Source organism: Bradyrhizobium sp. 482_C4_N1_8 (assembly GCF_052075965.1).
GTDB lineage: Bacteria > Pseudomonadota > Alphaproteobacteria > Rhizobiales > Xanthobacteraceae > Bradyrhizobium > Bradyrhizobium barranii.
Map to the genome: position 1 here is coordinate 3,439,708 of NZ_CP197231.1, position 54,451 is coordinate 3,494,158.

General features: G+C 64.7%; 55 protein-coding genes, 1 tRNA gene and 2 riboswitches (2 of these 58 running past the window's edge). Of the genes, 22 read left to right on the forward strand and 34 right to left on the reverse strand.

Translation table 11 applies throughout. The features are described from left to right. Positions 1-178, reverse strand: partial view of a chaperonin GroEL gene (groL, locus tag AB7Z56_RS16045; protein WP_071912538.1) — the 5' end (the start) only. Its footprint begins 1,463 nt before the window's first position; 178 of the gene's 1,641 nt are visible here — the first part of the coding sequence; the start codon lies at positions 176-178; its stop codon lies beyond the left edge, outside the window. A gap of 44 nt (positions 179-222) precedes the next feature. After that, positions 223-537, reverse strand: a complete 315-nt coding sequence (locus tag AB7Z56_RS16050; RefSeq protein WP_008139213.1) for a co-chaperone GroES — start codon at positions 535-537, stop codon at positions 223-225. Between the two features lie 378 nt (positions 538-915). Between AB7Z56_RS16050 and AB7Z56_RS16055 the strand changes: the two genes are divergently transcribed. Both AB7Z56_RS16055 and AB7Z56_RS16060 read left to right on the forward strand, forming a co-directional pair. Beyond that, a complete protein-coding gene (locus tag AB7Z56_RS16055; RefSeq protein ID WP_014494242.1) occupies positions 916-1,203 on the forward strand; it encodes an usg protein in 288 nt (95 codons plus the stop codon). Between the two features lie 160 nt (positions 1,204-1,363). Then, entirely contained in the window at positions 1,364-1,903 is a 540-nt protein-coding gene (locus tag AB7Z56_RS16060) for a cupin domain-containing protein (protein ID WP_354124476.1), read from the forward strand. A gap of 133 nt (positions 1,904-2,036) precedes the next feature. On the opposite strand, the gene AB7Z56_RS16065 is transcribed toward AB7Z56_RS16060, so the two are convergent. After that, positions 2,037-3,287 carry a NupC/NupG family nucleoside CNT transporter gene (locus AB7Z56_RS16065; RefSeq protein ID WP_354124475.1) on the reverse strand — a complete coding sequence of 417 codons (1,251 nt, stop codon included), beginning with the start codon at positions 3,285-3,287 and terminating at the stop codon, positions 2,037-2,039. Between the two features lie 160 nt (positions 3,288-3,447). Between AB7Z56_RS16065 and AB7Z56_RS16070 the strand changes: the two genes are divergently transcribed. Further along, positions 3,448-4,686: an MFS transporter gene (locus tag AB7Z56_RS16070; protein ID WP_354124474.1), complete on the forward strand. Its 1,239-nt coding sequence runs from the start codon at positions 3,448-3,450 to the stop codon at positions 4,684-4,686. A gap of 104 nt (positions 4,687-4,790) precedes the next feature. Then, positions 4,791-6,056 carry a hypothetical protein gene (locus AB7Z56_RS16075; RefSeq protein WP_441256357.1) on the forward strand — a complete coding sequence of 422 codons (1,266 nt, stop codon included), beginning with the start codon at positions 4,791-4,793 and terminating at the stop codon, positions 6,054-6,056. Here the strand turns inward: AB7Z56_RS16075 and AB7Z56_RS16080 are convergent. The 7 genes from AB7Z56_RS16080 to AB7Z56_RS16110 all read right to left on the reverse strand — a co-directional run bounded on the left by AB7Z56_RS16080 (position 6,053) and on the right by AB7Z56_RS16110 (position 12,915). Next, positions 6,053-6,811 (reverse strand): SDR family oxidoreductase, encoded by a 759-nt coding sequence (locus AB7Z56_RS16080; RefSeq protein ID WP_028150002.1) that lies wholly within the window; start codon positions 6,809-6,811, stop codon positions 6,053-6,055. The genes AB7Z56_RS16075 and AB7Z56_RS16080 overlap by 4 nt on opposite strands. A gap of 33 nt (positions 6,812-6,844) precedes the next feature. Continuing rightward, positions 6,845-7,603 (reverse strand): proteasome-type protease, encoded by a 759-nt coding sequence (locus tag AB7Z56_RS16085; RefSeq protein WP_247309476.1) that lies wholly within the window; start codon positions 7,601-7,603, stop codon positions 6,845-6,847. 114 nt (positions 7,604-7,717) lie between these two features. Further along, on the reverse strand, positions 7,718-8,125 hold the full coding sequence (locus tag AB7Z56_RS16090) for a carboxymuconolactone decarboxylase family protein (RefSeq protein ID WP_283016952.1): 408 nt from the start codon (positions 8,123-8,125) through the stop codon (positions 7,718-7,720). Positions 8,126-8,179: 54 nt separating this feature from the next. Beyond that, on the reverse strand, positions 8,180-9,346 hold the full coding sequence (locus AB7Z56_RS16095; RefSeq protein ID WP_441256358.1) for a flavin-dependent monooxygenase: 1,167 nt from the start codon (positions 9,344-9,346) through the stop codon (positions 8,180-8,182). Positions 9,347-9,529: 183 nt separating this feature from the next. Beyond that, positions 9,530-10,378 carry a transglutaminase family protein gene (locus AB7Z56_RS16100; RefSeq protein WP_354124471.1) on the reverse strand — a complete coding sequence of 283 codons (849 nt, stop codon included), beginning with the start codon at positions 10,376-10,378 and terminating at the stop codon, positions 9,530-9,532. Positions 10,379-10,547: 169 nt separating this feature from the next. After that, a complete protein-coding gene (locus AB7Z56_RS16105) occupies positions 10,548-11,492 on the reverse strand; it encodes an alpha-E domain-containing protein (protein ID WP_441256359.1) in 945 nt (314 codons plus the stop codon). A 4-nt stretch (positions 11,493-11,496) separates the two neighbouring features. Next, entirely contained in the window at positions 11,497-12,915 is a 1,419-nt protein-coding gene (locus tag AB7Z56_RS16110) for a circularly permuted type 2 ATP-grasp protein (RefSeq protein ID WP_283016949.1), read from the reverse strand. A gap of 277 nt (positions 12,916-13,192) precedes the next feature. On the opposite strand from AB7Z56_RS16110, the gene AB7Z56_RS16115 reads away from it, so the two are divergent. The 3 genes from AB7Z56_RS16115 to AB7Z56_RS16125 all read left to right on the forward strand — a co-directional run bounded on the left by AB7Z56_RS16115 (position 13,193) and on the right by AB7Z56_RS16125 (position 15,203). Next, a complete protein-coding gene (locus AB7Z56_RS16115) occupies positions 13,193-13,930 on the forward strand; it encodes a competence/damage-inducible protein A (RefSeq protein WP_166091725.1) in 738 nt (245 codons plus the stop codon). A 38-nt stretch (positions 13,931-13,968) separates the two neighbouring features. After that, positions 13,969-14,496 (forward strand): xanthine phosphoribosyltransferase, encoded by a 528-nt coding sequence (gene gpt / locus AB7Z56_RS16120; protein WP_028150009.1) that lies wholly within the window; start codon positions 13,969-13,971, stop codon positions 14,494-14,496. A gap of 86 nt (positions 14,497-14,582) precedes the next feature. Continuing rightward, a complete protein-coding gene (locus AB7Z56_RS16125; RefSeq protein WP_208087546.1) occupies positions 14,583-15,203 on the forward strand; it encodes a hypothetical protein in 621 nt (206 codons plus the stop codon). Between the two features lie 39 nt (positions 15,204-15,242). Here the strand turns inward: AB7Z56_RS16125 and AB7Z56_RS16130 are convergent, their stop codons facing one another. Together AB7Z56_RS16130 and AB7Z56_RS16135 are read right to left on the reverse strand one after the other, a co-directional pair. After that, positions 15,243-15,473: a hypothetical protein gene (locus AB7Z56_RS16130; protein ID WP_283016948.1), complete on the reverse strand. Its 231-nt coding sequence runs from the start codon at positions 15,471-15,473 to the stop codon at positions 15,243-15,245. Further along, the gene (locus AB7Z56_RS16135; protein WP_283016947.1) at positions 15,473-16,495 is read right to left on the reverse strand and encodes a methionine synthase; all 1,023 of its coding nucleotides are present in this window, start codon (positions 16,493-16,495) and stop codon (positions 15,473-15,475) included. The genes AB7Z56_RS16130 and AB7Z56_RS16135 overlap by 1 nt, the downstream gene beginning before the upstream one ends. Before the next feature lie 110 nt (positions 16,496-16,605). Between AB7Z56_RS16135 and AB7Z56_RS16140 the strand changes: the two genes are divergently transcribed. The 3 genes from AB7Z56_RS16140 to AB7Z56_RS16150 all read left to right on the forward strand — a co-directional run bounded on the left by AB7Z56_RS16140 (position 16,606) and on the right by AB7Z56_RS16150 (position 19,064). After that, positions 16,606-17,307, forward strand: a complete 702-nt coding sequence (locus AB7Z56_RS16140; protein WP_441256360.1) for a glutathione S-transferase N-terminal domain-containing protein — start codon at positions 16,606-16,608, stop codon at positions 17,305-17,307. A gap of 171 nt (positions 17,308-17,478) precedes the next feature. Continuing rightward, a complete protein-coding gene (locus AB7Z56_RS16145) occupies positions 17,479-18,087 on the forward strand; it encodes a 2-hydroxychromene-2-carboxylate isomerase (RefSeq protein ID WP_283016945.1) in 609 nt (202 codons plus the stop codon). Continuing rightward, positions 18,087-19,064, forward strand: a complete 978-nt coding sequence (locus AB7Z56_RS16150) for an NADPH:quinone oxidoreductase family protein (RefSeq protein ID WP_354124469.1) — start codon at positions 18,087-18,089, stop codon at positions 19,062-19,064. The genes AB7Z56_RS16145 and AB7Z56_RS16150 overlap by 1 nt, the downstream gene beginning before the upstream one ends. Before the next feature lie 107 nt (positions 19,065-19,171). On the opposite strand, the gene AB7Z56_RS16155 is transcribed toward AB7Z56_RS16150, so the two are convergent. The 9 genes from AB7Z56_RS16155 to AB7Z56_RS16195 form a co-directional block, all read right to left on the reverse strand. Next, a complete protein-coding gene (locus AB7Z56_RS16155) occupies positions 19,172-20,062 on the reverse strand; it encodes a crotonase/enoyl-CoA hydratase family protein (protein ID WP_354124468.1) in 891 nt (296 codons plus the stop codon). A 138-nt stretch (positions 20,063-20,200) separates the two neighbouring features. After that, complete coding sequence (locus AB7Z56_RS16160) at positions 20,201-21,622, reverse strand: amidase (RefSeq protein ID WP_441256361.1); 1,422 nt, start codon at positions 21,620-21,622, stop codon at positions 20,201-20,203. Positions 21,623-21,624: 2 nt separating this feature from the next. After that, positions 21,625-22,788, reverse strand: a complete 1,164-nt coding sequence (locus tag AB7Z56_RS16165; RefSeq protein ID WP_247309496.1) for a M20 aminoacylase family protein — start codon at positions 22,786-22,788, stop codon at positions 21,625-21,627. 13 nt (positions 22,789-22,801) lie between these two features. After that, a complete protein-coding gene (locus AB7Z56_RS16170; RefSeq protein WP_354124467.1) occupies positions 22,802-24,307 on the reverse strand; it encodes a M81 family metallopeptidase in 1,506 nt (501 codons plus the stop codon). A gap of 213 nt (positions 24,308-24,520) precedes the next feature. Next, positions 24,521-26,170 (reverse strand): ABC transporter ATP-binding protein, encoded by a 1,650-nt coding sequence (locus AB7Z56_RS16175; protein WP_063986265.1) that lies wholly within the window; start codon positions 26,168-26,170, stop codon positions 24,521-24,523. Between the two features lie 14 nt (positions 26,171-26,184). Continuing rightward, positions 26,185-27,072 (reverse strand): ABC transporter permease, encoded by an 888-nt coding sequence (locus tag AB7Z56_RS16180; RefSeq protein ID WP_028150021.1) that lies wholly within the window; start codon positions 27,070-27,072, stop codon positions 26,185-26,187. 18 nt (positions 27,073-27,090) lie between these two features. Beyond that, complete coding sequence (locus tag AB7Z56_RS16185) at positions 27,091-28,032, reverse strand: ABC transporter permease (RefSeq protein WP_014494267.1); 942 nt, start codon at positions 28,030-28,032, stop codon at positions 27,091-27,093. Positions 28,033-28,213: 181 nt separating this feature from the next. Then, positions 28,214-29,515, reverse strand: coding sequence for a D-amino acid dehydrogenase (locus AB7Z56_RS16190; RefSeq protein WP_354100268.1), 1,302 nt, complete (start codon positions 29,513-29,515; stop codon positions 28,214-28,216). Positions 29,516-29,582: 67 nt separating this feature from the next. After that, positions 29,583-29,697, reverse strand: a riboswitch (glycine riboswitch). A gap of 3 nt (positions 29,698-29,700) precedes the next feature. Next, a riboswitch (glycine riboswitch) is annotated at positions 29,701-29,804 on the reverse strand. 95 nt (positions 29,805-29,899) lie between these two features. Continuing rightward, positions 29,900-31,030, reverse strand: coding sequence for a M20/M25/M40 family metallo-hydrolase (locus tag AB7Z56_RS16195; RefSeq protein ID WP_283016939.1), 1,131 nt, complete (start codon positions 31,028-31,030; stop codon positions 29,900-29,902). 267 nt (positions 31,031-31,297) lie between these two features. Between AB7Z56_RS16195 and AB7Z56_RS16200 the strand changes: the two genes are divergently transcribed. Both AB7Z56_RS16200 and AB7Z56_RS16205 read left to right on the forward strand, forming a co-directional pair. Next, the gene (locus AB7Z56_RS16200) at positions 31,298-32,908 is read left to right on the forward strand and encodes an ABC transporter substrate-binding protein (RefSeq protein WP_063982465.1); all 1,611 of its coding nucleotides are present in this window, start codon (positions 31,298-31,300) and stop codon (positions 32,906-32,908) included. A gap of 213 nt (positions 32,909-33,121) precedes the next feature. After that, a complete protein-coding gene (locus tag AB7Z56_RS16205; RefSeq protein WP_283016938.1) occupies positions 33,122-34,717 on the forward strand; it encodes a glycosyltransferase family 39 protein in 1,596 nt (531 codons plus the stop codon). A 203-nt stretch (positions 34,718-34,920) separates the two neighbouring features. Here the strand turns inward: AB7Z56_RS16205 and AB7Z56_RS16210 are convergent, their stop codons facing one another. Beyond that, positions 34,921-36,123 (reverse strand): multidrug effflux MFS transporter, encoded by a 1,203-nt coding sequence (locus tag AB7Z56_RS16210; protein WP_404979444.1) that lies wholly within the window; start codon positions 36,121-36,123, stop codon positions 34,921-34,923. A gap of 180 nt (positions 36,124-36,303) precedes the next feature. Further along, a complete protein-coding gene (locus AB7Z56_RS16215; RefSeq protein ID WP_283016937.1) occupies positions 36,304-36,885 on the reverse strand; it encodes a TetR/AcrR family transcriptional regulator in 582 nt (193 codons plus the stop codon). Positions 36,886-36,983: 98 nt separating this feature from the next. Between AB7Z56_RS16215 and AB7Z56_RS16220 the strand changes: the two genes are divergently transcribed. Then, positions 36,984-37,763 (forward strand): crotonase/enoyl-CoA hydratase family protein, encoded by a 780-nt coding sequence (locus AB7Z56_RS16220; protein WP_354124465.1) that lies wholly within the window; start codon positions 36,984-36,986, stop codon positions 37,761-37,763. Between the two features lie 250 nt (positions 37,764-38,013). After that, positions 38,014-39,297 (forward strand): hypothetical protein, encoded by a 1,284-nt coding sequence (locus AB7Z56_RS16225; RefSeq protein WP_283016935.1) that lies wholly within the window; start codon positions 38,014-38,016, stop codon positions 39,295-39,297. A 122-nt stretch (positions 39,298-39,419) separates the two neighbouring features. Here the strand turns inward: AB7Z56_RS16225 and AB7Z56_RS16230 are convergent. Then, a tRNA-Leu gene (locus AB7Z56_RS16230) sits at positions 39,420-39,508 on the reverse strand. A gap of 175 nt (positions 39,509-39,683) precedes the next feature. Between AB7Z56_RS16230 and AB7Z56_RS16235 the strand changes: the two genes are divergently transcribed. Further along, the gene (locus AB7Z56_RS16235) at positions 39,684-40,109 is read left to right on the forward strand and encodes a twin-arginine translocation pathway signal (protein WP_166342429.1); all 426 of its coding nucleotides are present in this window, start codon (positions 39,684-39,686) and stop codon (positions 40,107-40,109) included. Between the two features lie 21 nt (positions 40,110-40,130). Here AB7Z56_RS16235 and AB7Z56_RS16240 read toward each other — a convergent pair whose 3' ends face one another. Then, positions 40,131-41,333 carry an FAD-dependent monooxygenase gene (locus tag AB7Z56_RS16240; RefSeq protein ID WP_283016934.1) on the reverse strand — a complete coding sequence of 401 codons (1,203 nt, stop codon included), beginning with the start codon at positions 41,331-41,333 and terminating at the stop codon, positions 40,131-40,133. 19 nt (positions 41,334-41,352) lie between these two features. After that, positions 41,353-41,598 carry a zinc-finger domain-containing protein gene (locus AB7Z56_RS16245; protein ID WP_008562814.1) on the reverse strand — a complete coding sequence of 82 codons (246 nt, stop codon included), beginning with the start codon at positions 41,596-41,598 and terminating at the stop codon, positions 41,353-41,355. Positions 41,599-41,928: 330 nt separating this feature from the next. Between AB7Z56_RS16245 and AB7Z56_RS16250 the strand changes: the two genes are divergently transcribed. Beyond that, positions 41,929-43,059, forward strand: a complete 1,131-nt coding sequence (locus AB7Z56_RS16250) for a hypothetical protein (RefSeq protein ID WP_354124464.1) — start codon at positions 41,929-41,931, stop codon at positions 43,057-43,059. Between the two features lie 38 nt (positions 43,060-43,097). Continuing rightward, positions 43,098-43,853, forward strand: a complete 756-nt coding sequence (locus AB7Z56_RS16255) for an alpha/beta fold hydrolase (protein ID WP_354124463.1) — start codon at positions 43,098-43,100, stop codon at positions 43,851-43,853. Here the strand turns inward: AB7Z56_RS16255 and AB7Z56_RS16260 are convergent. Then, positions 43,839-45,215: a hypothetical protein gene (locus tag AB7Z56_RS16260; RefSeq protein WP_354124462.1), complete on the reverse strand. Its 1,377-nt coding sequence runs from the start codon at positions 45,213-45,215 to the stop codon at positions 43,839-43,841. The two genes, AB7Z56_RS16255 and AB7Z56_RS16260, sit on opposite strands and share 15 nt — an antisense overlap. Before the next feature lie 277 nt (positions 45,216-45,492). Between AB7Z56_RS16260 and cysE the strand changes: the two genes are divergently transcribed. Together cysE and AB7Z56_RS16270 are read left to right on the forward strand one after the other, a co-directional pair. Further along, positions 45,493-46,317: a serine O-acetyltransferase gene (gene cysE / locus AB7Z56_RS16265; RefSeq protein WP_014494283.1), complete on the forward strand. Its 825-nt coding sequence runs from the start codon at positions 45,493-45,495 to the stop codon at positions 46,315-46,317. Positions 46,318-46,441: 124 nt separating this feature from the next. After that, a complete protein-coding gene (locus AB7Z56_RS16270) occupies positions 46,442-46,660 on the forward strand; it encodes a DUF3126 family protein (RefSeq protein WP_007602550.1) in 219 nt (72 codons plus the stop codon). Positions 46,661-46,776: 116 nt separating this feature from the next. Here the strand turns inward: AB7Z56_RS16270 and AB7Z56_RS16275 are convergent, their stop codons facing one another. Both AB7Z56_RS16275 and AB7Z56_RS16280 read right to left on the reverse strand, forming a co-directional pair. Beyond that, a complete protein-coding gene (locus tag AB7Z56_RS16275; protein WP_354124461.1) occupies positions 46,777-47,172 on the reverse strand; it encodes a PaaI family thioesterase in 396 nt (131 codons plus the stop codon). A gap of 72 nt (positions 47,173-47,244) precedes the next feature. Beyond that, a complete protein-coding gene (locus AB7Z56_RS16280) occupies positions 47,245-47,952 on the reverse strand; it encodes a hypothetical protein (RefSeq protein ID WP_354124460.1) in 708 nt (235 codons plus the stop codon). Positions 47,953-48,175: 223 nt separating this feature from the next. Here AB7Z56_RS16280 and AB7Z56_RS16285 point away from each other — a divergent pair, with 223 nt between their 5' ends. From AB7Z56_RS16285 to AB7Z56_RS16295, 3 genes are all read left to right on the forward strand, one after another. After that, positions 48,176-48,505 carry a DUF6949 family protein gene (locus AB7Z56_RS16285; RefSeq protein WP_014494286.1) on the forward strand — a complete coding sequence of 110 codons (330 nt, stop codon included), beginning with the start codon at positions 48,176-48,178 and terminating at the stop codon, positions 48,503-48,505. 106 nt (positions 48,506-48,611) lie between these two features. Then, positions 48,612-49,142, forward strand: a complete 531-nt coding sequence (locus AB7Z56_RS16290; protein ID WP_071912593.1) for a gamma carbonic anhydrase family protein — start codon at positions 48,612-48,614, stop codon at positions 49,140-49,142. Between the two features lie 206 nt (positions 49,143-49,348). Beyond that, positions 49,349-49,744, forward strand: coding sequence for a hypothetical protein (locus tag AB7Z56_RS16295; RefSeq protein WP_354124459.1), 396 nt, complete (start codon positions 49,349-49,351; stop codon positions 49,742-49,744). A gap of 221 nt (positions 49,745-49,965) precedes the next feature. Here the strand turns inward: AB7Z56_RS16295 and AB7Z56_RS16300 are convergent, their stop codons facing one another. The 5 genes from AB7Z56_RS16300 to AB7Z56_RS16320 all read right to left on the reverse strand — a co-directional run. Next, the gene (locus AB7Z56_RS16300; protein WP_354124458.1) at positions 49,966-50,457 is read right to left on the reverse strand and encodes a hypothetical protein; all 492 of its coding nucleotides are present in this window, start codon (positions 50,455-50,457) and stop codon (positions 49,966-49,968) included. Positions 50,458-50,634: 177 nt separating this feature from the next. Further along, positions 50,635-51,366, reverse strand: a complete 732-nt coding sequence (locus tag AB7Z56_RS16305) for an aspartate/glutamate racemase family protein (RefSeq protein WP_071912600.1) — start codon at positions 51,364-51,366, stop codon at positions 50,635-50,637. 20 nt (positions 51,367-51,386) lie between these two features. After that, on the reverse strand, positions 51,387-52,265 hold the full coding sequence (locus AB7Z56_RS16310) for an ABC transporter permease (RefSeq protein WP_063982477.1): 879 nt from the start codon (positions 52,263-52,265) through the stop codon (positions 51,387-51,389). 3 nt (positions 52,266-52,268) lie between these two features. Next, positions 52,269-53,228 carry an ABC transporter permease gene (locus AB7Z56_RS16315; RefSeq protein WP_038945489.1) on the reverse strand — a complete coding sequence of 320 codons (960 nt, stop codon included), beginning with the start codon at positions 53,226-53,228 and terminating at the stop codon, positions 52,269-52,271. A 4-nt stretch (positions 53,229-53,232) separates the two neighbouring features. Next, a protein-coding gene (locus AB7Z56_RS16320; RefSeq protein WP_028150047.1) for an ABC transporter substrate-binding protein crosses the window boundary here: on the reverse strand, positions 53,233-54,451 show its 3' portion. The gene runs 71 nt beyond the window's last position; only the last 1,219 of its 1,290 coding nucleotides appear in the window; the start codon falls outside the window, past its right edge; the stop codon is at positions 53,233-53,235.

Genomic DNA, 54,451 nt, shown 5'->3' on the forward strand with positions numbered 1-54,451 from the left:
TCTCCTTGGCGACGGTGACGCCGTCCTTGGTGATGCGGGGAGCGCCGAACGACTTGTCGAGGACGACGTTGCGGCCCTTGGGGCCGAGCGTCACCTTGACGGCGTTGGCGAGGATGTCGACGCCACGCAGCATCTTGTCGCGTGCATCGACGCCGAATTTGACTTCTTTAGCTGACATCTGGATTTTTCCTTAGGTGTTTAGCTGGTGGGGAGAGGGGGCTCTTAGGCCGCCTTCTTCTTGGAAGCGGGGACGTCGAGGACGCCCATGATGTCGCTTTCCTTCATGATCAGCAGGTCGACGTTGTCGATCTTGACCTCGGTGCCGGACCACTTGCCGAACAGCACGCGGTCGCCGACCTTCAGGTCGATCGGGATCAGCTTGCCAGCTTCGTCGCGGCCACCGGGGCCGACGGCGACGACTTCGCCCTGCGAGGGCTTTTCCTTGGCAGTGTCGGGAATGATGATGCCGCCGGCGGTCTTCTCTTCTGCGTCGATACGCTTGACCACGACGCGGTCGTGAAGCGGACGGAATTTCATGCAGTCCTCCTAAGTAGTTGCACGGTATGGGAATTTTTTGGCGTTAGCAGTCTGTGCCAGCGAGTGCTAGCACAGGCGAGGCTGAAATAGGACAGGAATTTTGCGGGGGCAAGGGCTTCTAGCAGAAAAATCGGCACTCTGAAGGCCCGGGTGCCAGAATCTCTTTACCATCGTTAACCCGCCCGGTGACCGTATTAGCACGGAGCCGCCTCTGCTGCTAAAGCATTGAATTTCAACAGCTTGTTAAACTTTTAGGCTTGAGATGGATTGTCAGTTTGCGTCACATTTCTCTCATGTGAGCGCATCAGTACCGGGTGGCTCGTAAGGCGCACACCGACCAAGCCGCCCCTTGAATGCGCTCCTGCAAAGGAGGTTGGCATGGGCTTGCGGAGTGGGGGCGTTTCCGAAGATTTCCGGAAACAGCTTTTGGGTTACGGGCTGACGACGGCGCAAATTCTCTATCGGATGCCCGATCATCCCTCGCTTCTCCAGACCTACGTCTGGCAGAACTACGACATGTTTCCGAAATTTCCGGCGCTGAAGGATTTCCTGGCGTTCTGGCAGGAGAAGCTCGACGGTCCGCTCCATTCGGTGACCGTCGCGCATTCCAAGCTGATCAAGCCGGCCGAGCTGCGCGCCGTGGATGGCGTGTTCCGGCTGCATTGAACAGCGCGCCGGCATCGTAGGGTGGGCAAAGGCGCGCTCGCGCCGTGCCCACCATCTCTCCACGATTGCATCTGGCAATGGTGGGCACGCTTTCGCTTTGCCCACCCTACGATATCTCGTTCTGTGCTAGCCTCCGCCTATAACAACAGGGAGGCGGCCCATGGCCAAGAAAACAAAATCGCGCAGTGCAGCCCAGGCCGCGGTGAAGAAGCAGAGCGGAGCCAAGGCCGTGGCACGATCCTCGGCGCGCAAGGCGGTGAAGGCAAAGGCGCGCACGACACCGGCGAAGGCCGCTCCGAAAAAGCCCGCCCGTCCCAAGCAGCGCATCGCCATCAGCCATCACCGCGAGGAAGACTTCAAGGCCGACGGCCTGCGCGTCTACGCTAAGTATCGCGACCTCGGCATCGCCGAAGCCAGCCACGGCCTCGCGCAAGCCCACGTGATCCGCCTGCAAGGACCCTGCGATCCGAACGAGGTGTCGAAGCTGCACTTCCACGACGTCGAATTCCAGATGGTCTACGTGCTCAAGGGCTGGGTGAAGACCTACATGGACGGCCAGGGCGAGACCTTGATGAAGGAAGGCAGCGCCTGGACCCAGCCGCCGAAAATCAAGCACATGATCCTGGATTATTCGGATGACGTGGAGCTGCTGGAGGTGATCCTGCCGGCGGAGTTCAGGACGGTGGAGTTGAAGGCCTAGACGCAGTCGGGAAGGGCGCGCACGTCTCTCCGCTCGTCATTGCGAGGAGCCCTTGCGACGAAGCAATCCAGACTATCTCCGCGGAAAGATTCTGGATTGCTTCGCTTCGCTCGCAATGACGGGTGGAGAGAGCCTAACTCAACACCCCCACCACCGCGCCCATCAAACACGTCGTCAGCGTCCCCGACACGATCGATTTCAGCCCGAGCGCGTTGATCTCCTCGCGCCGCTCCGGCGCCATCACCCCTAAGCCGCCGATCATGATGCCGAGGCTGGCGAAATTGGCGAAGCCGCACATTGCGTAGAGCATGATCAAGCGCGAGCGCGGATCGAGCGTATCGGGCGGCAGTTTTGAGAAGTCGACATAGGCGATCAGCTCGTTGAGCACGGTCTTGGTGCCCATCAGGCTGCCGGCGGTCACCGCCTGGTCCCAGGGCAATCCCATCAGCCAGCACACCGGCGCCATCACGAGGCCCAGCAGCCGCTGCAACGAGATCGCGGCGCCGCCGATATTAGGCAGCAGGCCGAGGACGGCATTGACGAGATAGACCAGCGCCACCAGCACCAGCAGCATGGCGACGATGTTGATCAGCAGTTCGATCCCCGCGCTCGTCCCCTTCACGATCGCATCCATCGGGCCGGAGACATCCATCTCGGGATCCTCCAGCGCGCCGCCGGTGCGCTTGTCTGACGTCTCCGGCACCATGATCAGGCTGACGAGGATCGCGGCGGGTGCACCCAGCACGGAGGCGATGACGAAATGCGCGGCGGCATCGGGAATGAGCGGCGCCAGCAGCGTCGCATAGAGCACCAGCACAGTGCCGGCGATGCCGGCCATGCCGCCGGTCATCACCAGGAACAATTCGCTGCGCGTCATCTGCGCCAGATACGGCCGCACGAACAGCGGTGCCTCGACCATGCCGAGGAAGATGTTGGCCGCGGTCGAGAGCCCGACCGCGCCGCCGACGCCCAGCGTCCGCTCCAGCAGCCAGGCCATGCCGCGCACGATTGGCGGCAGCACGCGCCAATAGAACAACAGCGTCGTCAGCACGCTCATGACCAGCACGATCGGCAGCGCCTGGAACGCCAGGATGAAATCGGCGCCCGGCACCTTCAGATCGAAGGGCAGGGGACCGCCCCCGACATAGCCGAACACGAAGGAGGAGCCGGCGCGCGAGGCCGCCGAGATCGCTCCGACCGCGTCGTTGATCGCCCCAAAAGCCCGTGCGACGACGGGCACTTTCAGGAGGACGGCGGCGGTGACGAAGGTCGCGACGAGGCCAATCGCCGCCTGCCGCAGCGATACGGCGCGCCGATTCTCTGCCAACGCGAAAGCGATCAACAGCAATGCGAAAATGCCGAGTGCCGATTGCAAGCGCAGCATGGTGTCCCCAAACCCCCAATGATTATGGCCGCGCCCGCGTTGCAAACGCAATGCCGGGAGGTTGACCTGAGCCTCCCGCTGTTGACAAGCAGGTGCGCCTCAGTCACGCGGGGGCACGTCGACATCAGGGGGCGGACGGTCCAGCGTGACCCAAGAGGCGATGCCAGAGCAGCCAATATCAGCCAGTCCGCCGGTCAGTGCCCGCGCGCTCCTTGCCCACCGCGCCTTCCTGTTCTTCCTGCTCTCGCGCAGCCTGTCGCGCTTTTCCAGCCAGATCGCGGCGGTCGCGATCGGCTGGCAGATCTATGATCTCACCGGCTCGGCCTTCGATCTCGGCATGGTCGGCCTCGTGCAATTCCTGCCCACCGCGCTTCTGGTGTTCGTCGCCGGCCACGCCGCCGACCGTTTCGAGCGCAAGCGCGTGGTCCAGCTCTGCCAGCTCGTGGAAGCCGCGACCGCGCTCTATCTCGCAATCATCACCTATCTCGGCCTGGTCAGCGAGGTGCAGATATTCATCGCGACCTTCGTGCTCGGCATTGCCGGCGCCTTCGAGAGCCCGACCACCGCTGCGCTGCTGCCGCTGATCGCGCCGCAGGGATCGCTCCAGCGCGCAACAGCAGTCGCGAGCGGCGCGGGGCAGGTCGCAACCATCACCGGGCCGGCGCTCGGCGGCTTTGCCTATGCGGTCGCGCCGCATCTTGCCTATGCCGTGATGCTGCTGTTCTGGATTCTCGGGATGATTTTGACCGGCTTCATCCGGCCGCGCCCGCAGGCGGTCTCCAAGGAGGGGACGGACGCCGACAACATCTTCGCCGGCGTCCGTTTCATCCGCAGCAACCCGGCGATCCTCGGCACCATCTCGCTCGATCTGTTTGCCGTGCTGTTCGGCGGCGTCACCGCGCTGTTGCCGATCTATGCCCGCGACATCCTCCAGACCGGCCCGATGGGGCTCGGGATCTTGCGCGCCGCGCCCGCGATCGGTGCGCTGCTGATGACCATGGTGCTGGCGCGTCACGCCATCTCGCGGCATGTAGGCCTGCGCATGTTCCAGGCCGTGATCGTGTTCGGCGTCGCCACGGTCGTGTTCGCGCTGTCGTCGTGGATGTGGCTGTCGGTGTTATCGCTCGCGGTTCTCGGCGCAGCCGACACGATCAGCGTCGTGATCCGCTTCTCGCTGGTACAGCTCTCAACCCCCGACGAGATGCGTGGCCGGGTCGGCGCGGTGAACTTCCTCTTCATCAACGCCTCCAACCAGCTCGGCCAGTTCGAGAGCGGCGTCGCAGCCGCGCTGCTCGGCGCCATGCCTGCGGCCGTGCTCGGCGGCGTCTGCACCGTCGCGGTCGCGCTGCTGTGGATGAAGCTGTTTCCGGCGCTACGGCAGGTGGAGAGCTTGGAGTAGGGGCTCCTGGCTGCGGCGAGATCGTTTCCGGATTGCTAACGCCGCTACCTGCTTTTTCTGCCGTCATTGACTGCGGGTTAAACGCGCAACGCTACCATACCGGCATGATCCGCATCGGGCAGCGCCAGTTCGAAGTACCGCTTTGGTTGTGGGTGGCCGTGCCGCTCGTATCGGCCATCTACGCGGTTTCCGGCGCGAACGTCCTGCTGCCCCGCTTCGGCGTTCCGGACGAGACCTTTTTCCTGATCGTGCGGCGCTGCGCGACAGCAGCGCTGACTGGCTTTCTCATCGCCGACCTTGCCCACCGGACGCGTGTTTCGTGGTACGACCTGATCATACTGGGTTTGGCGAGCTTTGCAGCATCGTCGCTGTCGATCGACTTGCTCACGACAGTGGTGCGTGAGACGCCGAGCGCCATCGCCGGCCTTGTGATCAGCATTGCGGGCTCGGTCGAGCCGGGAAGTGTCGGGGCGTTCCTGCTCAAGGCTGTCCGCATCGTCGTGCCGCTTTTCTGCGGCCTGATCCTGGCGTTAGTGCTCACCATCGCGAGCCGCTATCTGCTCGGTTTGCCCCTGCGGGCCTCGGATTCCAAGCGTGAGTTTCGGGCAAACCTGGGTGGCGCGTATGTCTGGTTGGCAATCGGGATCGTCGGCTATGAAGCAATTCGGTCAGCTTGGATGCTAGGGCCCGGGCCGCGCTGGCTACCGTTCACCGCGGCAAGCCTTGGTGTGCTCGGGGCTCTCGCCGTGCAGCTACGGCTTGCTCATCGCGCGCGTCGCGAAGAACGCAATCCTCGTCATAGTCTGAAAGTTGGGGCGCTCGCGGCGGCCTGTGCTTTTGCGTGGTTCTACAGCCCCGACATATTCGGCCAGACGGGCTTCCGGGTCATGAACAACCACGTTCGTCCGGCGCTGCGCGCGCTGTACGTCCTGCCGACTCCCGTCATTGCCGTTGCCGGCTATCGCGTCGACGTTCCCTACCACGACGTCAAAGTCTTCATAGGTCCTGCGATGCCCGACGGCGCGACGTCGTTTGTCGTGGTGCCCCTGCCTGACGAGTACGGGCTGAGCTCGATCAGTCGCAATCCGCAGGTTCACATCGCGCGGCGCGATGTCACACTGCGGGGGATGACCAGGTTCTTCTGGTTCGACTCTCGAAAGGAGCTCGGGGAAATGCAGGCCGCGCGACGTGGCGAGGACGCCGCCGTACGAGTTCCGCTCGGCGTGATAGCTGGCCTGGCGTTTCGCAGCGACGACTATCCGCTGGTGGATGTCCGGCTCATTGGATTTGATGCCGCCGTCTCTACGGAAATAGCGGAGCAGGCGTTGCGCCGGTTCCTGCGCGAACGCCTGCAGCGCGTGAGCAGCTAACCCCGTCCGACAAATGGCATCTTGGTCGCCATCACCGTCATGGTCAGCACGTTGGCATCGAGCGGCAGGCCGGCCATGTAGGCGACGGCGTCGCCGACCGCCTTGGCGTCCATGCGCGGCTCGTGCTTGGTGGTGCCGTCGGGCTGCAGCACGCCGGGGCCGTTGACCATGCGATCGGTCATGGGCGTCGCGGCATTGCCGATGTCGACCTGGCCGACCGCGATGTCGTACATGCGGCCGTCGAGGTTGGAGGCCTTGGTGAGGCCCGTGATGGCGTGCTTGGTCGAGGTGTAAGCCGCCGAGAACGGCCGCGGCGCGTGCGCCGAGATCGAGCCGTTGTTGATGATGCGGCCGCCGCGCGGGCTCTGGTCCTTCATGATGCGGAAGGCGTGCTGGGTGCACAGGAACGGGCCGGTGAGGTTGGTGTTCACCACCGCCTGCCACTGCTCGAGGCTGAGATCCTCGAAGTTCACCGCCGGCGCGCCCATGCCGGCATTGTTGAACAGCACGTCGAGCCGGCCGTAGGTCGCCTTCACCTTGTCGAACAGCGCGGCAATGGAGTCCGGCTTGGTCATGTCGGCGGTGACGCACAGGCTCTTGCCCGCGGGGCCGAGCTTCGCGGTCTCCTCGAGCATGTCGAGCCGGCGTCCGACCAGCACCACGGTGAAGCCGATGTTCATCAACGCCAGCGACGCCGCGCGCCCGACACCAGTGCCCGCGCCCGTCACCACTGCGATCTTGTTTGCTTCACTCATCGTTTCCTGCCTTTTCTCTCTTCAAGTTGGCTGTCAGGTTTTTGGTTCTTTTTCGTTCTTGTAGGGCGGCCGCGGAATGTTCTGATGCGCCGCGCGCAAGGCCGCCGACCAGCGCGAGCGCAGGTCGTGGAAATAGGGCTCGCCCGCCTCGATGCGGTGGTTGAGATCGGCATCGCAGGCATCGCTACGCACCACTAGCACGTCGATCGGCAGGCCGACGCCGAGATTGGAGCGCATGGTCGAGTCCATCGAGATCAGGCCGGTCTTCAGCGCCTCGTAGAGCTCGACGTCGTAATGCATGGCGCGGTCGAGCACCGGCTTGCCGTATTTGTGCTCGCCGATCTGCAGGTAGGGCGTGTCCGTGGTGCACTCGATGAAATTGCCGGCGGTGTAGACCATGAACAGGCGCATGCGCGCGCCCTTGATCTGGCCGCCGAACAGGAAGGAGACGTCGAAGGAGACGTCTTCGGATCTCAGCGCGGGTCCTTCGGTCGCGTGCACCGCCCGGATCGCCCGGCCGATGCGCTGGGCGGCCTGGAACATGGTCGGCGCGTTCATCAGCGTCTCGATCTCGCCCGTGGTGGGGTCCTCCAGGCCTTCGGTCAGTGTCGACAGCACCGACTGGCTGATGGCGAGGTTACCGGCGCTGGCGATCGCCATGATGCGGTCGCCGGGTTTGGAGAAGATGTGGAGCTTGCGGAAGGTCGAGACATTGTCGAGCCCGGCATTGGTTCGGGTGTCGGCGATCATCACCAGACCGTCCCGAACCAGGATTCCGCAACAATAGGTCATTTCCCGTCCCCGAACGCGTTTGCGCGGAATTACTAGCCAATTTCGGGGAGGCATGAAACCCCCGATTCCCCGGGGGAGGTCGTCATTCTCCGGCGAAACGGATGTCTCTGCCGCTCATTCAGCGGCATCGACGAGAAACGCCTCGTCGACGGGGACGCCGAGCGCCGTGACCAGCCGGTTGGTCTCCGCGGCCATGCCGACGATGGCGAGCATCTCGCCATATTCGGCCTCGGTCATGCCCTTGGCCCGTGCGCCCGCGGTGTGCGAATGGATGCAGTAGCTGCAGCCATGCGCGATCGAGACCGCGACATAGAGCATTTCCTTGATCTTGGGATCGAGCGCGCCGGGTGCCATCACCTCCTTGATGCTCTCCCAGGTCCGCCGCAGCGTCTTCGGATCATGCGCCAGCGCGCGCCAGAAATTGTTGACGAAGTCCGACTTCCGCACCTTGCGTATATCGTCGAAAACGGCGCGCGCCTCGGCGGAGAGTTCGTCGTCCGAAAGCAGCTTTACGGTCGCCATGGGGTACCTCGCGGGGTCAGGTCTGATCCCGCGAGTGTAGCACGGCTCGAGCACTCAGCCGGCATGCCCGGCCGAGCGGCGCAAGGCCAGCTTGCCGACGTCGACATATTGCCGCTGCTGCGCGTGAGCGTGCTGAGCTGCGACGTGAAGGTCGCGCAGGCGCCGCTGCAGCGGCGAACTGTCGTAGACCGCGCTGGCGCCGGCCAGCGCAAAGCAGGCATCCGCGATGCCGACGCAGGTCGTGGCGAGCCAGGTCGCGGACCGGGCCCCCTCGATCATGAGGTCTTCGTCGTTCAGCGTTCCCGCCAGCGCGTGACGCCAGTGGCTGGCGGCCTGGACCTCATGAAACGCTTGCGCGGCCCCGAGGTCGGCGGAGATCCGGCCGAGATCGTACTGGAAGATCTCGGACTCCCGCATCGGCACGGCCGCGTACAATTGCTGCCTTCCGGTGCCCGCCAGCGCGAGCAGGTCATCGACGGTGCCCTCGGCCATGCCTACCGTGAATGCGCCGTGCACCAATGGCAGCCATTGGCGCAGCGCCCGATAGAGCGGACCCGACTGGCGCGGGGCGGCATCGAGATCGAAGAAATTGGCCTCGGGAACCAGCGTCTCCCGCAGCGTGACGTGATGGCTGCCGGTGCCCTTGAGCCCCGCCGCGTGCCAAGTGTCCTCGATCTCCCAGTCGCGCGCCGGCAACACAACGACGCGAAGCAGCGGCTTGCCCTGCGGGCCGGGGACCGGCTTGCCGTTTTCGGTGACAATGCAGAACCCGCCGATCCAGTCGGCGTGCGTGCAACCGCTGGCGAACGGCCAACGACCTTTGACGCGATAACCGTCGGCCACGCGCTCTGCCGTTCCACCCGGTTGGGATGAGCCGCAGATCGCCGTATCGGGTCCGTCCTGATAGATGCGCTGGTACAATTCCGGGGGTGACGCTGCGACGAAGAGGCTGCTGGCTCCGGCGACAGTCGCGATCCAGCCGATCGAGCCGTCGAGACGGGCCAGTGCCTTGATGACCTCCAGTCCGGCCGGAAAATCCAGCTCCAGCCCGCCATGGCTCCGCGCAACGAACATCCGGAAGAGTCCGATCGACCGCAGCCGTTCCACGAGGTCGGGCGGGACGCGGCGTGCGGCTTCGATCTCCGCGGCGCGGGCCTTGATCTCGGGAGCCAACTCCCGGATCCCCGCAAGCATGTCCTGGTGGGGATCGCGCAGGGGCACGGAATGCTTCTTGTTCTTTTCGTGAAGCCGCATCTGTCTCAACCTCTGTTGCGGAAACGGATCACAACGGAGGTTGAAGAGATGGCGCTACGGGACGGTTTCAGCGCGGGCCGTCGTCGATTACAGCTGTAACGCTGCGACGTGATTGCGCCGCGGATGCCTCGTGACGAGATACCGCCGCGCCTAGCTCTGCCGCTGTGACTGCGACTGCGATTGCCCGCCGCGGCCGGCCTGCTCGACCTTGACCGCGACCGTCAGCGTCTCCGCACCGCCGCCATAGCGGGTGCCGCGCACGGGGGCTGCGCCGAGATAGTCGAGCCCGATCGCAACGCGGACATGGGCGTCGGTGGTGCAGATGCAGTTGGCGGGATCGAAGCCGACCCAGCCGAGACCGTCGACGTAAGCTTCTGCCCAAGCATGGCCGGCATCCTGGTGCACCGTGCCGTCCGAGCGCAGGAAATGGCCGGAGACGAAGCGCGCCGGCACGCCACTGCTGCGGGCGCAGGCGATGAAGATATGCGCGTAGTCCTGGCAGACGCCGCGCTTGAGCGTGAACGCTTCGGCCGCCGAGGTGCCGCTGTTGGTCGGATCCTCGTCGAAGGTCATGTGATCGCTGATTTGCGTCATCAGCGTGTGCAGGAAGCCGAGCGTGTCGCTCTCGGCCTCGCTGCGCAACTGCCGCGCGACCGCCGTCATCGCCGGATTGACGGTGGTGAGGTCGGTGGCGCGCAAGAACATGCCGGCCGGAAAGCGCTCGTCGGCGCCGCGCAGCACGCCGCCGGTGTCGTGAGTCTCGATCAGGCCCTCGGCGGTGATCTTGATGTCGCCGACGGGTCCGCAGGACAGCACATGGGTGACGTTGCCGAAGGCGTCCTCATGGGTGTCGAGCTTGGTGTCGGTCGAGACGTCGATCTGCCACTCCGCCACATATTGCCCGTCATGGCTGCCGGGCGTCATGCGCAGGATCTGGATCACGCTCGTGGCCGGCGGCTCGTAGCGATAGGTCGTGGTGTGCAGGATTCGCAGGCGCATGGTGGACCGTGAAGTTAGTGGTTAGACCCGCTGCCTATTGCGAAGAAGCTCGTCATGCCCGGGCTTGTCCCGGGCATCCACGATCTTCCTCGCCGCGCAAAAGCAAGAACGTGGATGGCCGGGACAAGCCCGGCCATGACGATATCCCGTTTTCGTCAGCCGGGGGACATCAGATCAAATACTGCTTTGTGATGATTACGCCCAGCCTGGAATTGTCCGTGATGAATTCCTGAATGAATTCATGCACGCCGTGCTGGAAAATGTCGTTCATATTGCTGTGTTCCAGCCGGTTGCGGATGCCGCGGGCATGGCGCTGGGCGGGGCCCTGGCGGCCATAGGCGACGCCGATCTGGTCCAGGTTGCGCACGAGATTGCCGTAGCAGCTTGCCAGCGAGCGCGGCAGCGTATCGTTGAGGATGAGCAGGTCCGCAATCAGCCACGGCTTCAGCGTCTCGCGATAGACCCAGTGATAGGCCGTCAGCGCCGAGACCGAGCGCAGGATCGAACTCCACTGATAGAAGTCGAGCGGGCCGCCGACATGCTGCTCCTCGGGCAGCAGCACGTGGTACTTCACGTCGAGAATGCGCGCGGTGTTGTCGGCGCGCTCCAGATGCACGCCCATCCGCGAGAACCAGTAGGCGTCGTTGCGCAGCATGGTCCGGTAGGCCGAGCCGTCGAAGCGCAGCGAAGTCTCCTGCACGAAGCGCAGGAATTTTGCGAGATCCTCGCGCGTGGAGGTGCCCTTGCTCCAGACCTCCTGGAGTTCGATCCAGGCCGAGTTGATGGTGTCCCACATCTCGCTGGTGAGCGCGGTGCGCACCGAGCGCGAGTTCAGCCGCGCCGCCTCGATGCAGTTCCTGATCGATGATGGATTGCTTGCCGAGAACGAGAGGTAGTCGACGACGTTGTGCTCGTTGGCGACTTCATATTGCTGATAGAAGCTCGCGGCGACGCCGGCGGTGAGAAGCGCCGAGTCCCATTCATTGGTCTTGCCGATATAGGCGGCGGGAAGCGCAGTGACGCGTAGCGTCGCATCGATGGTGCGCGCGAGATACTCGGCCCGTTCGACATAGCGGGCGAGCCAGTAGAGGTTTTCGGCGGTACGCGACAGCATCTGACTACTCGTCCAGGATCCAGGTGTCTTTGGTGCCGCCGCCCTGGCTCGAATTCACCACCAGGGAGCCTTCCTTGAGCGCGACCCGTGTCAGCCCGCCGGGCACGATCGTGGTGCTCTTGCTGCCGGTGAGCACGAAGGGGCGCAGGTCAACGTGGCGTGGCGCGAGGCCGCTTGCCGTACAGGTCGGGGAGGTCGAGAGCGCCAGCGTCGGCTGCGCGATAAAACCTTCCGGCTCGCGCTTGAGCTTTTCGCGGAAGGCCTCGATCGTCGCTTTCGTCGCGGCAGGGCCGATCAGCATGCCGTAGCCGCCGGAGCCGTGGACTTCCTTGACGACGAGCTCGCCGAGATTGTCGAGCACATAGGCAAGGTCCTTCGGCTCGCGGCAGCGCCAGGTCGGCACGTTCTTCAGGATCGGCTCCTCGCCGAGATAGAATTTCACGATGTCCGGCATGTAGGAGTAGATCGCCTTGTCGTCGGCGATGCCGGTGCCGACTGCGTTGGCGAGCGTGATGTTGCCGGCCGCATAGGCCGACATCAGCCCGGGCACGCCGAGCACGGAGTCGGGGCGGAAGGTGAGGGGGTCGATGAAATCGTCGTCGACGCGGCGATAGATCACGTCGATCCGCTTCACCCCCTCGGTCGTCCGCATGAACACTTCGTTGTTCTTGACGATGAGGTCGCGGCCTTCGACCAGTTCGATGCCGAGCTTGTCGGCAAGGAAGGAGTGCTCGTAGTAGGCGGAGTTGTAGACGCCGGGCGTGAGCAGGGCGACGGTCGGCTCACCGGAGGCGCCTTGCGGCGCCACCGAACGCAGGGCGGAAAGCAGCTCGTCCGGATAGCGTTCGACTGGCGCCACCCTGTGGCGGGCGAACAGGTCCGGAAACAACCGCATCATGATCTCGCGGTTTTCCAGCATGTAGGACACACCCGACGGGGTACGGGCATTGTCCTCCAGCACGATGAAGTCCTCGGCATCGACCCGGACGATGTCGATGCCGGCGATGTGCACGTAGACGTCGTGCGGCACCTGCTGGCCGTTCATCTCGGGGCGGAACACCGGGTTCTGGAAGATCAGGTCGTCGGGCACGATCTCGGCGCGCAGGATGTCGCGGCCATGATAGATGTCGCGCAGGAACATGTTGAGCGCGCGCACGCGCTGCTTCAGGCCCTTCTCCAGCAGCGCCCATTCCTTGCCGGACATGATTCGCGGGATCACGTCGAAGGGGATCAGTCGCTCGGTGGATTCGGAATCGCCATAGACGGCAAAGGTGATGCCGATGCGGCGGAACAGGAGCTCGGCCTCCTGGCGGCGATATTCGAGCGCCTCGGGAGGCGTCTCCTTGAGCCAGCGCGCCAGCTCCTGATAGGCGGGGCGAAGGTCCCCGCCGGGAATGTTCATTTCATCAAACGCGACTGCCATAGATCCCGACTTGTCTCCGCAAGGCGTTGCGCCATTCGACAGGTCGTCAGGCCTTGGTGAAGACCGCAACGTCCTGGCCATGCGGCAAGAGTGCATGACTCTGAGGAGGTAGCAAGGGCTGGGCCAGCGCGATAAGCATGGAGTTGTGGCATTTGCCGGGGACAGCCGGGAGGGTGCCTCAAAAAATGGCTGAGGACTGCTTATTTCGGCAGCAAAACCGCGTGACTTCAACGCGTTACCTCGGCAAAGTCGGGCCGACAGGTGAGGGACTTAAGGTATGAGCGACATCGTCACGGCGGGCATTCTGGTCATCGGGGATGAAATCCTGTCCGGCCGCACCAAGGACAAGAATATCGGCTTCATCGCCGAATACCTGACCAATATCGGCATCGACCTGAAGGAAGTCCGGGTCGTCTCCGACGACGAGGACGACATCATCGCGGCGTTGGATGCACTGCGGCATCGCTACGCCTATGTCTTCACCACCGGCGGCATCGGGCCAACCCATGACGACATCACCGCCGACAGCGTCGCCAAGGCGTTCGGCGTCGGCATCGACCACCATCCGGAGGTCGTCGCCCGCTTCCGCGAGCGCTGGAGCGAGCAGGACCTCAACGAGGCCCGCCTGCGCATGGCCCGCATCCCCGATGGCGCCGAGCTGATCCAGAGCGCGACCATCCTCGCCCCCGGCTTCAAGATCGGCAACGTCATCGTGATGGCCGGCGTGCCCTCGATCATGCAGGCGATGATGGACATCGTCTCGCCCAAGCTGAAGTCGGGCGTGCGCATGCTCTCCGAATCGGTCCGCGCCAATGCGCGCGAAGGTGACATCGGCAGCCCGCTGCGCGCGATCGCCGCCGCCCATCCCGACACCATCATCGGCAGCTATCCGTTCATGGACGAAGATCAGAAGCCGAACACCAATCTGGTGGTGCGCTCGCGCGACGCGGACAAGCTGGCAGCGGCGATGGCGGCGGTGAAGGAAATGCTGGCGGGATTGAACATCACCCGGTAGCAGAATGGCTGCCGGATGAAGATTGGCAGGAGACAACAATGGCTGGCGAAGCACCGGAACTGAGCGCGCAGGAGCGGGCCGGCAAGGCCTTTCCTGTTTCGTGGGACCAGTTCCACCGCGACTGCCGGGCGCTGACCTGGCGGCTCAACGAGGTCGGCCCGTTCCACGCCGTCATCGCGATCACCCGCGGCGGGCTGGTGCCGGCCGCGATCGTGGCGCGCGAGCTCGGTGTCCGCATCATCGATACGGTCTGCATCGCCAGCTACGACCACGACAAGCAGGGCGAGCTCCAGGTCCTCAAGGGCATGTCCGAGGCGGCGATGAAGCTCGGCGGCGGCACCGGCAAGGGGCTTCTGATCGTCGACGACCTCGTCGACACCGGCAAGACCGGCAGGCTGGTACGCGACATGCTGCCCGATGCGCATTTCGCCACCGTCTACGCCAAGCCGAAGGGACGCCCGCTGGTCGACACCTTCATCACGGAGGTCTCGCAGGACACCTGGATCTTCTTCCCCTGGGACACCGCGCTGTCCTACCACCCGCCGCTGCGCGACGGCGCGGCGTGAGGGAAGCGACGAAGCAAGCCAGACGATTTCCGCAGACGCATTTCTGGATTGTCTCGCTTCGCTCGCAATGACAGGTGGAGGTGGCCATGCCCCTGCAAAACCGTGTCACGCCGACCGGCGACATCATCGCCACGCCGCACCGTGGCCTGTTCACCGGCAATCGCGGCATCATCCATGATCCCGCGACCAGGACGCTGCTCAAGAAGCGGTGGTCGTCGCCGGCCTGGCTCACCTGTGTTTGCGAATTCCGCGGCCGCCGTCGCGAGGTGATGACGACGCACAGCTGGACCGAGCTGTTCTTCCTCGACGAGGCCACCGCGCTCGCCGCCGGCCATCGCCCCTGCTTCTACTGCCGCCGTGACGATGCCAATCGCTTCCGGGCTGCGTGGGAGAAGGGCAACCGCGTCCGTGATGTCCGCATGCACGATATCGACACGGTGCTGCACCACGAGCGGCTCGATCACGGCAAGAAGCGGCTTCATGCGCTGCTGGTGCCGCTCGACCAGCTTCCAGACGGCGCGATGCTGCAGCAGGGCGAGGAAAGCTTTCTGCTGATGCAGGGCGGGGCGCTGCTGTGGTCGACGGCGGGTTATGTTGAAGGCGCGCGAGAGCTTGACGATGCGCGGTTGCTGACCCCGCCATCGACGCTGCGCGCGATGAGCGCCGGCTATGAGGTCACATTGCACCCCAGCGCGCACCGCGCCTGACCGTCCCCGCAAGGGGGAGGGAACGCAGCGAGCGTGTGGCTATTTCAGCGGCCGCCCCTGCTCATCCACTGTCGTCCGCGCATCGCGCAGCGCCCATTCGCGCATGATCTGGCGGCAGCGGGTGAGCTCGGCCTCGGTTGCCGTACCCGTATCCTTTGACGCACGCTCGACCATGGCCTTGCAATTCAGCAGCACGGAGCGATCCTCCGCGCGCACAGCGAATGTGATCCCCGCAAGAGCCGTGACGACGAGTGCCGTTCGGAGCACCATCACCCCAGCTTCTCGCGCGCCAGCGCGGCACCGGCGCCGAGCGCCATCAGCTTGGCCTCGGCGATCTCCCGCCGCATCGGCGCCATGCCGCAATTGGTGGTGGCGATGATGTTGCTCTTGGGAACGAACTTCGACACCGCGTCGATCACCTGCACGACGTCCTCGGCCGTCTCCACCGTGTCGCTGGCGACGTCGATCACGCCGGCCTGCACGATCTTGTTTTTCAGCAGCGCCAGCAAATCGAGCGGCACCTTGGAATTACGGCACTCGATCGCGACCTGCTGGATCGGGCTCGCGTCGATCGCCGGAAAGATCTGCTCGTACTGCCGCCACTGTGCGCCGAGCGTCTCCTTCCAGTCGGTGTTGGCCTTGATGCCGTAGCCGTAGCAGATGTGCACGGCGGTGGCGCAGGTCAGCCCCTGCGCGGCACGCTCCAGCGCCTTGATGCCCCAGTCGTTGACCTCGTCCATGTAGACGTTGAAGGCGGGCTCGTCGAACTGCACGAGATCGACGCCGTCGGCCTGCAATGCCTTGGCTTCCTCGTTGAGGAGATCGGCGAAGGCAAAGGCCATCTTGACGCGATCACCGTAGTAGCGGTCCGCAATCGTGTCGATGATGGTCATCGGGCCGGGCAGGGTGAACTTCAGCTTCTTCGTTGTGTGCGTGCGCGCCACGCGCGCCTCGTCGGCATGGACACGCCCCTTGAGCTGAAGCGGCGCGACCACTTGCGGCACCATCGCCTTGTAGCGGTCCTTGCGGATGCCCATCTCGACCTTGTGGGCGAAGTCGATACCGTCGATCTTCTCCAGGAAGCCGTGCACGAAATGCTGGCGGGCCTGCTCGCCCTCGGTGACGATGTCGATGCCGGCATCCTCCTGGACCTTGACGGCGAGCATGGTCGCATCGCGCTTGGCGCGGAGAAGCTCGGCGCCTTGCGACTTCCAGGGTGCCCAGAGCATGTTCGGCTCGGCGAGCCATTCCGGCTTCGGCAAGGAGCCGGCGATCGTGGTTGGAAACAGCATGGCGGCTCTCCCGGCAGGTTGTGTTGCGCCCCTTCCTGCCATGTCTTAACGTCAAGGTACAGAACAACAAAAGTCGCTCTCTATTCCATTGGCGACGACAGGGAAGGGCGATGATCGACCTCTATTATGCGCCGACGCCGAACGGCTGGAAAATCTCGATCATGCTGGAGGAACTCGGGCTCCCCTATAACGTGAAGCCCGTCAATATCCGCGCCGGCGAGCATTTCAGCCCCGAATTTCTGGCGGTCTCCCCGAACAATCGCATTCCCGCGATCGTCGACCACGCACCCGCCGACGGCGGTGCGCCGTTCTCGGCGTTCGAGACCGGTGCGATCCTGATTTACCTCGCGGAAAAGACCGGCCGCTTCCTGGCCAGCGATCTGCGCGGCCGCTCGACGACCATCCAGTGGGTGATTTGGCAGATGGCGGGCCTCGGGCCGATGCTCGGCCAGCACGGCCATTTCGCGCTGTATGCGGCGGAAAAGATCCCTTATGCGATTGAGCGCTACCGCGACGAGGCCGCGCGGCTCTATGGCGTGCTCGACCGGCAGTTGGCCAAGACCGGCGCCTACGTCGCCGGCGACTATTCCATCGCGGACATCGCCTGCTTCCCCTGGGCCATGACCCACAAGGCGCAGGGCTTTACGCTCGACGACTATCCGAGCGTGAAACGCTGGTACGCCGAGGTGCGCGCACGGCCGCAGGTGCAGGCGGGGCTTGCGATCGGCAAGTTCGTGAAGGAGCCGTTCGACGAGGAATCACGCAAGATCATGTTCGGCCAGCGTGCCAAGGAAGTGCTGGGAAAGAAGTAGGCTGCTCGCCCCATCGTCATTGCGAGGAGCGAAGCGACGAAGCAATCCAGACTGGTTCCGCGGAAAGATTCTGGATTGCTTCGCTTCCGCCGTCGCTCTTCGAGCTATGGCGGACAAGTCGCTCGCAATGACGGGGATAGAGCACGACAAACAAGACGCAAAGGAAACGCCATGATTGAATTCTTCTTCGACTGTTCCAGCCCCTGGACCTACCTCGCCTTCCACAACATCCAGCCGCTGGCAAAGGAGCTGGGGGCCGAGATCATCTGGCGGCCGATCCTGGTCGGCGGCATCTTCAACACGGTCAATCCGAGCGTCTACGCGCAGCGCGAGACGCCGGTGCCGCTGAAGGCGCGCTACATGAAAAAAGACCTCGCCGACTGGTCGCGCTCGGCCGGCCTCGCGATCAAGATGCCGCCGACGGTGTTTCCGGTGAACAGCGTGAAGGTCATGCGCGGCTGCATCTGGCTGGGGAAAGACATGGTGCCGTTCGCCACTGCCGTGTTCGAGACCTATTGGGGCGGCGACAAGGACATCTCGCAGGACGCGGTGCTCGCCGAGATCTGCAGGAACGTCGGTGTCGACGAGCAGAAGTTCTTTGCCGGCATCTCCGAGCAGGCAATCAAGGACCAGCTCAAGGCCAACACGGAAGAGGTCGTGGCACGCGGCGGCTTCGGCTCTCCGACGATCTTCGTGGGCAAGACCGACATGTACTTCGGCAACGACCGCCTGCCGCTGATCCGCGAGGCGCTCGAACGCAGCAAGGCGAGTGCGGCCTGATGGTGCGGGCTGTCGTCTGCCGCGAACTCGGCGCGCCCGAGACGTTGCGGCTCGAGGAATTTCCGTCGCGCGCCGTCAAACCGGGTGAGGTGCGCGTTGCGATCCGCGCCGCCGGATTGAACTTTCCGGACGTGCTGATGGCGGCCGGCGAATATCAGCTCAAGCCGGAGCTGCCTTTCACGCCCGGCATGGAGGCCGCCGGCGACGTCACCGAGGTGGGCGCAGAGGCAAGCGGCGTGTCCGTCGGCGACAAGGTCATCGTCAAGATGCGTCATGGCGCCTTCACCGACGAAGCGGTGGTGATGCCGACGCAGCTAACGCCGATGCCGTCGACGTTCGACTACGCGGAAGCTGCGACCTATCTCGCCGGCCACGGCACCGCCTATCACGCGCTGATCGATCGCGGCCGGGTCATGCCGGGCGAGGTGTTGCTGGTGCATGGCGCCGGCGGTGGCGTGGGGCTTGCCGCAGTCGAGATCGGCAAGATGCTCGGCGCGACCGTGATCGCGACCGCCTCCAGCGACGAGAAGCTTGCGATAGCGAAATCGCGCGGCGCCGACCATCTCGTGCGCTACGATCGCGAGCCGTTTCGCGATGCCATCAAGCGCATCACAGACGGTCGTGGCGCCGACGTCGTGTTCGATCCCGTCGGCGGCGAGGTGTTCGAGAACTCGATGCGCTGCATTGCCTGGGGCGCGCGGCTGCTGGTGATCGGCTTTACCGGTGGCATCGGCTCGGCGAAGACCAACCTGCTGCTGATCAAGGGCGCGAGCGTGCTCGGCGTGCGTGCGGGTGAGGCCGTACGGAAGAATCCCGCGCTCGGCGAGGTGCGCCTGAAGGCGCTGCTGCAATGGGCGGAAGAAGGCAAGCTGCGCCCCAACGTCTCGCACCGTTTGCCGCTGCAGGATTATGCTAAAGCGATGCGGCTGTTGATCGACCGCAAGGCGATCGGGCGGGTGGCGCTGGTGATGGATTGACGGTGCCGTAGGGTGGGCAAAGCGAAGCGTGCCCACCATTCTGGTTTCGATTGCTGATAGATGGTGGGCACGGCGCAAGAGCGCCTTTGCCCACCCTACGATCCCTCTTACTTGTACTCCCGCTCGCTCCACCACGGGAAATAGTCCGGCATATCGCTCGACACCTTGTTCTTGAACTGCGCCGGACGCTTCTCCAGGAACGACACCACGCCTTCCCTAACGTCGTCCGAGCGGCCGCGCGTGTAGATGCCACGGCTGTCGACCTTGTGGGCTTCCATGGGATCGTCGGCGCCCATCATGCGCCACATCATCTGGCGGATCAGCGCGACCGACACCGGCGCGGTCTTGGCGGCGAATTCCTTGGCCAGCGCGCGGGCGGTCGGCAGCAGATCATCGGGGGCTACGACCTTGCTGACGAGACGCCCCGCGAGCGCTTCCTGGGCCGGGAAGACGCGGCCGGAATAGCACCATTCCAGCGCCTGCGAGATGCCGACGATGCGCGGCAGGAACCAGCTCGAGGCGGCCTCCGGCACGATGCCGCGCTGGGAGAACACGAAGCCGAAGCGCGCGGCATCCGAGGCGATGCGGATGTCCATCGCCAGTTGCATGGTGACGCCGATGCCGACGGCAGGGCCGTTCACGGCGGCGATGACGGGCTTCAGGCACTTGAAGATGCGCAAGGTCACCTGGCCGCCGCCGTCGCGCACCTGCGGATCGCTGTAATCGACCTTGCCGTCCGCGAAGCGCTTGACCGGGCCGCGCCGCGCATCGCGATCGAAGGTATCAGCGCCCGAGGAAAGATCGGCGCCTGCGCAAAAACCGCGGCCGGCGCCGGTGACGATGATGGCGCGGACGTCGTCGTCCTTGTCGGCGGCGTCGAACGCGTCGATCAACTCGGCCTGCATCTGCGCGTTGAAGGCGTTGAGCTTGTCGGGCCGGTTCAGCGTGATGGTGAGAATCTGCTCGGCGATCTCGTATTTGATCGTCTCATACGCCATGGTGGTTTCCTTCCTCATCTTAAGTGCGATCTCAATGAGACGAGACGCATGGTCGCCGTTGTCCGTCTTGCGCGGACTGGGCATGCGAGCAGTACAAGAACGTGGATGGCCGGGACAAGCCCGGCCATGACGGAATGCTTACTTTGCCGGCGGGCTCGGCCAGGGCTTCTGTGCGCTGCGCAAGCCCTCGAACGCCTTGGCCATGCCGAGCACGCCGATATCGTCGAAGCGGCGGCCGACGATCTGCACACCGATGGGAAAGCCGTTGGCGTCGAAGCCGCCATTGATGGAGACGGCGGGGTTCTCCGACATATTCCACGGCACGGTATAGCAGATGTGCTCGAACGGCCGCATCGGATCGTTGGTGGGCGAGGCCCATTCCGCCGCATAGTTCACGTTCGGCGCGGTCGGCGAGATCACGTAGTCGAGCTCGCAGAACAGCTTTGACGCAGCCGCGCGGATCGCCATGGTCTGGTTGAATCCGCGGATGACATCCACACCCGAGAGCTTTGCGCCGGATGCGCCCCATTTGAAGATGTAGGGCAGCACCTTTGCCTGTTCGGACGGCGTCAGCTTGGCCAGATCGTCCCACATCCGCGCGCGCCAGAAATTGTCGAGGCCGTCGAGCATCTCGCGGGTCAAAATGCCGTCGACCTCGGTGACGACGCTCCCTGCGGATTCGAACGCCTTTGCGGCTTTCACCGCGACATCGCGGACCGGCCTTTCTGCCGGCAGGCCGACGCCGGCATCGAGCATCAGGCCGATGCGCAGTTTGCGCGGGGATTTCTCCAGTCCCTTCCAGTTGAGCGGCTCGGCGGGCAGGCTCATGCCGTCGCGCCGGTCGGGCTTTGCAATCACGCTCATCATCAGCGCGCAATCGTCGACCGTGCGGGTCATGGGACCGGCGACACGGCCGACATAGGTCGGGTCGATCGGCACGCGGCCAAAACTCGGTTTCAGGCCGACGAGACCGCACCAGCCCGCAGGCAGGCGGACCGAGCCGCCGATATCGGTGCCGAGATGCAAGGGGCCGTAGCCAGCCGCAGCCGCGGCGCCGGCGCCCGCGCTGGAGCCGCCGGGATTCTTGGAGAGGTCCCAGGGATTGCGCGCCAGCGCATGGAAGCTGGAGAGTCCCGAGGACAGCATGCCGTAATCGGGCATGGTGGTTTTTGCGAAGATGATCGCACCGGCCTCGCGCAGGCGCGCAGCGGGCGGGGCGTCCTTCTCGGCCGGCACGAGCTTCACGCTCGCAGCGCCGAGCGGCACCGGCACGCCCTTGGTCGCGATGTTGTCCTTTACCGTGACAGGCGCGCCGTCGAGCGCGCCGGAAGGTTCGCCCCCGCTCCAGCGCGCGGTCGAGGCCTTCGCGGCCTCGCGCGCGCTGTCGGGGTCGAACGCGAAGAGCGCCTTGAGGTGCGGTTCCCACGCAGCGACGTGCGCAAGCACGTCCTCCAGCACCTCGCTCGGCGAGAACTGCTTGGCGCGATAGCCCGCGATCAGATCAACCGCGGAGAGATCGTGCAGCGAGGTGACGGCCTCTTCGACGCTCTTCTTGTGCATTGCTAACCTACCGGCATGCGCGTTTCGATGATCCGGGCGAACATGCTGGCGCCGATCGGCAGGATCTTGTCGTCGAGCACGAAGCCGGGATTGTGCACGGGCACCGAGCCGTCGTGGCCGATCCAGAAGTAGGCACCGGGAATGGTTTGCAGCATGTCGGCGAAATCCTCGCTGCCCATCTTCGGCTGGGCGCGGGTGATCACGTTGGCGGGGTTGACGACGGTGCGCGCGACCTCCTCGACCACCTTGGACTGCTCGACCTGGTTGACCAGCACGCCGAAGGTGTCGCGGATGTCGGCTTCGATCACGCACTGATATGCGGATGCGATGCCGGCGCAGATCGTGCGGATGCGTTCGGCGATCAGGGCGCGGACTTCATCCGAGAAGGTGCGGATGGTGCCGCAGAGATGGGCCTCGCCAGGGATGACGTTGTAGGCCGAACCGGCGTGAATCTGCGTGATCGAGATGACGGCGGCCTGCAGCGGCTCGACGTTGCGGCTGACGATGGTCTGGATCGCCTGCGCCAGCGTGGTCGCGATGATCACCGCGTCCTTGGAGCGTTCGGGCATCGCGCCATGCGCGCCGTAGCCGGTGATGCGCAGGTCGAAGAAGTCGGCGCTGGCCATCGCGGGGCCGGGCAGGATCGCGATTTCGCCGAGGTTGAGGTCGGGCGCGTTGTGTAGGCCGTAGAGCTCGTCGCAGGGAAACTTCTCGAACAGGCCGTCCTTGATCATCGCGCGAGCGCCACCAAGGCCTTCCTCGGCCGGCTGGAAGATCAGGTGCACGGTGCCGTCGAAATTTTTGGTCTCGGCGAGGTAGCGCGCGGTGCCGAGCAGCATGGTGGTGTGGCCGTCATGGCCGCAGCCGTGGAAGCGGCCGGGGATTTTCGAACTCCATTTCAGATTGGTGTTCTCTTCCATCGGCAGCGCGTCCATGTCGGCACGAAGCCCGATGCGCTTGCTGCCCGAACCCTTGCCCTTGATGACGCCGATCACGCCGGTGCCGCCGAGACCGCGGTGCACCTCGATGCCCCAGCTCTTCAGCTTGTCGGCGACGATGCCGGAGGTGCGCACTTCCTCGAAGCCGATCTCGGGATGGGCGTGGAGGTCGCGCCTGATAGCAGTGAGTTCGTCGGCATAGCCGTCGATGCGGTCGATCGTGGGCATGTGTCCTGTCCGGTTAGCGTGATGGGGGCGTGAAAACGGGGCCGTTCGGCTTGATGCGGATGCCCGGCCGCAGGCGCGTCCAGGGCAGGGTGGCTGTGTCGGCCGGCATCGCGCCGGGCGCGGCGCAGATCATCAGCTTTTCCGCGATCGGCTCGAAATCGGCGCGGAAGTGCACCGAGCTCTTGTTGACCAGAATCTTCTGCGCGGTCGGCTCGATGCCGACATAGCGGTACATCGCCTGATCGGCGAGCTGTGCCTTGTGCGAGGAGACGACGACGCGGACGTCACCGATGCGCAGGCACGCGGAGGGACCCATCTCCATCTCGCGGCCACCGTAGTAGGGGCCGGGCGCGATGAAGCGTCCGTCGGAGAGCTTTTCGACGGTGAAGGTCTCGCGATAGGGCTCGTCACCGGGAATGCCGGATTTGCCGCCGAGCGACAGCGTCACGGTGGCGCCGACGCCGGCCTCATGCGCGGCCTTGGCCGAGATCGGGTCGTAGATCGCGCCGGTCGCGGCGCTCGCCTTGTTGCGTACCAGCGCGCGCAGCATGCCGGTGGTGTCGGAATCGCCGCCGGCGCCCGGATTGTCCTGGGTGTCGGCGATGATGATCGGCTTGCTCGCGCCCTTGGCGAGTTCCATCGCATGGCGCACGCCGTCGTCGGGCGACCAGATCTTGCCGTCGAAATCGTCCTCGTGGCTTTCGATCAGTTTGACGATCGCATCGGCCGCGCGGTCGGCATCGGCCTGCGTCTTGCCATAGGCGAACACGCTCGGGCCGCAGTCGCGGAAGTCGGCGGCGGGGAAGCCGGGCGCGAAGGACAGCGTCGGAACGGCGTCGCTCTCCAGCGCCGCCAGTTTTTCGTAGATGCCCTTGGTGGGAAAGTCATTGGTGCATTGCCAGCTGATCGCGATCAAGAACGGCAATTGGCGAAACGACTTTGCAAAGCGCTGCCTGGTCTGCAGCAGCAGGGCGAGGTGCCTTGCGGAGGCGCGGCCGGTCTCGGCCATGTCGACATGCGGATAGGTGCGGTAGGCGATCAGCGCGTCCGCGTGTTCCATCATCGCGGGCGTGACGTTGGCGTGCAGGTCGAGGCTGGCAACGAGCGGAACGTCCTTGCCGATGACGCGGCGCACGCGCGCCAAAATCTCGCCTTCGCCGTCGTCGAGATGCTCGGTCACCATCGCGCCATGCAGATCGAGATAGACCGCATCGAGCGGACCGGCGGCGGCGATACCGTCGACCATCACCTTCACGATACGCTCGAAGGCGTCCCTGGTGACATGCGCCGACGGACTTGCGCCGCAGGCGATCGTCGGAATGAGGTTCCAGCCATTCGCTTCGGCGCTGTCGACGAAGCCGGCGAGGCCGACATTGATGCGGCGCATCACCTTCAATACGTCGGCGCCTTCCGTCATGGCCGGCCAGCCGCCGCCATGCTGGAAGTCCGCGAAAGTCGCCTTCGTCGGGGCGAACGTGTTGGTCTCGTGCAGGAAGCCGCCGACGGCGATACGTGTCATTAATTCTGGTCCAGCGTTTGAAAGTGCGCGACGTTAGCCTTGGCTTCGAGGCGGGGGCAAGCGAGGAGCCCATGCCGCCGCGCATGGCTTTAAGTCATTTTCGAATGATGATGGTCGCTACCCGTCATTGCGAGTGAAGCGAAGCAATCCAGACCGTCTCCGCAGAGGGACTCTGGATTGCTTCGCTCCGCTCGCAATGACGAGTGGACAAACCTAAGCCGTAGCCGCGACGCCTTCCGACACCGGCCTGAAGTTCGCAAAATCCCAGCCGCGGCCCGGTGCGGCCTCCAGCAGCGCCCTGGTGTAGGCTTCCTTCGGATGGGTCAGCACCTCGGCGGCCAGGCCCTGTTCGACGACACGGCCGTGCTGCATCACCACGACCTCGTCGCAGATCTGGGCTGCGACGCGCAGATCGTGGGTAATGAACAGGATGGCGATGCCGAGCCGGTTCTGGATCTCGTCGAGCAGTTCCAGCACCTGCGCCTGAACCGAGACGTCGAGTGCCGAGACCGCTTCGTCCGCGACCAGCACGTCGGGGTCGAGCGCGAGCGCACGCGCAATGGCGATGCGCTGGCGCTGGCCGCCGGAGAACTGGTGCGGATAGCGCGTCACTGCGTCCGCGGGCAGGCCAACGAGCTCGAGCAGTTCGCGCGCCCGCTTCATCGCATCGGCATGCGAGGTGCCGTAATTGATCGGGCCTTCCGCGATGCTCTCGCCGACGGTAATGCGCGGGTTGAGCGAGCGATAGGGATCCTGGAACACGATCTGGATCTTCTGCCGGTGCGGCTGGAGCAGGCGGCGCGAGATGTCGGCGATCTCGCGGCCGGCGAGACGCACGCCGCCGGAGGTCGGATCGATCAGGCGCACGATGCACCGCGCGACGGTGGACTTGCCCGAGCCGCTCTCGCCGACGATGCCGAGCGTGCGGCCCTTGCGCAGCGTCAGCGTGACCTTGTCGGCGGCGACGACCTCGCGGCCTTTGCCGAAGAAGGCGCGCTCCTTATAGACCTTGCCGAGCTCGTTGGCCTCCAGCACCACCGGCTCCTTGGTCTCGGGCCGCGCCGCGCGCGGCACCAGGCTCGGCACCGCAGAAAGCAAATTGCGGGTGTACTCCATGGTCGGGTTGCGCAGCACGGTCTCGAGCGGACCGGTCTCGACCAGCCGGCCCTGCCGCATCACGGCGACGCGGTCGGCGATCTCGGCGACCACGCCCATGTCGTGGGTGATGAACAGGACGGCGGTGCCGTGATCGCGCTGGAGGTCGCGGATCAGCGTCAGGATCTGCTTCTGCGTGGTGACGTCGAGCGCGGTGGTCGGCTCGTCGGCGATCAGCAGCTTCGGCTCCAGCACCAGCGCCATCGCGATCATGATGCGCTGGCGCTGGCCGCCGGACAGGCGATGCGGATAGGAGGCGAAGATACGCTCGACCTGGGGCAGGCGGACCTGCTCCATCATGTCGAGAATGCGCTTCTTCCGCGCCTTGGCGTCGAGATCGGTGTGGGCGCGCAGGACCTCGTCGATCTGACGGCCGACCGGCACCACCGGATTGAGCGCGGTCATCGGCTCCTGGAAGATCATCGCCATCTGCGTCGCGCGGAGCTGGCGCAGGCGGCGATCGGTCGCGGTGAGAATCTCTTCGCCGACCAGCTTGACGCTGCCGCCGGTCGGAACCAGCGTGCCCTTCGGCAGCAGGCCCATCGTGGTGAGCGAGGTCACCGACTTGCCCGAGCCGCTTTCGCCGACGAGACACAGTGTCTCGCCCTTATGCACCTGGATCGAGATCCCGTCGATGATGTTTGCGCCCTTCGGCTTCTTGCCGATGGAGACGACGAGGTTGTTGATGTCGAGAACTGGGTTGGTCATCACTTGATCCGTCATCACTTGCCCTCCCGCTGCTTCATGCGGGGATCGAGGGCGTCGCGGGCGGCGTCGCCGATCAGATTGATGCTGAGGATGGCGATCGAAAGCAGCAGGCCCGGCCAGAAGATCAGCGTCGGCTTGAGCTGAAAATACTGACGGCCCTCGGCCATGATGTTGCCCCAGGTCGGCGTCTCCGGCGAGATGCCGGCGCCGAGGAAGGAGAGGATGGCCTCGGTCAGGATCGCGGAAGCGCAGACATAGGTGCCCTGGACGATCAGCGGCGCGATCGTGTTCGGCATCAGATGGCGCCACATGATCTTCGGCAGGCTGGAGCCGACCGAGATCGCAGCCTCGACGTAAGGCTCCTCGCGCGCGGACAGCACGACCGAGCGTACCAGGCGTGCCACGCGCGGTATTTCGGGGATGGTGATCGCGACCAGCACGGTCCAGATGCTGGCGCCGGACAGCGACACCACGGCGATCGCGAGCAGGATGCTCGGCATCGCCATGAGGCCGTCCATGACGCGCATCAGGACGGCATCGACCAGCTTGAAGAAGCCGGAGACGAGGCCGATCGCAAGGCCGATGACGATCGACAGGATCGCCGAGCCGATGCCGATCAGGAGCGAGATGCGGCCGCCATAGATGACGCGCGACAAGAGGTCACGGCCATAGGCGTCGGTGCCGAGCAGGAACTGCGCCGAGGCCGGCTTCAGCCGCTGCGAGGGCGCAAGCTGGACCGGATCGTGCGGCGCGATCAGCGGCGCCAGGATCGAGACCAGCACGATCAGCGCGAGCAGGATCGTGGCCGCCGCAATGATCGGCGTCGAGGTGAGGAATCCGAAACGCGGCCGCAGTGGCGACGTGATCGGAATGGACGACTGGGGGAGGCTATCGACGGACATATTGTTGGTATCCTTGCCTCAGTACCGGATCCGGGGATCGAGCAGCGTATAGGCGACGTCGATCAGGAGATTGACGACGACATAGATCAGCGACGTCAGCAGGATCATCGCCTGGATGACCGGATAGTCGCGCGCCAGCACAGCGTCTACCGTGAGGCGGCCGATGCCGGGGATGTTGAACACGCTCTCGGTGACGACGACGCCGGAAATCAGCAGCGCAAAGCCGGTGCCGATTACGGTGATGACGGGCACCGCGGCATTGCGCAGCGCATGGCGCATCATCACGGCGACCTCGTTGATGCCCTTGGCGCGGGCGGTGCGGACGTAGTCCTCACCGAGCACGTCGAGCATCGCCGCACGCGTCATGCGCGCGATCAGCGCGATGTAGATGAACGAGAGCGCGCAGGTCGGCAGGATGATGCGCTCGAAGAACGGTCCAAAGCCGTTGAAGATGCTGCGGAAGCCCTGCACCGGCACCCAGCGCAGGTCGATCGCGAAGACCTCGATCAGGAGATAGCCGACCACGAACACCGGCACGGAGAAGCCGAGCACGGAGAGGCCCATCACGAAACGGTCGATCCAGGTGCCGTGCTTCCACGCCGCGATGACGCCGAGCGGCACGGCGACGATCACGGCGAGAATGATCGTCGAGAGCGCGATCGAAATCGACGGCTCGACGCGCTGGCTGATCATCTTCATGACTGGCAGGTTGGAGATCAGCGACGTTCCGAGATCGCCGTGCAGCAGCTTGTTCACCCAGGTGATGAATTGCACGATCAGCGGTTCGTTGAGGCCGAGCGAGTCGCGGATGCGTTCCAGCCGTTCCGGCGTGGCGTTATCGCCGGCGAGAATGGCGGCGGGATCGCCCGGCGTCAGCCGCAGCAGCAGGAAGACGAACAGCGCGACGACGCCCATCACGGGCACCGCGGCCAGAACGCGGCGAATGAGATAACCTAGCATGCACCTATCTCCGGCTGCGGAACTTGTGGGGCCGAGAGGCCCCTGTGGAATCGGTTCTGTCTATCATGCACGCCTGTCACTCGGGCTGGAAAGCCGGCCGGAGAAGCCGACCTTTCGGGGCAAATTGTGTGCCAAGGGCAGGGCGGTCGCAAGAGGCCGCCGAGCCTCCGATATCGGCCACTCAGGATGCATGGCGGAACTCGCGCTCAACCCTGAGTGAGGGTGCGGTCGGCGGTGCGTTGAGCCCGCGCCAGCCGTCGATGGTCCCGGCAATCATCTGCGCGGTCGCCGCCGACAAGGTCCAGCCGAGATGGCCGTGACCGGTGTTGAAGAACACGCCCGGCATCCGTCCTGCGCGCACCACGGGCATCATGTTCGGCATCATCGGCCGCAGCCCGGCCCAAGGCACGACCTTGGACGTTTCGACGCCGGGGAAGTTGCTGCGCACCCAGTCGACCAGCGGCTGCACGCGGTCGGCGCGGATGTCGCGGTTGAAGTCGTTGAATTCGGCGGTGCCTGCGACGCGGAAACGATCGGCGCCGAGCCGGCTGGTGACGATCTTGGCGGCTTCGTCGAGCAGGCTCACGGTCGGCGTCGCATTGCGGCTTGCGGCAGTGTCGAGCTGAACGGTGATCGAATAGCCCTTCACCGGATAGACGTTGACGCGCTCGTCGAGGAGGGCGGCGAAGTGGCGGCTGGCCACACCGGCGCAGACCACGACGCCATCCGCCTTCAGCATGCCGCGCGCGGATGCGACAGCATCACTGGCCGAAAGATCAGCCCAGCCGATGACAAAGCCGCCACCTGCCTGGGCAATGGAATCGATGTTGGCTTCGTGGATAAAGGTCGCGCCGCGCCGCTTGCAGGCTTCCGCAAGTCCGCGCGTGAACTTGTGGATATCGCCGGTCGCATCCGACGGCGTGTAGAAGCCGCCAAAATAGTCCTTGCGCAGCGTCGGCTCGATGGCGCGGATCTCCTCCGGCGTCACCGGGCGGCGATCGAGCCCGCCTTCCTTCAGCAGCGCATTGACCTGCAGGCCGGATTCAAAACCCCTCTTGTCGTGATAGATGTGCAGGATGCCGCGGCGTTCGAGATCGAAGTCGATGCCTTCGCGCTCCGCGATCTCGAACAGATGCTTGCGGGCTTCGATCGCGAGCCGCGTGGTCTGAACCGTGTTGGCGCGGTAGTTGCCGATATTGGCGACGAACTCGCTCATCCACGAATATTTGTGCCAGTTCGGCCGCGGGTTCATCAGCAGCGGCGCATCGCGCCGGAACATCCAGCGCAGGCCTTTCAGGATCGTGGCGGTGCTGTTCCACACTTCGGCATTGCTGGCGGAGAGCTGTCCGCCGTTGGCGAAGGACGTCTCCATCGCGGCGTAGCGGTGCTTGTCGAGCACCGTCACCTTGTATCCGCGTTCGAGCAGGGCATAGGCGGTCGTTACGCCGGTGATGCCGGCGCCGATGATGGCGATATGGGTCATGGCAGGTTCGGGGCTCCCGTGAGTTAGAGTCGGCTAACCGCCGGCCAAAGGCCGTTGGCGGCGCCCCATCTGTCACGGTTACCTGAGAGCTTGATCCGGCGCGGACCTCGGCGAGGTCAGCTCCGGACTATCCCCTTCGGTGGACGTCACGACCACATTGGCCGTGCCGCCTCTCTCCAGATCGTCCTGACGATACGGTCCTTTTGCCTGAGAGTTTCCGGGGCGGTTGCTCCGTCGGCGCCGCAACGAAAGCCTGAACTCTCGTTGCGATCTCTCCCGCATCGTCGCGTGGACAATCGAGCAGTACGATGCGCCTCATTTTTAGACAAGGCTAAATTTAAACCGCGACTGCCAACGCATTGTGCAGTGCGAAGTTGATTCAATTTACTCCAGGGTCGCCAGCAGGCCCGCCATAAGGCGCCCGCGTTCAACCAGGCTCTCGACCTCGATGAATTCTTCCAGCGTGTGGCCGTTGCCGCCACGCACGCCGAGGCCGTCGAGCGTCGGGATGCCCATCGCGCCGGTAAAGTTGCCGTCGGAGCCGCCGCCGGAGCTCGCATGCGGCAGCTCAGTGCCGAGCGATTTGGCGATGCCGCGCGCCTTTTCATACAGCGCCATGGTGCCGGCATCGGGCTCCCATACGGGGCGCGTGACGCCGCGCGTCACCTTGAACGTGACATCATTGGACGTGCCCGACAACGCCAGCATCCGCTCGACGCCGCGGTCGAGATCGGCCTGGCGCTTGGCCATGGACAGCGCCTCGCCGGTGGCGGTCGTGGCAACGCAATTGACCCATTGTCCGCCGTGCACGACGCCGACCGAGAAGGTGCAGTCCTCCGTCGTCATCGCGTCGATGGCGAGGATCTGCCGCGCCATCTCGCGGATCGCCGAGCGTCCGGCCGACAATGTCGCGCCGGCATGGCTCGGCCGGCCCGTCGCTTCCAGATTGAAACGCGCGATGGCGTAACGTCCGGTGGTGACACCGTTGTCGGCGCGGCCCGGTTCGGGCACCAGCACATATTTGTTGCGCGCGGCCTCCGCCTCGATGATGTCGCGCGTCGAGGGCGTGCCGACTTCCTCGTCGGGCGTAAACAGCACCGTGATCGGCAACGGCGTGGTGAAGGAAGCACGTGCCAGCTGCCGGATCGCTTCCAGCGAGAGATAGTTGCCGCCCTTCATGTCGTAGATGCCGGGGCCGTAGCACTTGTTGCCCTCACGCCGCCATTTCAGCTTCTCGATGGTGCCGACCGGGTGGACGGTATCCATGTGGCCGGCGATCAGGATGCCCGGCTCGCCCTGCTTCGGATGCGGGAAGCGCGCGCGGATCACGCCGCCGAAGCCCTGTCGGCCGCCGATGCGTTCGATCGTCGCACCCATGATCGCCATATCCCGCGCTGCGATATCGAGCATGCGGTTGACGGCACCCGCGTCCCAGGTCGGGCTCTCGCATTCCACCCAGGTGCGCAGGCCCTCGAGCATCGCCTCGGAATCGAAGGGAAGATTGGCTGGATTCATCTTAATGTCTCTCAAGCTTCGAAAGATGGAACGCGCATTGCATTGGCGCGGACGGGACTGGCGGAAAGCGTTGTAGAGCCAAACCGATCTTTGTGGAGCCCGTGGGCGCGCCGCTTGGGGCTGCAGCGAAACCGGATTGACGCGCTCAACACTGTCTGCAAGTCTCGAAAGACAAAGGCATCGCATGAGGTTAGTTCGCCTAAAGAACGAACCGAATGCTCAACCAATAACCTGCCTTTGAACAGTTTCACGTCAGGAGAAACTTTTATGTTGAGCTTGATGCGCCGGGGGCGTCGCGCGTTCGCCTCCACACTTGCGCTATCGGTCGTTGCGCTTTCGACGGCGATGGCCTCGCCGGTACTTGCCGCCGCCAGCAAGACCATCACTGCGGTGATGCATTCGGATCTGCGCATCATCGATCCGATTTTCACCACCGCCTACATCACGCGTGACCATGGCTACATGGTCTACGACACGCTGATCGCGACGGACTCGAACTTCAAGATCCAGCCGCAGATGGCGGACTGGAAGATCTCCGACGACAAGCTCACCTACACCTTCACGCTGCGCGACGGCCTGAAGTGGCACGACGGTACGCCGGTGACGGCGGAAGACTGCGCCGCTTCGCTGAAGCGCTGGGCCGCGGTCGACGGCATGGGCCAGCAGATGATGCAGTTTACTGCGAGCATCGAGGCGACCGACCCCAAGACGATCACGCTGAAGCTGAAGGAGCCCTACGGCCTCGTGCTCGAATCCATCGGCAAGCCGTCCTCGCGCGTCGCCTTCATGATGCCGAAGCGTCTCGCCGAAACGCCGCCGGACAAGCAGATCCCCGAGCAGATCGGCTCCGGCCCGTTCAAGTTCGTGCAGGGCGAATTCCAGCCCGGCGTGAAGGCGGTGTACGTCAAGAACACCGACTACGTGCCGCGCAAGGAGGCGTCGAGCTGGACTGCCGGAGGCAAGGTGGTCAAGGTCGATCGCGTCGAATGGATCACCATGCCGGATGCGCAGACCGCAGTGAACGCGCTGCAATCGGGCGACATCGACTTCATGGAAGTGCCGCCGTGGGATCTGCTGCCCGTCCTTGAAGGCAATGCCGACCTCAAGACCGAGACGCTGAACAAGTTCGGCTACCAGACCCTTGGGCGCATGAACTTCCTCTATCCGCCCTTCGACAATCCGAAGATCCGCCGTGCCGCACTTCTGGCGATGAATCAGAAGGACGTGCTCGACGCGCTCGTCGGCAATCCCAAATACTACAAGATCTGCGGTGCGTTCTTCATCTGCGATACGCCGTTCGCGACCGACGTCGGCTCGGAATCGCTGGTCAAGGGCAACGGCATGGCCGAAGCCAAGAAGGCGCTCGCCGAGTCCGGCTATGACGGCACGCCCGTCGTGGTCATGGTGCCCGGCGACGTCGTGACGCTGAAGGCGCAGCCGACGGTCGCGGTGCAGTTGCTCCGCGAGGCCGGCTTCAAGGTCGACGCGCAGGCGACCGACTGGCAGACGGTGGTCAGCCGGCGCGCCAGCCAGAAGCCTCCGAAGGAGGGCGGCTGGAACATGTTCTTCACCAACTGGGTCAGCGCCGACGTGTCCAACCCGATCGCCAATCTGTCGATCGGCGGCCAGGGCAAGAAGGGCTGGTTCGGCTGGGCGGAAAACGCCAAGATCGAGAAGCTCAAGGACGACTTCGTCCGCGCCGCCTCGCTCGACGATCAGAAGAAGATCGCGACCGAGATCCAGAAGGAAGCCTATGACCAGGTGATCTACGTGCCGCTCGGCCAGTATCTGGCGCCGAGCGCGTGGCGGAAGTCGCTCACCGGCGTGCTCGACGGCCCGGCGACGCCGGTGTTCTGGAACATCGACAAGACCGAGTAAGGCGAGGGCGCGCCAGCGCGCCTTCCCCGAGCGTTACGCGGCGTCGCTGTCATCAGCGGCGCCGTTTTCGTTTGTCAGCCTCGCGTCAGCTTTTAACTCTTCCAGTGTCCAATCATTGCTATTTGTTTCTGACTTGAAATAGATGTGCGCGGTTCGCACATCACTTCCTTCCTGCATTTGAGTCCCGTGTCGATTGATTTTTCATTTCGGGCGATGGCCGAGCGGTCCGATCGCGCGCCGGCGCGATGGCGGCGGCCTTTCCTGCGCTGGCTCGACGGCGTCGAGGCGGGTTGGGCCGTTCCGCTTCTCATTGTGTGCTTTGTCGCGCTCTGGACGATCTATCTGGTCGTTGCCTATGCCGGCAGCGGCCTGCACCCTGATACCCTCGAGGCCTGGACGCTCGGGCGCCGTTTCGCGTGGGGCTACCACAAGCATCCGCCGCTGATGGGCTGGGTTACGGCGGTGTGGACCTCCGTCTTCCCGCTCAGCGACTGGTCGCTGCAATTGATGGCGATGGCCAATGCCGGGCTCGCCCTGTTTTTCGTCGACCGGATCGCACGGCAGTTCGTGACCGGGCACAAACGCATCCTGGTGCTGCTGCTCCTGATGCTGACGCCGGCCTATCAATTCCACGCCCAGCGCTTCAATGCCAATACGGTGCTGCTTGCGCTCTGGCCGCTCGCGACCTGGTGTTTTCTGCGCGCGTTCGAGACCCGCAGCGCGGCCTGGGCGGTCGCCGTAGGATGCACGACGGCGCTGGCGATGGTCGGCAAATATTATTCGGTCTTCCTCGTGGCGAGCTTTGCATTTGCCGCGCTGGCGCATCCCGCGCGCCGCGCCTATTTCGCGTCCGCTTCGCCGTGGATATCGGTCGTGGTCGGGGTCGCGATGTTGTCGCCGCATATCTACTGGCTCGCGACGACGGGCGCGTCGGCCTTCACCTACGCGATGGCGCACGCCAACGGCAACTTCGTGAGCTCGCTCGGCGAGGTGCAGAACTTCCTGCTCGGACTCGTGGCGGCCATCAGCGTATCGGCCGTCTTCTGGGTGATCATCGCCGGCACACGGCTGAAACAATTTGCGGCCGACTTCGCCGCGATGAGTTCCGGCCTGCGGCTTCTTTTTTACGTTGCGATCGGCACGATCGTGCTGCCGGTCCTGACGTCGCTGGCGATGGGCACCGATCTGCCGTCGCTATGGGCGCTGCAAGGGCTGTTCCTGTTCGTCGTGCTGATCGTTTGCGGCACGCGCTACCCGATCGAAAGATTCTACACCGTCAATGTCACGGTCATCACCGCAATCGTTGGGCTCGCCGCTGTCTTCGTCGCCGCTCCGATTCACGCCGTCTATCGCAACAATCACGGCTACGAAGAGGGCCGGAATTTCTACGCGCAGGTAGCCAGTGAGCTCACCCGGGAATGGCACGAGCTGACCGGCGAGCCCCTCAGCGCCGTCAGCGGCGACGATTCGCTGGCCTTTGCGACCGCGTTCTACAGTCCGGACCATCCGTACTACGCGCGGCCGTTCGAGTTTCAGTACACATGGGGCATGCCGCGAAAGACGACACTGGATCGCGGCTGGGCCGCGCTCTGTTTCAGCGGCCAGGACTATTGCGGCAGGTGGATGGAGTCCGTGTCCGCGCGCGCCGAGCATTTCGTCAAGCGCCAGTTCACCGTGCAGGCGACGCTATGGGGCAGGCCCGGCCTGACTCGAGACGTGGTCGTGCTGATCGTGCCACCGCGAACGAGCAGCGCGACGCCCGAGAGCGCCGCGCAGGACTTCAGCGCCAGCAGGCGCCCGACGGACTAGGCTTTGCGCTCAGCAGTGGCTGTCGCGGATTCGCTCGAGGCCTTCGCTCGCGAAGGGGGGAGTGAACGCAGTTCGGTCGGCGCCCGACGTCGGGCGTTCCGTTTCCGCCCGATCCGGGGTGGTGTTGTCTTCGCGATGTTCCGGTTCCATGAGGCGGCCTTTCGAATTGCTGCAGTACAACATCGACGCGGCCGGGAAGTTCCTCATGCGATGGGACGATGATGCGGCTTGAACAGCCGTCCCTTTTCCACCACCAGCACGATCGCAAGCGCCGCCAGCGTCGACAGGAAGAAGCCGACCGAGAACGGCAGCAGCGTGCCGTCGAAACTCTGCCCGATCGCCATGCCGACGACGATGCCGATCAGCGTCGTGATCGAGCCGTAGAGCGAGGAGGCGGTGCCGGCGATATGGCCCTGCGGCTCCATGGCCAGTGCGGTGAAGTTCGCGACCATCATGCCGAACGAGAACATCATCAGGGCGGACAGCACCATGAACAACGAGAGCGGCAGCATGCCGAGGCTTTCCGTCAGCAGCATCACGCCCGCAACCGCGGTGTAGAGCGTCAGCGCGCCGTGCGAGATCACGCGCATGCCCAGCCGTCCGACCAGCTTCGCATTGAGGAAGCCGGCGATCGCGGTGCCGGCCGCGATCGCGGCGAAGGCAATCGGGAAATAATGGCCGAGATGATAGACGCCGGTGAAGACCTGCTGCGCCGAGAAGACATAGGCAAAGAGCGCGCCTATCACGCTGCCGGCGGCCGTCGCATAGCCGATGGTCTGGCGGTTGGTCACGGTCTGCCGGAACGCCGAGAGCACGTCTGCGGGCGCCAGCGACCTGCGCTCGGACTCCGGAAGGGTTTCGGGCAGCCGCAGCACGCTCCATGCGAGCGCGAGCAGTCCGTAGAGCATCAGTACGACGAAGATGCCGCGCCATTGCGTGACCAGCAGCACCGCCTGCCCGAACGAGGGCGCGATCACCGGCACCGCGATGAACACCATCATGGCGAGCGACATCACGCTCGCCATCCGGCGGCCGACATAGCAGTCGCGCACGATCGAGGTCGCGATCACGCGCGTCGCCGACGTGCCGAGCCCTTGCAGCGCGCGCGCCAGCAGCAGCGTCTCGAACGAGGGCGCGGCGACCGCCAGCACGCTCGCCACCGCATAGACGGCCATGCCGCCGAGCAGCACCGGGCGGCGCCCGAAGCGGTCCGACAACGGGCCCATGACGAACTGCCCGGCACCGAAGCCGATCAGGAAGGTCGAGAGCACCAGCTGAAGATGGTTGGCGTTGGGAATGGCGAAGGCTGCCCCGATGTTGGGCAGCGCCGGCAGCATCATGTCCATCGCAAGCGGATTCAGCGCCATGATGGACGCGATCACGATGACGAATTCTGGAAAACCCATGGGCCGGTGTCCCGAGGACACCCAATCGTCGGCATTGACGTCGGACAAAGCTCACCTCTGAAAATCAGAGGCTTTTCTATCGGTTATGCTGCGTCGCACAACCCATGTTTCGGGATGGCTGACAGGCGGGTGCACAAGAATTGGTGATGTCGCCGGGCTCGGGAAGGGCCGCCTCGTCCATCATCGTGCGCTAGCGGCCTGCTCGACCAGGCCGAGCGCCAACCGTCCCGCGGTGTCGACATAGTCGAGATCGCGATGGATCAGCATCACGGTCGTGGCGCCGTCGAGCAGGATCACGAGCTGGCGCGCGACCGCCGCTGCACCGGCAACGCCATGCCCGCGCAATTCGGTTTCGAGCCACGCTTCAAAACGCTTCTTGTGCGCCGCGCCGGCCTTGACCGCGGGATGTGCCGGGGTGTTTGCGAGCTCGGCGATGGTGCGCAGGAATCCGCAGCCGCGCCATCGCGGCGTATTAACGGAGCGTCCGAGCCTTGTGAAGAGACCGCGGACCTTGTCGGCCACCGTGCCCTCGGTCTCGGCGAACCAGCGCATATAGAGCTCCAGCGTCGGCTGGTCCCTGGCCGCGATGGTCTCGGCGACGAGCTCGTCCTTGCTGGTGAAGTGATAATAGAGCGTCTTCTTGGTGACGCCGGCCTTCTCGGCGACCGCGTCCATGCTCACCGCCCTGATGCCTTCGCCATAGAACAGGCGCGTCGCCGCGATGACGATCTGCTCGCGAGTGGTGTCGCCTTTGCCTGACATCGCGAATGTATACTGCCTAGTGAGTATACACGACAAGACCGCTGTGGCTGACTTCCGCGCCTGTTCGACCTGGAATTCGACCTGGAAGGAGCCTGCACTTGTCCGATCTCGTACTCTCCGAAACGCGAGGCGCTGTCGCGCTGCTGACGTTCAATCGCCCGAACAAGCTCAATGCGCTGAGCTACGCCCTCGTCGACCGCCTGATGGCGATCCTCGATCGTATCGAGGACGATGCCGATATCCGCGCCGTGATCCTGACCGGGGCGGGCGACCGCGCCTTCTCGGCCGGCGCCGACATCGCCGAGTTCTCGGAGAGCGTGAAATGCGGGCCGGACGCGGCGGTAAAGGCCTTCGTGCGGCGCGGGCAGGCGATGACGGCGCGCATGGAGGCGTTTCCGAAGCCGATCATCGCCGCCGTGAACGGCATCGCCTTCGGCGGCGGCTGCGAGATCACGGAAGCCGTGCATCTCGCCGTCGCGAGCGAGCGGGCGAGCTTTGCCAAGCCCGAGATTGCGATCGGAATCACGCCGACCTTCGGCGGCACGCAGCGCCTGCCACGGCTCGCAGGCCGGAAGCGGGCGCTCGAATATCTCCTGACAGGAGATTCCTTTTCACCACAGCGGGCTCATGAGATCGGTTTGGTCAACCAGGTCGTGCCGCACGGGCAGCTGCTGGACGCAGCCTTCGCGCTGGCAGACCGCATCACGCGGCATTCGCACCTGGCGGTCGCCCGCGTCATCACCGCCGCCACGCGGGGCCTCAACGTCTCGATCTCGGAAGGCCTCGCCATCGAGAGCGAGCAGTTCGCACGCATGGCGGCGACACGGGACACGCGCGAAGCGCTCGACGCCTGGCTTGCCGTCCGCGCGTCGCGGTAGGGCTGGCGCGGCGGATTTGGCGGTCGTGGCAACAGGGAACCGGTTCCCCGCCGTCCAGGCGGGCGGCTGGCAACCAAGGATTCACCATAAGCGCGAGCGCAACGCACAGGGGAGATGAATCCGCAACCCATCCTGTCCATGGTGGCACGGGCTGGCGCCGAGTTGGCGCCGGGAGAGACCCGGCCAAACAAGGTATCCGATTGTGTCCGACGTCACCGGTGCAGCACGATGGTTGGAACCCTCGGCCGACATGGCTTCGCGGCGGAATTTCTGGCTTGCCTGCCTGGTCGCACTGACTGCACTGCTGGTGCTCGGCAATCTCGCCAACGATGCCGTGCTCGATATGAAATATGGCTGGGACACCCGCGTCAATTGCGCGGCGGTCGATGCGTATGCCAGCGGGCTCGATCCCTATTTCGTCAAGAACCTGAAGGGCACCAAGCTCTCTTATCCCTATCTGCCGGTGACGCTGGATATCTTCCGTCCCTTGTGCGCGGGTGGACTTCTGGTCGATCACTACAAAGGCATCTTTCCTGTCCTCACCGTGCTTTGCGGGCTCCTCTTGCCCGGTCTTGGCCGAACGCGCCCGGGCGCGCGCGATGTTGCGCTGAGGGTGCTCTGCGCGCTCGGCGCGTTCGTCGGTTTCGAATGGGTGCAGGCGTCCGGCAACTTCGCGATCCTGAGCGGCGTGCTGACCGCGGTCGCGTTGAGGTTTCTGCTTTCTCCGTCTGCGTCCGGCGCGTCTGAGGACCGCAGCTTTCCGTTGCGGCTCGCCGGCGCCGCGCTGCTCGGCCTCGTGACGTCGTTCAAGCTGGTGTTCTTTCCCGTGCTGGCCGCGCTCTATTTCCTGCCGCTGCCGCGCGGCCGCAAGCTCACGCTGATCGTGGTTGCGGCGTTCAGCTTCGCATTGCCGATCCTGATATCGCGGCTGATGTACCCCGAGCTGTTCGCAAGCTGGCAACTGGCGATGAGCGGAAAGATCCCCGACCAGCATCTCGTCGATCTCTTCGAGATCAATCCGTCGCTGCTGCTGGCGGCGCGCGACCTCATGGATCATGCCGGCCTCGGTGACAGCAAGGCGGTGACGTTCGCGACCTATGCATGCGCAGCACTCGCGCTCGTGCTGGTGCCGTTCGCCTTGTCCATCCTGCGCGTGGTCACGAGCGAGCCGGCGCAGGAAGGCGGATCGCTTCTTGTGCGACTGGATCGCTGGCTGATGGATCATCCCCGCGTCGCCATGCGCATCACGGTGTTCGCGATGTTTGCGCTCTATCTCAGCTCGCCGCGCCTCAAGGAATATGCCTTTTTCGAGCTCGCGCTTTATGCCGCGATCCTCGTCGTCGATCTTCCGGCCCTGGCACTCGCCGCGTTCCTCGCCGTCGGTCTCGCCTTTCCGGCACTGATCTCGATTCTGGGGACGGCATTCGAGGGCAGCTTCATCCTCCTCATCATTGCGCTGACAAGTTTCTGGATCCTGCTGCTCGACTTTCGTGCCGAGCCGAAGCGGCTGGAGACGGAAGGTGCGCAGTCATAATGCATGCCGCCCCGTCCGCCGCAAAAGGGACGGCGCCTTGCCCCCGCGCAGGCCATAGCCGGTCCGTGACAGCATCGGTCTGCCGTCCGCCTTTGGGCGGAGGCTCGCCCCGTCAGCTCCGATGGTGCGGGCAGCCGGGGTCGAACCGGCACAGCGCTTGCGCGCCGAGGGATTTTAAGTCCCTTGCGTCTACCAATTCCGCCATGCCCGCTTGATCCAACGAGATCAACTAGTTAAGTCCACCTCCGGCCGTCTGGAATTGGCGCGTTTCGCGGGCCGGATGGGCGGTTCTTCCTTAAGCGAGCCGGCTGCGCAAGGCAAAGCCTCAATCCGGACATCTGTTGTTGCTTTAGGCATTCTCAATCCACGGGGACTATTCATCCGGCATGGCTGCTTCGTTTTCCTCTCGCCTGCGCGACTCGGGCGCATTTCTGGCGCTACTCGCGGCGGGCGCGGCGCTGTCCGGTTGCGCCAGCATGACCGAGACGGTCGCACCGGCCTTTGCCGATCCGGGCAAGTACGAATTGTACGACTGCAAGCAACTCGAGGCTGAGCGTAAGGCGCTCGCCAGCCGCACCGAGCAGTTGCAGAAGCTGATGGAGAAGGCTGAGACCGGGGCGGGAGGCGCGGTCGTGTCCGAGCTCGCCTATCGCAACGACTACATCGCGGTGCGCGGGCAGTCGCAACTTGCCGAGGAGGCATGGCGCCGCAACAAGTGCCGGGAAACGCCGCCCGGTGCGACGCCGGCGGCCTCTGCTCCGCAGCGGCCGGACATCAAGCCCGCCCCGAAATCCGGTAGCGCCGTTCGCTGAGTTGATACGATTGCGCCCGCCTCAGGGGCGCCAGCCGTAGATCCAGTCCTGCCGCGCCAGCATGCGCTCCGGGCCGAGCGCGCGGATCGCAACATCGCGCGCGATCGCGAGCGGCCCACCGAGATGATAGATGCGGCCCTGCTGCCGCGCCGTCCGCTGCACCCGCCGCACCCGCGCCTGCCGCGCGCGGCCATATTGCTTCAGCGCCGCCGCGATGCCGGCCGTGCTCTCGGCAGCCTCGAGGCTCAGATGCCGAGCGAGCACGGCGGCGTCCTCGATCGCCATGCCGGCGCCCTGGGCCGCGAATGGCAGCATCGCATGCACGGCGTCACCGAGCAGGCCGACCGGTCCTTCGCTCCAGGGGCAGCCGTCGGGCACGCCGAACAGCGCCCATTTGCGCCAATTGTCGACAGCAGTGAGCATCATCCTGGCCTGCGATGGCCAGCGCGGTGCCGCGAAGGCGTCCATCACCTCGAACGGGTCGCCCGGCGTGCTCCAGCCGGGCCTGTTCCAGGTCCCCGGTAGCACCGCGACCACGTTGATCTGGCGTCCGCCGGCGATCGGATAAGCGACGAGATGGGCGTTCGGACCCATCCAGAGCTGCACCCGCCGCGCGGTAAAATCCTTCGGCAGTTGCGTGGCATCGAGCGTGCCGCGCCAGGCGATCAGGCCGGAGAAGCGCGGCTGCACCTCGGGAAACAGATGCTGGCGTACCGTCGACCAGATACCGTCGGCGCCGATCAGTGCGCTAGCCAGATCGCTGCGCCGTATCGTGCCGCTGCGATGGACGACCGTCAGCCCCTTGGCGTGGGGCGCCACATCCTCGAAGGTCGCACCTAACTTCAGATCGATATCGGGATGGTCGGAGACCGCACCGGCCAGCGCGGATTGCAGGTCGGCGCGATGCACCACCCAATAGGGTGCGCCGGCCCGCGCGGAAGCGGCTTCGCCGAGCGGCATGCGCAGCAGTTCGCCGCCGGCCCGCGCGCTCATGACGCAGAGCGCCTCAGGGGTGACGGCGCTTCGCTTGAGCCGCTCGGTGAGGCCGAGCTCGACCAGCACGCGGCTGGCGTTGGGGGAGAGTTGCAGGCCGGCGCCGACTTCCTCGAGCCGCTCGGCCTTTTCCAGCACGACGATGCGGAAGCCACGGGCTGCGAGCGCAAGCGCGGCCGTCAGTCCACCTATGCCGGCACCGGCGATGACAATCGTTCGGGAGAGCGCCACCCCTGACCGTGAGAGGCGGTCAGGCCACCTTGTCCTTCAGCACGCATTCCGGCGGACGGGCTTCGCCCGGCTTCAGGTCGGCGGCGAAACGGTACAGCGTCGAGCAATAGGGGCAGATGATCTCGTTGTCGTTGCCGAGGTCCAGGAAGACGTGCGGATGATCGAACGGAGGATTGGCGCCGACGCACATGAACTCTTGCGAGCCGATCTCGATGACGGGGACACCGGCATCGTTATGGAAGTGCGGGACGACATGGTCGGACATCGTAGTTCATCCTGGAGTGGCAATGGCGGCAGACACAATCAAACACTGACGCGGCATCTTTGAGGCGCCGCGGACCATACTGTTGGGTGCAGATGATTGCTAGTCCAGCGGAACCGAAAGGTTCGCAATTGCCCCATGCTCATTTGCTCATGCAAATTCGACACAATCTTGCGGCCTGAGAGAAGCCCTTCTTTCGTCGGGGACGTTGTGTCGCAATTTTGGCATACTATGTCTTTGGACGAGCGGAACTGCGACGAAAGACGAACCATCAGGCGCAATGATCTCGGGATCGTCCAGGCTCTTGGCACAACTCTTGGTATGACTCTTGGCATGAAGTGGCTGCGAATCAGCACGGCGTTGACCGGTATTGCAGCATGCAGCTTCATGCTCGCGCAGGTAGCGCCGCATGCCCGCGAGGCCGGCGCGCTCCTCTCCGCCCAGGACGATCCGGCGGCGCTCTCCGAACTCAAGCTCGATGCGCTGCTGCGGCAGAACGACCGCCTGGTTCAGGACAATATCGAGGCCGCGCTCGCCGCCGGCGACGCCGATCTCGCCGACAGTTTTGTCGCGCTGGCGCGTGACCGCAACATCGCGCTGCCCGACGACCTCCTCAACCGCGTGAGCGATGCGGTCAAGGAAGAAAATTCCACGCGGCATTTCGCCAAACAGTTCGCCACCGGTCTCGTCACCGGCAACGCCGACGATGTCGCGAGCCTGTCCGGAACCGTCGCCGGCGATCTCTTCGTGATCGGCGACATCAGGGACGTCGTGCGCGAGGGCAAGCGTCTCGCCATGGGCGAGGACACCGACCATCTGGTGCTCGGCCTTGCGACCGCCGGCCTTGCGGTGACGGCGGTGACCTACGTGTCGGTCGGCGGCGCCGCGCCCGTGCGTGCTGGACTGACGCTGGTGAAGGATGCCCGCAAGGTCGGACGGCTCGGCGAGGGACTTGCCGCATGGGCCGGCCGGTCGGCGCGTGAGGTGGTCGATACGCCGATGCTCCAGAACGCCGTCGCCAAGGGTTCGGTGTTCCGCCCCGGCGAGACCGCGAGCGCGATCAAGGCCGCGTTCCGTGCCGAGAAGGCCGGTGCGCTGGTCCGGCTCGGCAAGGACGTCACCCGCGTTGCCGAAAAGACCGGCACGCGCGGCGCCATGGATACGCTGCGCATCGCCGAAGGCCCGAAGGACGTCGCGCGCGCGGCCCGGCTGGCGGAAGCGCAGGGCGGCAAGACCCGCGCGATCATGAAGCTGCTCGGCCGCGGCGCGCTGCTGCTCGTCGGCGGCATGTTCGATCTGGCGCTCTGGCTGTTCGGCGCGGCACTGACGCTGTTCGGCCTGCTATCCTCGATCAAGGCGGCGACGGAGCGCCTGACCCAGGCCTGGTGCGATCGCAGACGGGCGCGCCGGCTTCGCCGGGCGGCAGCCCAATCCGCTCTGGCGGACGCGGCGCTTACCGCCTAAGATCGATCTCTCCCCCACAACGACTTCCGGAACTGCTGATGCCGAGCTTTCACAACGGCGCCGTTGAAATTGCCTATCTCGACGAAGGCGAGGGCGATCCGATCATCCTGGTGCACGGCTTTGCCTCGAGCAAGAACGTGAACTGGGTCTATCCGACCTGGGTCTCGGAACTGCGCAAGAACGGCCGCCGTGTCATCGCGCTCGACAATCGCGGTCATGGCGAAAGCGCAAAGCTCTACGAGCCCACGCAGTACTCAATCCCGACCATGGCCGGCGACGTGCTCGCGCTGATGGATCATCTCGTGATTCCGCAGGCCGACATGATGGGCTATTCGATGGGCGGACGGATGACGGCTTGGCTCTCCCTCAACGAGTCGCAGCGCCTGCGCTCGGCGATCCTCGGCGGCATCGGCATCGGCGGCCTGATCGAGGGCACCGGGCCCGGCGAGAACGTCGCGAAGGCGCTGGAGGCGCCCTCGCTCGACGACGTCACCGATCCGGTCGGCCGCACGTTTCGCGCCTTTGCCGATCAGACCCGTTCCGACCGTCGTGCGCTCGCCGCCTGCCTGCGCGGCACCCGCGACCTCATGACGAAGGAAGAGGCCGCGCGCATCGACGTGCCCGTGCTGATCGCGGTCGGCAGCGCCGACGACGTTGCAGGATCAGCCAGCGCGCTCGGCGCCATCATCCCGGGATCGGAAGTGCTCGATATCCCCAACCGCGACCACATGCGCGCGGTCGGCGACAAGGTCTACAAGACCGGCGTGCTCGACTTCCTGTCACGCCGCGGCTGAGGTCTCGTCGTCAGGCTGGTCGTCACCGAAACGACGCGCCAGCGCCATCAGCGCCACGAAGGTCGCGACCCACACCATCCGTGCGCCGTAGCGGTCGTGCGGGCCCGAGATCACGCCGCAGATGAAGGCGTTGCCGAGCAGCGCCAGCGCGACGGTTGCCGCCAGCAGCGTCAGATCGTCGAGCCGGCGGCTTGCGAGCGCATGCGCGAGCAGCCCGACCAGCGCCAGCATCGAGGCCAGCGCGACGGGAACGTGCAGCCAGTTGACGTGATCGAAATCGAGGCCGTGATTCTGTTGCCGCGCCGTGCGCATCGGCGCGACTTGCGCCGGGATGTAGCGCTCGATGATGCCGTAGGTGTGCCCGATCCAGACACTGGTGCCTTCGCCGGTGGCCACATGCAGCAATTGCTGGCCCATCGCCCGCAACGCCGCGCCGGCCTGCCACGCCGGATAGTCGGCGAGCGAATGCACGACGATATAGCCCATCTCGTCGTTCATGCCTTCGAAGCGGCCGAGCGTGTTGAACATGCTCTTGCCCCACAGGAACTCGTCGGCGGTCGCCGGCAATTGGTCGCGATAGGGACAGAGCTTGTAGCGCTCGCGCGGGCAATGATCGCTCAGGAAGCGCGCGACGATACCGTCCTGCATCATGCGTCCGAAAGCGACGCCATAGCCGCCGGGCGTCCAGGCCCATTTGCCCGACAGCGCATGGTTTGCCGACACCAGCATCAGGCCGCCCGCGACGATGGTGAGGCTTGCCTGCGCCAATCCGGCGAGCGGCAGGCGCGCGCCGAGGAACGGCCGCACCATCCAGCCGGCGGCGCAGAGCCCGAGCAGCACGCCGAGTGTGGCGCTGTGGGTTGCGGCGGCAAAGGCGGTGAAGACGAACAGCGAGATCTTTTCGAGGCCCGACGTCCGGCTCGCGCCGACGACCAGCAAGAACAGGGACAGGATCGACAGCCCCGCAAAGATGTCCGTGAGCAGCATGCTCGCGAGCCAGGGCAGCGCGGTCGACAGGATCAGGCAGAGGCTGATCGCGACGAAGCGAGACGTCTGCATCAACCCGAGTACGCGCAGCGTCAGTTGCAACAGCCACAGCGTCGCCAGCGACTGGACCGCGAGATTGATCCAGAAGCCGAAATTCTCGCCGTAGTGCAGATAGAGGCCGAACACGGTGGAGCGGCTCGGGACCAGATAGCCCTCGTACCAGCGCGCCAGATAGCCGCCGGTATCCCATTGCAACAGCGGATAGCCGTTCCAGAACGCCGGCGCGATCAAGAGGAGGGGCAGTCCCACCGCCGCCAGCCGCAGCCAAAGCGAGCCCGCGGCGCCCGCGCGCAATTGATCGGTGGTGATGCTCAAATCCGCTCCGTCGTGTTCCCCGACCATGCCCGCAACAGCCGTCGAGGCGGAATTCACCAATAGTTTGACGCTGCCCGGCTTGAATTTGGCAAAACCCTGACCATTTTGAGCCGACCTCGCCGCCTGGGGGCGTCAGAAGAAACTGTTGTGTTTCAAGGCGTTGGCGTGCTTTCGCGGAGCAACTCACTGTTCACTCTCAGGCAAGCCCGTCGGGACTTCGTCGGCTAGACTGTGGTATAGAGCCAGCAAAATGAGCCAATTCGAAAGAGCAGATCCTATGGCAGTGCATCAGGTCAGTCCGGGAGGAAAGCTCGCAACGCTCGATCCGATCTGGGATCGGATCCGCGGCGAGGCGGAGGACATCGTCCATCGCGAGCCGGAGCTTGCGACCTTCATCTACTCGACGGTGCTGCATCACAGTCGCCTGGAAGATTCGGTGATCCATCGTCTCGCCGACCGGCTCGATCATTCCGCGCTGTCGGGTGATCTCGTGCGCCAGACCTATGACGAGGCGCTGCGCGAGGCTCCCGATCTCGGCAACGCCTTCCGCGCCGATCTCGTCGCCGTCTACGACCGCGATCCCGCGACGTCGCGCTTCATCGACCCCTTGCTCTACTTCAAGGGCTTTCACGCCATTCAGACCCATCGCCTCGCGCACTGGCTCTATCTGAAGGGCCGCAAGGACTTTGCGTATTATCTCCAGAGCCGCGCGTCTGCGGTGTTCCAGACCGACATCAATCCCGCCGCGCGCATCGGCCGCGGCATCTTCCTCGACCACGCCACCGGCTTCGTCTGCGGTGAGACCGCGGTGATCGAGGATGACGTCTCGATCCTGCACGGCGTCACGCTCGGCGGCACCGGCAAGGAGAACGAGGATCGCCATCCGAAGATCCGTCACGGCGTCCTGATCGGCGCCGGCGCAAAGATCCTCGGCAACATCGAGATCGGTCATTGCGCGCGCATCGCCGCCGGCTCGGTCGTGGTCAAGCCGGTGCCGCACAACGTCACGGTTGCCGGCGTGCCCGCCAAGATCGTCGGTGAGGCCGGCTGCGCCGAGCCGTCGCGCACCATGGATCAGATGATCAACGCGATGGGACTTTGAGCTCAAGAAAAGGGCCGGATTCTCCGGCCCTGCTCGTCCCCAAATTCTTTGGCAATTCATGCTGGCGGTTCGTCGCGTCTCGTCCTAAAACCCCGCCAACCCAGATTTCGATTGGAGACTTGCCGTGGACGTCAAGGAAGTAAGGAAGCTCGACGCGTATCTGAAGCGCGTATTCGGCAATCCCAAGATCCGCGTCGTGCCGCGGCCGAAGAAGGATGATTCCGCCGAGGTCTATATCGGCGAGGAGTTCATCGGCGTGCTCTTCGTCGATGACGAGGATGATGATCGCTCGTTCCAATTCCAGATGGCGATCCTCGAGGACGATCTCGTCGATCAGGAATAGTTTCTCTCTCCGTCATTGCGAGCGAAGCGAAGCAATCCAGGATCTTTCCGCGGAGGGATTCTGGATTGCTTCGCTCTGCTCGCAATGACGAACGTTAACTCCGCGGTTCCGTAGTTCTATTTCTTCGCGAGAATGCGCAGCCGCGCCGTGGCATCAGCGACAGTGATGCCGTTCGCATCGACGAGATCGGCCTGCACGACCATATCGCGATCCGTCCGTTCGACGACGCGCGCGCGTGCCGTGATGGCTCCGACCGCTGCAGGCTTCAGGAAGCGCGTATCCAGACTTCTGGTGACCACTGTCAGGTCGGGAGACAGCGCTGCCAGCGCGCCAATCCCGGTGGCGGAGTCCAGCATCGCCGCGAGGAAGCCGCCCTGGATCGTGCCATGCCTGTTGGTGAACGCGGGCTGAGCCTGGAAGCGGATCAAGGCCCGCCCGCCCTCGTCAAAGCCGAGCCATTCGCGCCCCAACAATTGGGCGCCCGGAGGCAGGTTTGCTGCTGCATCGGTCACGTCGATCACCGCGCTTGATGTTGTTGGCGACGAGCCTATCAGCCGCTCAATGCGGCGCAAAGCGATCGGGGGTCAGCCCTTCGGTCCGCGCAATTGCGCTGACAGCCGGTCCAGCGCTTCCGCGACATCGCGCCATTGCGACAGCCAGCTCCGCGGAAAACGGAAGGTGAGATCGGCGCCGCCGATACGGCGTTCGGAGAGGCACATGCCGGGCGTGGCGGCATCGCGCGTGCAGCGTGCGGTCAGCGCGGGGCTTGTCGCGGAATAGAAGTCCTCGCTGCCATAGGGCGTGTCCACGCGGAACATCCGCATCGTCAGCCCGTCCGTCGCACTGGTCGCGGCCTGGTCGAGATAGCGCGGATAGATCGTGGCTGTTCGCTGCTCCGGCGCCAGCGCACCGTGATGCGCCGATATCGACAGGAAGACACGGTCGATCGGTTGCATCGCCTCTTCGACGGTGTCGGCGGTGACATGTTTCGGCGCGCCCGGCGGCTCAAGCGAAGGGTAGAGGAAGTCGAGATCGATGCGCTCCTGCGGCCCGGAGTGCCGCTGGATCTTCATCCTGATCGCGGTCGTGGGAACGTTGAACAGCGTGCCGCCGACGCTCACCGGCAGCCGGTCCGGAGCATTCGCGCCGCCCGAGCCCCAGGTCGGCCACAGCAAATAGGCGACGAGCGCCACCGCGCCCAGCGCCGCAGTGCCGCCGAGCACGATGGGGACGACATGCGCCCGAGGGTGCGTCCTGGAGGACCTAAGGGGAGCTGCCGAAAACATCGTCATGAGCTTGCGCAAGTCGAACCGGGAAGTCGGCCGGTGGCCGACGAATCAGCGGCGAATATGCCATGCGGCGGCGAATTCGCGGAGCGTTCCCGGCCGCCGGGACGGGGGAGGGCCCTGCGTGGATGGGCCACCGACGTTAACCTTCCCTTAAGGATAATGTAGCGTTAACCGGCACTCTTTGTCACAGGATGGCTCCGGCGTTGCGTAAGGGCGGACCGTTCCGATGACACCTGAAGCCTTCAATTCTCTGTTCTCGATCTGCATCGGTTTCGCGCTCGCGGGCGCGCTCGTGAACGGTTACCAGGCGTTTGCCCAGCGGCCCGCCGGTTTCGGCCTGTTGCAGGACGGCGTGGCGCCGAAGACGTTTGCCGCGGTTCCGTTCCTGGTGTTCGCGGCGCCCTTCATCATCATGCGCAACACGTTGCGCGGCATGCGGGTGGAAAGCCGCCGCGTCGAATTCGTGATGATGGCGACCGTCATCGCCGGCTTCTGGAGCATGATGAGCGGCACCTTCTTCCTGATGACGCTGCGCGCCGCCGGCGTTCTGGTCTGACGCTTCCGTTGCACGGGACGCTCGGCGTCCCCTGCGTGGCGCGGCGGCCCTTTGCCTCAGCGTCGCCGTTTCGCTATGGCTGGGGTTGACGCGACAGGAGAACCCCATGGCGATCTACGAGCTCGACGGACAGGCACCCGATCTTCCCGTCGACGGGAATTACTTCATCGCCGAGACCGCGACCGTGATCGGCCGCGTGCGCCTGAAGCCGGGTGCGAGCGTCTGGTTCGGCGCCGTGCTGCGCGGCGACAATGAGTGGATCGAGATCGGCGAGGGCGCCAATGTGCAGGATGGCTCGACCTGCCACACCGACCTCGGCTTTCCCCTGGTCATCGGCAAGAACTGCACGGTCGGCCACAACGTCATCCTGCACGGCTGCACGATCGAGGAGGGCGCGCTCGTCGGGATGGGCTCGATCGTGATGAACGGCGCGAAGATCGGCCGCAACAGCATCGTCGGCGCGGGCTCGGTCATCACCGAGGGCAAGGAATTTCCCGAACGCTCCCTGATCATCGGCTCGCCCGCGCGCGTGATCCGCACGCTCGACGACGCCCAGGTGCAGAAGATGGGGAGTGCGGCGAGGTTCTACGTGGCCAACGGCCCGCGCTTCAAGAAAGGCCTGAAGCGGATCGGCTGAGAATGGCCGTGGGCCGCCGAGAAGATGGCGGCCGCCGCATAGCGGTCCGCACGCGCCGCGCGTCAGCTTCCTTCGGATTCACCTGCTTCGATCGCGGCTGCTGATGCTCGCGCGGAAGTGAGACAGTGAGGCTGTCAGGAAAGCGCGGGTGACGTTAGCTTGGTCCCGCTTTGAGCGTGGAACGTCTCCACGCGGAGGATCGAGTGATGTTACGCAAGATGATGATGGCGGTGCTGGCCGTTGCGGCAGTCGGATTGTCGGCGCCGCAGGCGGCCGAGGCGCGGGGCGGTTTCGGTCATGGTGGCGGCGGCTGGGGCCACGGCGGCGGCTGGGGCCATGGTGGCGGCTGGGGCCATGGTGGCGGCTGGGGCCATGGCGGCCACTGGCGTGGCGGCGGCTTCTGGCCCGGAGTGGCGATCGGGGCAGGTATCGCCGGCGCCGGCTACTACGGCGGCTATTACGGCTATGGCTACGGTTACGGCGATCCCTATTACTATGGTACCGGCTATGACGACGGCGGTTACGGCGGCTGTTACGTGGTGCGGAAGCGGGTCATGACGCCGGCAGGCTGGCGTGTCCGCCGCGTGGATGTCTGCGAATAGCGGCCGCGAGGCTCAGCCAGACTAAGAAGCCAGATCTACCAAAAGACTGGACCCACTAAAGAACAAGGCCGTTGACGCAGTATACCGTCAACGACCTTGCCAGCCCCGGACATTGAAATCGGCTCACGCCATCCGGTAACCGCCAGCATGGCGCGGAATCATACGGGGGAATGTGATCCAGTTCACATGTGGAAAAATTTAAGTCGCGGACCCTGACCCGGCTAGCCGCGCGAACGCTTGCGGGCGCTGGCGTGGACACGGCGCGACGGTTTCCTGCGGGTAACCGAGGGTGTCTCCGCTTCCGTGGCCCGGACGCTGGCAAAGGACTGCCGAAGGCCGTCGATGGACTCGTTCAGCGTCGTGACCTGTTCGGACAGGCGCTTGGTGTCGGCCTGCTGCGCCGCCATCAGGCGCTTCATGGTCTGGAGTTGGTCCTGCACGACCTGGAGCTGGTCGATCGATTCCTGCTGGGTCGCCTCCAGACCCTTGGTCTTCTCGACGAGTTGCTCGGATGCCTGGGCCGTGCGGGCCTGGAGCTGCCGCGACGCCACCACGCGGTCGGTCTCAGGAGTTGCACCGGTAGAGGCGCGCCAGATCGCGATCGAGGTCACGCCGGCGATGAGGAGCAGGAGGGCTGCGGCGGTCAGCGCAATCGGCTGGGCGCCTAGGCGAAGGAGGGGGTTGGACGGCTTGTCCTGGGCGAGATCGATCATCGCTGACAAAACCCAAATTGAAACTTGGTGAGTGGCGAAGTGCGGCAACCAGAGGTCGCCGGGACGTCCCGAAAGTGTTACCATTCGGCAACAAATGGGACCAAAAAGAGGCTAACGGCAAAAAACCAGCAATCAGCTGGTCTTGGGACCCCTGAAGGTCCTCGAAAAGAGCCGGGATCAAGGCTGGAACGGCGAAAACGGTCCGGAATAGGTCTTCGAGCGCGGCGCCGCATAGGGCCCGAGTCGGGAGGTCTTCAGTCCTAGCCGCACCAGTGATTCCGCCAGCGTGACCGCCGCGGCGACGCCGTCGACCACGGGCAGGCCATGTGTGGCGGCGAGCTCGGCGGCGAGATCAGCCATGCCGGCGCAGCCGAGCACGACGGCTTCCGCCCGATCGTCGCGGACCGCGGCGGTGATCTCCGCGGAGATCTTGCCGAGGGCATCAGTATTGCGCTCCTCGAGCGCGAGCACCGGGACCTCGGCGGCGCGGACGCGAGCGCAGCGCTCGGCGAGACCGTATTTCCGCAAATTATGCTCGATCGGCACGATGGAGACACCGAGCGTCGTCACCACGGCAAAGCGCGCCGCGATCAGGCTCGCCATATGGAAGCCGGCTTCACCGATGCCGATCACCGGCGCTTTCGCGGCGGCACGCGCGGCGTCGAGGCCGGTGTCGTCGAAGCAGGCGATGATGTGGGCGTCGGCGCCGTCGCGGTCGGCGTCGCGGATGCAGCCGAGCATGCCGGGCACGGCGAAGGCTTCGTCGTAAAAGCCCTCGATCGAGACCGGGCCCATCGCGGGCTGGCGCGCATCGATCAAAGTGTCGGGCAGGGCGACGCTGCGTGCCGCAGCGGCGATCTTCGCCGTCATCGACGCGGTGGTGTTGGGATTGACGACGTGCAGCCGCATCAGTTCAGACAAGCCCCTTGTCAGACAAGCCCTTGGCCGGCATCCGAGCCCTTGGCCGCCTGCCGTTTGTTGAGCATGTGGATGGTGCCGAGTGCAAGGGCGATCACGGTGAACGACACCGCCGAGATCACGGTGCCGAGCGCATAGATATCGGGGTTCGTCACGGTGGTGGTGAGGCCCTGGAGATCGAGCGGCAGCGTGTTCACCGCCCCGATCGCCTGGCTGGAGCGGGCGAGCTCGTCCCAGGACAGCGTGAAGCCGAACAGGCCGATGCCGATCACGGAGGGCAGGATGATCGGCAGCACGACATGACGGAAGGCCTGCCACGGCGTCGCGCCGAGATCGCGCGCGGCTTCCTCGAGCCTGGGATCGAAGCGGTTGAAGATCGCGAACATGATGAGCAGGCCGAACGGCAGCGTCCAGGTCAGGTGCGCACCTAGGCCTGAGGTCAGCAGGCCCATCGAGGTCTCGAAATTCTCGTTCCAGTGCGCCTTGATCAAATCGTCGATGATGCGGAATTCAAGCGAGATGCCGAGTGAGGTGATGATCGAGGGCACGATCAGGCTCGCGATCGCCGAGTAGAACAAAATGCTTTGCGCCTTGAACTTGCGGCGGAAGGCCATGCCGGCGGCGACCGACAGCACGACGGTCACAACCATCACGATCAGGCCAAGCAGCAGCGAGCGGCGGAAGGCCGCGCCGAGATCGACGATGCCGGTGCCCTGGAACAGTTTTGCGATCCAGAAGGTCGACACGCCATTCATTGGGAAAGTGAGGCCGCCCTGCGGGCCCTGGAACGAGAGGACGTAGATCGCGATCATCGGGCCGTAGAGAAACAGCACATAGGCCGCGAAGAAGATCGCGAGCACGTAGAACGAGCGCGGGCGTCCCTCCTTCATGCTCTAGAGCTCCTTCTTGATGTCGACGATGCGCGACATCATGGTGATGATCAGGAAGGTGATGATGAGCAGGATCACGGCGTTCGCGGCGGCAGCCGGGAATTGCAACGCGTTCACCCGCGTCTCGATGATCTTGCCGGCGGCGGCGATCTGCTGGCCGCCCATCACGCCGATGGTGATGAAGTCGCCCATCACGATGGTGATGACGAAGATCGAGCCGATCACGATGCCGGGTTTGGAGAGCGGGATGATGACGTTGACCAGGGTCTGGAAGCCGGTGGCGCCGGCATCATAGGCCGCCTCGATCAGCGACTTGTCGATGCGCACCATCGAATTGAAGATCGGCACCACCATGAAGAAGGTGAAGAGGTGAACCAGTGCCAGCACCACGGAGAATTCGGAGAACAGCAGCCATTCCAGCGGATGGTTGATCAATCCGCTCTTGACCAGTCCGGAGTTCACCAGGCCATTGCGCCCGAGCAGCGGGATCCAGGCGATCATGCGGATGACGTTGGAGGTCCAGAACGGGATCGTGCAGAGCAGCGACAATCCCATCTGCCAGGTCTTGGATTTGACGTGGAAGGCGAGGAAGTAGGCGACCCAGAAGCCGATGAAGAGCGTGATGACCCAGACCAGGAAGCACAGCTTCAGCGTCTTCAGATAGGTCTTGGCGATGGTGCAGAGATCGGGGAGCTGCGCGATGCAGCCCTCGAACGTATCGGTGTAGCCGCGGCCGGAGAAGGCCGGCAGCAACTGGTATTCGTTGTAGTCCCAGAACGAGACGATGACGACGAAGACCAGAGGGATCAGGAAGAAGGCGAGAAACACCAGCATCATCGGCCCGGCCTGGAGCCAGGAGATGAAGGAGGGCGACAGGCGCGTCGCTTTCGCGGCGCGCGCCGTGCCCGACCCCGGGATCAATCCCGGGGACGCCTGTTGCAGGATGTCCTCTGACGTGTCCATCACGTTAGGCTGCGATGAACTCGTTCCACTTGCGGACCATGTAGTCGTTCTCGTCCATCACGGCGTTCCAGCAGGCGACGCCGCCCATGCGGTCCTCGTAGGAGCCGCCGTCACGCACTGCGCCGGCCTTCTCGAGCAGCGAGCCGTCGGGCGCCTTGATGTCCTTCTCGGCCGGCTTGCCTTCCATCCAGTACGCCCACTCGTACGGCTCCATGTGCGCCTTCGCGGTCGAGAGCACGGCGGAGTAGTAGCCCTGGCGGTTGAGATAGGCGCCGGCATAACCGGACAGGAACCAGTTCACGAACTCATAGGCCCATTCGAGCTTGGCGCCCGACACGCCCTTGGAGACGCAGAAGCCCGAAGCCCAGGAGCGGTAGCCTTCCTTGAGCGGCTGGAAGGTGCAGGGGATGCCCATCGAGCGCACCTTGGTCACCGCCGGCGACCACATCGACTGGATCACCGTCTCGCCCGAGGCCATCAGGTTGACGCTCTCGTTGAAGTCCTTCCAGAAGGCGCGGAATTGCCCCGCCTTCTTGGCTTCGGTCATCACCTTCATGGTGAGATCGATCTCTTCCTTGGTCATGTTGCCCTTGTCGGCATATTTGTACTTGCCGGTGGCTTCCACGACCATCGCGGCATCCATGATGCCGATCGAGGGGATGTTGAGGATCGAGGCCTTGCCCTTGAATTCGGGATTGAGCAGCTCCGACCACGAGCTGATCGGCCGCTTGATCAGGTCGGGACGGATGCCGAGCGTGTCGGCGTTGTAGACGGTCGGGATCAGCGTGACGAACTCGGTCGCCGACGTCGCGAACTTCTTGGAGTCCTTGCCTTCGAGATAGAGCACCTTCCAGGGCGCCGTGCCCTGGCCGCCGATCTTCTTGCCGCCGGGCGTCTCGCCCTTGGTGAAGACCGGCGTGATGTTGTCGAATTCCTTGATCTTCTTGGCATCGAGGGCAAGGATGTTGCCCGACGGCACGATCTTCTTCAGCGAGAAATATTCGGTGTCGAGCACGTCGAAGGAGTTGGGCTGGGTCATCACGCGCTTGGTGACGTCGTCGGTGGTCGCGGTGATGTATTCGATCTTGATGCCGGTGTCCTTGAGGCACTGCTTGGAGATGTCGTCGCCCTCGTTCACGGCGGTGCCGAGATAGCGCAGCACCTTCGCATCGGCCGATTTCACATAGGGAAAGCCAGTGATGGCGCCGGAGCCGGCGGCGAGG

Excerpts from the sequence above, each read along its gene's own strand:
- AB7Z56_RS16050 (WP_008139213.1), bottom strand. The coding sequence starts at position 537 with ATGAAATTCCGTCCGCTTCACGACCGCGTCGTGGTCAAGCGTATCGAC.
- AB7Z56_RS16055 (WP_014494242.1), top strand. The coding sequence starts at position 916 with ATGGGCTTGCGGAGTGGGGGCGTTTCCGAAGATTTCCGGAAACAGCTT.
- AB7Z56_RS16060 (WP_354124476.1), top strand. The coding sequence starts at position 1,364 with ATGGCCAAGAAAACAAAATCGCGCAGTGCAGCCCAGGCCGCGGTGAAG.
- AB7Z56_RS16065 (WP_354124475.1), bottom strand. The coding sequence starts at position 3,287 with ATGCTGCGCTTGCAATCGGCACTCGGCATTTTCGCATTGCTGTTGATC.
- AB7Z56_RS16070 (WP_354124474.1), top strand. The coding sequence starts at position 3,448 with ATGCCAGAGCAGCCAATATCAGCCAGTCCGCCGGTCAGTGCCCGCGCG.
- AB7Z56_RS16075 (WP_441256357.1), top strand. The coding sequence starts at position 4,791 with ATGATCCGCATCGGGCAGCGCCAGTTCGAAGTACCGCTTTGGTTGTGG.
- AB7Z56_RS16080 (WP_028150002.1), bottom strand. The coding sequence starts at position 6,811 with ATGAGTGAAGCAAACAAGATCGCAGTGGTGACGGGCGCGGGCACTGGT.
- AB7Z56_RS16085 (WP_247309476.1), bottom strand. The coding sequence starts at position 7,603 with ATGACCTATTGTTGCGGAATCCTGGTTCGGGACGGTCTGGTGATGATC.
- AB7Z56_RS16090 (WP_283016952.1), bottom strand. The coding sequence starts at position 8,125 with ATGGCGACCGTAAAGCTGCTTTCGGACGACGAACTCTCCGCCGAGGCG.
- AB7Z56_RS16100 (WP_354124471.1), bottom strand. The coding sequence starts at position 10,378 with ATGCGCCTGCGAATCCTGCACACCACGACCTATCGCTACGAGCCGCCG.
- AB7Z56_RS16105 (WP_441256359.1), bottom strand. The coding sequence starts at position 11,492 with ATGCTGTCGCGTACCGCCGAAAACCTCTACTGGCTCGCCCGCTATGTC.
- AB7Z56_RS16110 (WP_283016949.1), bottom strand. The coding sequence starts at position 12,915 with ATGGCAGTCGCGTTTGATGAAATGAACATTCCCGGCGGGGACCTTCGC.
- AB7Z56_RS16115 (WP_166091725.1), top strand. The coding sequence starts at position 13,193 with ATGAGCGACATCGTCACGGCGGGCATTCTGGTCATCGGGGATGAAATC.
- gpt (WP_028150009.1), top strand. The coding sequence starts at position 13,969 with ATGGCTGGCGAAGCACCGGAACTGAGCGCGCAGGAGCGGGCCGGCAAG.
- AB7Z56_RS16125 (WP_208087546.1), top strand. The coding sequence starts at position 14,583 with ATGCCCCTGCAAAACCGTGTCACGCCGACCGGCGACATCATCGCCACG.
- AB7Z56_RS16130 (WP_283016948.1), bottom strand. The coding sequence starts at position 15,473 with ATGGTGCTCCGAACGGCACTCGTCGTCACGGCTCTTGCGGGGATCACA.
- AB7Z56_RS16135 (WP_283016947.1), bottom strand. The coding sequence starts at position 16,495 with ATGCTGTTTCCAACCACGATCGCCGGCTCCTTGCCGAAGCCGGAATGG.
- AB7Z56_RS16140 (WP_441256360.1), top strand. The coding sequence starts at position 16,606 with ATGATCGACCTCTATTATGCGCCGACGCCGAACGGCTGGAAAATCTCG.
- AB7Z56_RS16145 (WP_283016945.1), top strand. The coding sequence starts at position 17,479 with ATGATTGAATTCTTCTTCGACTGTTCCAGCCCCTGGACCTACCTCGCC.
- AB7Z56_RS16150 (WP_354124469.1), top strand. The coding sequence starts at position 18,087 with ATGGTGCGGGCTGTCGTCTGCCGCGAACTCGGCGCGCCCGAGACGTTG.
- AB7Z56_RS16155 (WP_354124468.1), bottom strand. The coding sequence starts at position 20,062 with ATGGCGTATGAGACGATCAAATACGAGATCGCCGAGCAGATTCTCACC.
- AB7Z56_RS16160 (WP_441256361.1), bottom strand. The coding sequence starts at position 21,622 with ATGCACAAGAAGAGCGTCGAAGAGGCCGTCACCTCGCTGCACGATCTC.
- AB7Z56_RS16165 (WP_247309496.1), bottom strand. The coding sequence starts at position 22,788 with ATGCCCACGATCGACCGCATCGACGGCTATGCCGACGAACTCACTGCT.
- AB7Z56_RS16170 (WP_354124467.1), bottom strand. The coding sequence starts at position 24,307 with ATGACACGTATCGCCGTCGGCGGCTTCCTGCACGAGACCAACACGTTC.
- AB7Z56_RS16175 (WP_063986265.1), bottom strand. The coding sequence starts at position 26,170 with ATGACCAACCCAGTTCTCGACATCAACAACCTCGTCGTCTCCATCGGC.
- AB7Z56_RS16180 (WP_028150021.1), bottom strand. The coding sequence starts at position 27,072 with ATGTCCGTCGATAGCCTCCCCCAGTCGTCCATTCCGATCACGTCGCCA.
- AB7Z56_RS16185 (WP_014494267.1), bottom strand. The coding sequence starts at position 28,032 with ATGCTAGGTTATCTCATTCGCCGCGTTCTGGCCGCGGTGCCCGTGATG.
- AB7Z56_RS16190 (WP_354100268.1), bottom strand. The coding sequence starts at position 29,515 with ATGACCCATATCGCCATCATCGGCGCCGGCATCACCGGCGTAACGACC.
- AB7Z56_RS16195 (WP_283016939.1), bottom strand. The coding sequence starts at position 31,030 with ATGAATCCAGCCAATCTTCCCTTCGATTCCGAGGCGATGCTCGAGGGC.
- AB7Z56_RS16200 (WP_063982465.1), top strand. The coding sequence starts at position 31,298 with ATGTTGAGCTTGATGCGCCGGGGGCGTCGCGCGTTCGCCTCCACACTT.
- AB7Z56_RS16205 (WP_283016938.1), top strand. The coding sequence starts at position 33,122 with ATGGCCGAGCGGTCCGATCGCGCGCCGGCGCGATGGCGGCGGCCTTTC.
- AB7Z56_RS16210 (WP_404979444.1), bottom strand. The coding sequence starts at position 36,123 with ATGGGTTTTCCAGAATTCGTCATCGTGATCGCGTCCATCATGGCGCTG.
- AB7Z56_RS16215 (WP_283016937.1), bottom strand. The coding sequence starts at position 36,885 with ATGTCAGGCAAAGGCGACACCACTCGCGAGCAGATCGTCATCGCGGCG.
- AB7Z56_RS16225 (WP_283016935.1), top strand. The coding sequence starts at position 38,014 with ATGGCTTCGCGGCGGAATTTCTGGCTTGCCTGCCTGGTCGCACTGACT.
- AB7Z56_RS16235 (WP_166342429.1), top strand. The coding sequence starts at position 39,684 with ATGGCTGCTTCGTTTTCCTCTCGCCTGCGCGACTCGGGCGCATTTCTG.
- AB7Z56_RS16245 (WP_008562814.1), bottom strand. The coding sequence starts at position 41,598 with ATGTCCGACCATGTCGTCCCGCACTTCCATAACGATGCCGGTGTCCCC.
- AB7Z56_RS16250 (WP_354124464.1), top strand. The coding sequence starts at position 41,929 with ATGAAGTGGCTGCGAATCAGCACGGCGTTGACCGGTATTGCAGCATGC.
- AB7Z56_RS16255 (WP_354124463.1), top strand. The coding sequence starts at position 43,098 with ATGCCGAGCTTTCACAACGGCGCCGTTGAAATTGCCTATCTCGACGAA.
- cysE (WP_014494283.1), top strand. The coding sequence starts at position 45,493 with ATGGCAGTGCATCAGGTCAGTCCGGGAGGAAAGCTCGCAACGCTCGAT.
- AB7Z56_RS16280 (WP_354124460.1), bottom strand. The coding sequence starts at position 47,952 with ATGACGATGTTTTCGGCAGCTCCCCTTAGGTCCTCCAGGACGCACCCT.
- AB7Z56_RS16285 (WP_014494286.1), top strand. The coding sequence starts at position 48,176 with ATGACACCTGAAGCCTTCAATTCTCTGTTCTCGATCTGCATCGGTTTC.
- AB7Z56_RS16290 (WP_071912593.1), top strand. The coding sequence starts at position 48,612 with ATGGCGATCTACGAGCTCGACGGACAGGCACCCGATCTTCCCGTCGAC.
- AB7Z56_RS16295 (WP_354124459.1), top strand. The coding sequence starts at position 49,349 with ATGTTACGCAAGATGATGATGGCGGTGCTGGCCGTTGCGGCAGTCGGA.
- AB7Z56_RS16300 (WP_354124458.1), bottom strand. The coding sequence starts at position 50,457 with ATGATCGATCTCGCCCAGGACAAGCCGTCCAACCCCCTCCTTCGCCTA.
- AB7Z56_RS16305 (WP_071912600.1), bottom strand. The coding sequence starts at position 51,366 with ATGCGGCTGCACGTCGTCAATCCCAACACCACCGCGTCGATGACGGCG.
- AB7Z56_RS16310 (WP_063982477.1), bottom strand. The coding sequence starts at position 52,265 with ATGAAGGAGGGACGCCCGCGCTCGTTCTACGTGCTCGCGATCTTCTTC.
- AB7Z56_RS16315 (WP_038945489.1), bottom strand. The coding sequence starts at position 53,228 with ATGGACACGTCAGAGGACATCCTGCAACAGGCGTCCCCGGGATTGATC.